50 protein-coding genes, 2 tRNA genes and 2 pseudogenes (1 of these 54 running past the window's edge) are annotated in these 56,687 nt (G+C 64.8%); 26 read left to right on the forward strand and 28 right to left on the reverse strand.

The genetic code is table 11. The features are described from left to right. Nucleotides 1–14 precede the first annotated feature (14 nt). Nucleotides 15–182: a hypothetical protein gene (locus KYX69_RS16595; protein ID WP_300499304.1), complete on the reverse strand. Its 168-nt coding sequence runs from the start codon at nt 180–182 to the stop codon at nt 15–17. On the opposite strand from KYX69_RS16595, the pseudogene KYX69_RS16600 reads away from it, so the two are divergent. After that, nucleotides 129–704, forward strand: a pseudogene (locus tag KYX69_RS16600) (DUF2493 domain-containing protein); the annotation flags it as partial. The gene KYX69_RS16595 and the pseudogene KYX69_RS16600 sit on opposite strands and share 54 nt — an antisense overlap. A 188-nt stretch (nt 705–892) precedes the next feature. On the opposite strand, the gene KYX69_RS16605 reads toward KYX69_RS16600, so the two are convergent. After that, the gene (locus KYX69_RS16605) at nt 893–1,132 is read right to left on the reverse strand and encodes a hypothetical protein (protein ID WP_300499089.1); all 240 of its coding nucleotides are present in this window, start codon (nt 1,130–1,132) and stop codon (nt 893–895) included. A 459-nt stretch (nt 1,133–1,591) separates the two neighbouring features. Between KYX69_RS16605 and KYX69_RS16610 the strand changes: the two genes are divergently transcribed. Genes KYX69_RS16610 through KYX69_RS16625 form a run of 4 tightly spaced genes read left to right on the forward strand, consistent with a single transcriptional unit; the run spans nt 1,592 to nt 7,365 of the window. Further along, a complete protein-coding gene (locus tag KYX69_RS16610; RefSeq protein WP_300499092.1) occupies nt 1,592–1,894 on the forward strand; it encodes a hypothetical protein in 303 nt (100 codons plus the stop codon). Further along, the gene (locus KYX69_RS16615; protein WP_300499095.1) at nt 1,891–3,894 is read left to right on the forward strand and encodes a type IV secretion system DNA-binding domain-containing protein; all 2,004 of its coding nucleotides are present in this window, start codon (nt 1,891–1,893) and stop codon (nt 3,892–3,894) included. Before KYX69_RS16610 ends, KYX69_RS16615 begins: the two co-directional genes overlap by 4 nt. Beyond that, on the forward strand, nt 3,891–6,833 hold the full coding sequence (gene mobF / locus KYX69_RS16620) for a MobF family relaxase (protein WP_300499098.1): 2,943 nt from the start codon (nt 3,891–3,893) through the stop codon (nt 6,831–6,833). Before KYX69_RS16615 ends, mobF begins: the two co-directional genes overlap by 4 nt. 22 nt (nt 6,834–6,855) lie before the next feature. After that, nucleotides 6,856–7,365, forward strand: coding sequence for a lytic transglycosylase domain-containing protein (locus KYX69_RS16625; RefSeq protein ID WP_300499099.1), 510 nt, complete (start codon nt 6,856–6,858; stop codon nt 7,363–7,365). A gap of 560 nt (nt 7,366–7,925) precedes the next feature. Here KYX69_RS16625 and KYX69_RS16630 read toward each other — a convergent pair. From KYX69_RS16630 to KYX69_RS16655, 6 genes are all read right to left on the reverse strand, one after another. Continuing rightward, a complete protein-coding gene (locus KYX69_RS16630; protein ID WP_300499101.1) occupies nt 7,926–9,260 on the reverse strand; it encodes an integrase arm-type DNA-binding domain-containing protein in 1,335 nt (444 codons plus the stop codon). A gap of 201 nt (nt 9,261–9,461) precedes the next feature. Beyond that, nucleotides 9,462–9,537, reverse strand: a tRNA-Thr gene (locus KYX69_RS16635). 49 nt (nt 9,538–9,586) lie between these two features. Next, entirely contained in the window at nt 9,587–10,444 is an 858-nt protein-coding gene (locus KYX69_RS16640; RefSeq protein ID WP_300499104.1) for a hypothetical protein, read from the reverse strand. Between the two features lie 12 nt (nt 10,445–10,456). Then, the gene (locus KYX69_RS16645) at nt 10,457–11,071 is read right to left on the reverse strand and encodes a response regulator (protein ID WP_300499107.1); all 615 of its coding nucleotides are present in this window, start codon (nt 11,069–11,071) and stop codon (nt 10,457–10,459) included. Between the two features lie 80 nt (nt 11,072–11,151). Beyond that, on the reverse strand, nt 11,152–14,739 hold the full coding sequence (locus KYX69_RS16650) for a CHASE domain-containing protein (RefSeq protein ID WP_300499110.1): 3,588 nt from the start codon (nt 14,737–14,739) through the stop codon (nt 11,152–11,154). Between the two features lie 149 nt (nt 14,740–14,888). Further along, a tRNA-Pro gene (locus KYX69_RS16655) sits at nt 14,889–14,965 on the reverse strand. A 173-nt stretch (nt 14,966–15,138) separates the two neighbouring features. On the opposite strand from KYX69_RS16655, the gene yajC reads away from it, so the two are divergent. The 4 genes from yajC to KYX69_RS16675 are packed head-to-tail and all read left to right on the forward strand — an operon-like array spanning nt 15,139 to nt 18,480. Further along, nucleotides 15,139–15,480, forward strand: a complete 342-nt coding sequence (yajC, locus tag KYX69_RS16660; RefSeq protein WP_300499113.1) for a preprotein translocase subunit YajC — start codon at nt 15,139–15,141, stop codon at nt 15,478–15,480. A 4-nt stretch (nt 15,481–15,484) separates the two neighbouring features. Beyond that, nucleotides 15,485–17,128 (forward strand): protein translocase subunit SecD, encoded by a 1,644-nt coding sequence (secD, locus tag KYX69_RS16665; RefSeq protein WP_300499115.1) that lies wholly within the window; start codon nt 15,485–15,487, stop codon nt 17,126–17,128. A 12-nt stretch (nt 17,129–17,140) separates the two neighbouring features. Further along, nucleotides 17,141–18,118, forward strand: a complete 978-nt coding sequence (gene secF / locus KYX69_RS16670; RefSeq protein ID WP_300499118.1) for a protein translocase subunit SecF — start codon at nt 17,141–17,143, stop codon at nt 18,116–18,118. Continuing rightward, complete coding sequence (locus tag KYX69_RS16675) at nt 18,118–18,480, forward strand: Mth938-like domain-containing protein (protein WP_300499120.1); 363 nt, start codon at nt 18,118–18,120, stop codon at nt 18,478–18,480. Before secF ends, KYX69_RS16675 begins: the two co-directional genes overlap by 1 nt. Here the strand turns inward: KYX69_RS16675 and KYX69_RS16680 are convergent. Continuing rightward, nucleotides 18,477–19,604, reverse strand: a complete 1,128-nt coding sequence (locus KYX69_RS16680; RefSeq protein ID WP_300499121.1) for a tetratricopeptide repeat protein — start codon at nt 19,602–19,604, stop codon at nt 18,477–18,479. The two genes, KYX69_RS16675 and KYX69_RS16680, sit on opposite strands and share 4 nt — an antisense overlap. 140 nt (nt 19,605–19,744) lie before the next feature. Between KYX69_RS16680 and KYX69_RS16685 the strand changes: the two genes are divergently transcribed. Beyond that, nucleotides 19,745–20,872 (forward strand): DUF3089 domain-containing protein, encoded by a 1,128-nt coding sequence (locus KYX69_RS16685; RefSeq protein WP_300499124.1) that lies wholly within the window; start codon nt 19,745–19,747, stop codon nt 20,870–20,872. On the opposite strand, the gene KYX69_RS16690 is transcribed toward KYX69_RS16685, so the two are convergent. From KYX69_RS16690 to KYX69_RS16700, 3 genes are all read right to left on the reverse strand, one after another. Further along, complete coding sequence (locus tag KYX69_RS16690; protein WP_300499127.1) at nt 20,869–22,035, reverse strand: glycosyltransferase; 1,167 nt, start codon at nt 22,033–22,035, stop codon at nt 20,869–20,871. The genes KYX69_RS16685 and KYX69_RS16690 overlap by 4 nt on opposite strands. Nucleotides 22,036–22,081: 46 nt before the next feature. Beyond that, nucleotides 22,082–22,465, reverse strand: a complete 384-nt coding sequence (locus KYX69_RS16695) for a glycine zipper 2TM domain-containing protein (RefSeq protein WP_300499129.1) — start codon at nt 22,463–22,465, stop codon at nt 22,082–22,084. Nucleotides 22,466–22,568: 103 nt separating this feature from the next. Beyond that, on the reverse strand, nt 22,569–22,889 hold the full coding sequence (locus KYX69_RS16700) for a glycine zipper 2TM domain-containing protein (RefSeq protein WP_300499131.1): 321 nt from the start codon (nt 22,887–22,889) through the stop codon (nt 22,569–22,571). A 93-nt stretch (nt 22,890–22,982) separates the two neighbouring features. On the opposite strand from KYX69_RS16700, the gene KYX69_RS16705 reads away from it, so the two are divergent. Next, a complete protein-coding gene (locus KYX69_RS16705) occupies nt 22,983–23,414 on the forward strand; it encodes a cupin domain-containing protein (RefSeq protein ID WP_300499133.1) in 432 nt (143 codons plus the stop codon). 1,086 nt (nt 23,415–24,500) lie between these two features. After that, nucleotides 24,501–25,244, forward strand: a complete 744-nt coding sequence (locus KYX69_RS16710) for a sulfite exporter TauE/SafE family protein (protein WP_300499136.1) — start codon at nt 24,501–24,503, stop codon at nt 25,242–25,244. Here KYX69_RS16710 and KYX69_RS16715 read toward each other — a convergent pair. From KYX69_RS16715 to dnaK, 3 genes are all read right to left on the reverse strand, one after another. Further along, nucleotides 25,167–25,724, reverse strand: coding sequence for a DUF805 domain-containing protein (locus KYX69_RS16715; RefSeq protein WP_300499138.1), 558 nt, complete (start codon nt 25,722–25,724; stop codon nt 25,167–25,169). The two genes, KYX69_RS16710 and KYX69_RS16715, sit on opposite strands and share 78 nt — an antisense overlap. 146 nt (nt 25,725–25,870) lie before the next feature. Continuing rightward, complete coding sequence (gene dnaJ / locus KYX69_RS16720) at nt 25,871–26,983, reverse strand: molecular chaperone DnaJ (RefSeq protein WP_300499141.1); 1,113 nt, start codon at nt 26,981–26,983, stop codon at nt 25,871–25,873. A gap of 68 nt (nt 26,984–27,051) precedes the next feature. Further along, a complete protein-coding gene (dnaK, locus tag KYX69_RS16725; RefSeq protein ID WP_300499143.1) occupies nt 27,052–28,956 on the reverse strand; it encodes a molecular chaperone DnaK in 1,905 nt (634 codons plus the stop codon). A 176-nt stretch (nt 28,957–29,132) separates the two neighbouring features. Here dnaK and KYX69_RS16730 point away from each other — a divergent pair, with 176 nt between their 5' ends. Continuing rightward, entirely contained in the window at nt 29,133–29,561 is a 429-nt protein-coding gene (locus KYX69_RS16730) for a copper chaperone PCu(A)C (RefSeq protein ID WP_300499146.1), read from the forward strand. A gap of 12 nt (nt 29,562–29,573) precedes the next feature. Here the strand turns inward: KYX69_RS16730 and KYX69_RS16735 are convergent, their stop codons facing one another. Continuing rightward, nucleotides 29,574–30,119, reverse strand: a complete 546-nt coding sequence (locus tag KYX69_RS16735) for an rRNA large subunit pseudouridine synthase E (RefSeq protein ID WP_300499148.1) — start codon at nt 30,117–30,119, stop codon at nt 29,574–29,576. A gap of 48 nt (nt 30,120–30,167) precedes the next feature. Here KYX69_RS16735 and KYX69_RS16740 point away from each other — a divergent pair, with 48 nt between their 5' ends. After that, complete coding sequence (locus KYX69_RS16740) at nt 30,168–30,629, forward strand: vgr related protein (RefSeq protein WP_300499151.1); 462 nt, start codon at nt 30,168–30,170, stop codon at nt 30,627–30,629. A gap of 6 nt (nt 30,630–30,635) precedes the next feature. Here KYX69_RS16740 and KYX69_RS16745 read toward each other — a convergent pair whose 3' ends face one another. From KYX69_RS16745 to KYX69_RS16765, 5 genes are all read right to left on the reverse strand, one after another. Further along, entirely contained in the window at nt 30,636–32,303 is a 1,668-nt protein-coding gene (locus KYX69_RS16745; protein WP_300499153.1) for a hypothetical protein, read from the reverse strand. Nucleotides 32,304–32,397: 94 nt separating this feature from the next. Then, nucleotides 32,398–32,859: a hypothetical protein gene (locus KYX69_RS16750; protein ID WP_300499156.1), complete on the reverse strand. Its 462-nt coding sequence runs from the start codon at nt 32,857–32,859 to the stop codon at nt 32,398–32,400. Between the two features lie 2 nt (nt 32,860–32,861). After that, on the reverse strand, nt 32,862–33,212 hold the full coding sequence (locus tag KYX69_RS16755) for a hypothetical protein (protein ID WP_300499158.1): 351 nt from the start codon (nt 33,210–33,212) through the stop codon (nt 32,862–32,864). Between the two features lie 36 nt (nt 33,213–33,248). Next, a complete protein-coding gene (locus KYX69_RS16760) occupies nt 33,249–34,310 on the reverse strand; it encodes a hypothetical protein (protein WP_300499160.1) in 1,062 nt (353 codons plus the stop codon). Next, on the reverse strand, nt 34,307–34,597 hold the full coding sequence (locus KYX69_RS16765) for a hypothetical protein (RefSeq protein ID WP_300499162.1): 291 nt from the start codon (nt 34,595–34,597) through the stop codon (nt 34,307–34,309). Before KYX69_RS16765 ends, KYX69_RS16760 begins: the two co-directional genes overlap by 4 nt. 186 nt (nt 34,598–34,783) lie before the next feature. Between KYX69_RS16765 and uvrA the strand changes: the two genes are divergently transcribed. After that, nucleotides 34,784–37,825 carry an excinuclease ABC subunit UvrA gene (gene uvrA, locus KYX69_RS16770; protein WP_300499165.1) on the forward strand — a complete coding sequence of 1,014 codons (3,042 nt, stop codon included), beginning with the start codon at nt 34,784–34,786 and terminating at the stop codon, nt 37,823–37,825. On the opposite strand, the gene KYX69_RS16775 is transcribed toward uvrA, so the two are convergent. Then, nucleotides 37,826–40,090, reverse strand: a complete 2,265-nt coding sequence (locus KYX69_RS16775; protein ID WP_300499166.1) for an AAA family ATPase — start codon at nt 40,088–40,090, stop codon at nt 37,826–37,828. 125 nt (nt 40,091–40,215) lie between these two features. On the opposite strand from KYX69_RS16775, the gene KYX69_RS16780 reads away from it, so the two are divergent. From KYX69_RS16780 to KYX69_RS16810, 7 genes are all read left to right on the forward strand, one after another. Next, nucleotides 40,216–40,611: a cupin domain-containing protein gene (locus KYX69_RS16780; protein ID WP_300499168.1), complete on the forward strand. Its 396-nt coding sequence runs from the start codon at nt 40,216–40,218 to the stop codon at nt 40,609–40,611. Nucleotides 40,612–40,747: 136 nt separating this feature from the next. Continuing rightward, on the forward strand, nt 40,748–41,707 hold the full coding sequence (locus KYX69_RS16785; RefSeq protein ID WP_300499170.1) for a hypothetical protein: 960 nt from the start codon (nt 40,748–40,750) through the stop codon (nt 41,705–41,707). Between the two features lie 226 nt (nt 41,708–41,933). Beyond that, nucleotides 41,934–42,200, forward strand: coding sequence for a hypothetical protein (locus KYX69_RS16790; RefSeq protein WP_300499173.1), 267 nt, complete (start codon nt 41,934–41,936; stop codon nt 42,198–42,200). 69 nt (nt 42,201–42,269) lie between these two features. Beyond that, the gene (locus tag KYX69_RS16795; RefSeq protein ID WP_300499176.1) at nt 42,270–42,710 is read left to right on the forward strand and encodes a hypothetical protein; all 441 of its coding nucleotides are present in this window, start codon (nt 42,270–42,272) and stop codon (nt 42,708–42,710) included. Nucleotides 42,711–43,092: 382 nt separating this feature from the next. Next, nucleotides 43,093–43,305 (forward strand): cold-shock protein, encoded by a 213-nt coding sequence (locus tag KYX69_RS16800; RefSeq protein ID WP_300499179.1) that lies wholly within the window; start codon nt 43,093–43,095, stop codon nt 43,303–43,305. Nucleotides 43,306–43,366: 61 nt separating this feature from the next. Next, the gene (locus KYX69_RS16805) at nt 43,367–43,567 is read left to right on the forward strand and encodes a hypothetical protein (RefSeq protein WP_300499181.1); all 201 of its coding nucleotides are present in this window, start codon (nt 43,367–43,369) and stop codon (nt 43,565–43,567) included. Further along, nucleotides 43,564–43,716, forward strand: coding sequence for a hypothetical protein (locus KYX69_RS16810; protein WP_300499184.1), 153 nt, complete (start codon nt 43,564–43,566; stop codon nt 43,714–43,716). The genes KYX69_RS16805 and KYX69_RS16810 overlap by 4 nt, the downstream gene beginning before the upstream one ends. Here KYX69_RS16810 and KYX69_RS16815 read toward each other — a convergent pair. The 5 genes and pseudogenes from KYX69_RS16815 to KYX69_RS16835 form a co-directional block, all read right to left on the reverse strand. Next, the gene (locus KYX69_RS16815; RefSeq protein ID WP_300499187.1) at nt 43,713–44,303 is read right to left on the reverse strand and encodes a hypothetical protein; all 591 of its coding nucleotides are present in this window, start codon (nt 44,301–44,303) and stop codon (nt 43,713–43,715) included. The genes KYX69_RS16810 and KYX69_RS16815 overlap by 4 nt on opposite strands. Nucleotides 44,304–44,412: 109 nt before the next feature. After that, nucleotides 44,413–46,965 (reverse strand): TonB-dependent receptor, encoded by a 2,553-nt coding sequence (locus tag KYX69_RS16820; RefSeq protein ID WP_300499189.1) that lies wholly within the window; start codon nt 46,963–46,965, stop codon nt 44,413–44,415. Between the two features lie 134 nt (nt 46,966–47,099). Further along, on the reverse strand, nt 47,100–49,232 hold the full coding sequence (gene ligA / locus KYX69_RS16825; protein WP_300499190.1) for an NAD-dependent DNA ligase LigA: 2,133 nt from the start codon (nt 49,230–49,232) through the stop codon (nt 47,100–47,102). 21 nt (nt 49,233–49,253) lie between these two features. Beyond that, entirely contained in the window at nt 49,254–50,363 is a 1,110-nt protein-coding gene (locus KYX69_RS16830) for a prolyl oligopeptidase family serine peptidase (protein ID WP_300499193.1), read from the reverse strand. Nucleotides 50,364–50,464: 101 nt separating this feature from the next. After that, a pseudogene (locus KYX69_RS16835) lies at nt 50,465–51,439 on the reverse strand (S9 family peptidase); the annotation flags it as partial. A 93-nt stretch (nt 51,440–51,532) separates the two neighbouring features. On the opposite strand from KYX69_RS16835, the gene KYX69_RS16840 reads away from it, so the two are divergent. Further along, on the forward strand, nt 51,533–51,997 hold the full coding sequence (locus KYX69_RS16840) for a hypothetical protein (protein WP_300499195.1): 465 nt from the start codon (nt 51,533–51,535) through the stop codon (nt 51,995–51,997). 144 nt (nt 51,998–52,141) lie between these two features. Here KYX69_RS16840 and KYX69_RS16845 read toward each other — a convergent pair whose 3' ends face one another. Beyond that, entirely contained in the window at nt 52,142–52,696 is a 555-nt protein-coding gene (locus KYX69_RS16845; RefSeq protein ID WP_300499197.1) for a DUF3617 domain-containing protein, read from the reverse strand. A gap of 430 nt (nt 52,697–53,126) precedes the next feature. On the opposite strand from KYX69_RS16845, the gene uvrB reads away from it, so the two are divergent. The 3 genes from uvrB to KYX69_RS16860 all read left to right on the forward strand — a co-directional run. Next, nucleotides 53,127–55,316 (forward strand): excinuclease ABC subunit UvrB, encoded by a 2,190-nt coding sequence (uvrB, locus tag KYX69_RS16850; RefSeq protein ID WP_300499199.1) that lies wholly within the window; start codon nt 53,127–53,129, stop codon nt 55,314–55,316. 41 nt (nt 55,317–55,357) lie between these two features. After that, on the forward strand, nt 55,358–55,894 hold the full coding sequence (locus KYX69_RS16855; protein WP_300499202.1) for a hypothetical protein: 537 nt from the start codon (nt 55,358–55,360) through the stop codon (nt 55,892–55,894). 86 nt (nt 55,895–55,980) lie between these two features. After that, nucleotides 55,981–56,687, forward strand: partial view of a methyltransferase gene (locus KYX69_RS16860; protein WP_300499205.1) — the 5' portion only. 46 nt of this gene lie beyond the right edge of the window; the window shows 707 of its 753 coding nt (coding positions 1–707); the start codon lies at nt 55,981–55,983; its stop codon lies beyond the right edge, outside the window.

A 56,687-nucleotide genomic window follows, 5' to 3' on the forward strand; every position in this document is an offset into this window, starting at 1 on the left:
GCACGATCTCAACTTCACGTAGCTTGCCGATAATCTCTTCCGGCTTGTGCTTCTTGCTCGGCATTCAATGTCCCTTTCGTGGTCCAGACTATCATAGCCTCTGGGCCACTCAGCAGGGGGCAGATCAGGTCTGCCAATCGCTCGACGAAGCGCGCGATGCGGCGGCGTGCATCCGCGATCATGCCGCTGCCACCTATCATGCCGAGACCGGACGACCCTGGTCCGCGCCGCGGGGTTCACTGGTGTCGAGCAAACGCACCGCTTCGGTGGTGGCGGCAGCAGACTTTCTCGCCGCCCGGCGTCAGCGCCGGATCGATGCGCATTCCCCGCAGGGGCCGGTGGTGATCTTCTCCGGAGGACAGGTCTGGGAGGATCATCGCCAGCTGACCGAGATGCTCGATGCAATCCGGAGCCGGGTTCCGACGATGGTGTTGGCCACCACTGCGCAGGGCAAGGGCTGCGACGCGATTGCCGCGTCCTGGGCGGCGCGCACGGGGACGCCGCTCATCGCTTTCACGCTCAACCTTCGACTAGGGCAGCGAGCCGGGTTCGCGCGCAACGAGCAGCTGCTCGCGTTGAAGCCGGTTGAGGCGGTCGTGTGCGAGGGGTCCGGGCTACAGTCGCATCTGGCGCGGTTGGTCCGGGCGGCGGGGGTTCCGGCGCACTTCTTCAGACTGGACGGGCAGCGTCGCGCTCTTGCGTGAAGTTCGTGGGGATCGGTCCGGCATGTCCGGGCCGATCCCTTTTTTGTGAGCGAGAAGCCGGCCGCGCTCAGGGACCCCTGGCGGGGCCCGTCGCGCGGTCGGCGCGACGCCGACGGGGCGGCGTCGGCCTCCTGCGCGCGGCTCCGCCGTGCTCGTCGCAGGGACGCCCCTTCGGGGCGAGTTGGCGGTCAGCTTTGGGCTGGTGGGAGTGACTTGAGCGCTGCGATCGCGGCAGGGCCACCGGCGCGGATGGCCTGGCCGACAAGATCGCGGAACTCCTTCTCAGTCATCCGCTCTACGGGAAGGTCGGCGAGGATTGCGCCGTAGCGCGCGCGCAGGTTGCGGCGCACGATGTCGGCTTCATCATCTAGCGCCCGGCGGCGCTTGTCGAGTTCGATGAGTTTCTCGCGGTCGGTCAGTTTGGGCATGTCGGTCGGTCCTTGAGGATCGTCTGCCCGCCGACATCAATTTCGCACAGGTTGGGAGGTGCTGCAATGTGTGCGGTGGAGGGCCGGCTGACGCCGGCGTCAGTAGAAGATGCCCCCTGCGGGGGCGCCACGCCCTTGCCAGGTCGAGGCGGCGCAGCGCGGCAAGGCGCTGCGAAGGGCAGACGCACGCCTGAAGGCGTTTGTAATGCACCGTACGCACGGGTGCTGCGGGCGTGAAACCCGCAGAATTGCGCGATATATTCACGTCATCCGCGTCAGACAAAAGCCGCTGAAATCGCGTCGTTGGCGGACAGATACTCTCGGCTACGCAGCTAACCATCTGATCCGGTTTGTCATCCAGCGTCGGACGGCGTCCGCCACCATAACGCCTTGAGATCGCTAGGCCAATTTGGTAAAATGAGTCGCTTCATCACGCGCCAGCGACGGACAGGATCCGTTATGGCTCGTATCACGATACGCCTGGAGGACGCGATGCTCGACCTGTTGGTCGATCGTGCGCGTTCGTGTGGCACCACCCCGTCAGCCTATATCCGAGACCTGATCGACCGGTTCGAGGGCGCCGATCCGCAAGGCTATCACGCCAGGTTCGACGAACTCCATGCGACCTCGATCCAGACCCTGGCAATATTAGCCTCTTCAGTCGGTACGCGAGCGCCCGAACTCCTGGAACAGGGGCTGGCCGAGGCACGCCGCCTGCTCCGCGAACTGGATTTGCTCGATCCGGAGCAGGACCGACCATGAGCATCTTTCGCAACGATACGCTCGGCTCCTGGACGCGGGGCGGACAGGCGATTGTCCACAATGTCCGGATGACCACGCAGGTCTTCTACCAGACTTGTCTGGCCGGTCTGATCATCTGGATGCTCGGCATCGGCTGGTATGCGTTCGAGCAATCGAGCGCCTATGAGCGGTTCGTGCTGGCAAAGCTGGCTCAGGCCGTTGTGATGGGGGACGCGGTGCCCGGCAACGCGTCCCCCATCCTGTTCGAAGATCCTGCCGGTCGGCGCTACTGGACCAGTCCCGAGGCACTGATCGGCTCGGAGATTGCGCAGACAACGCTGCGTCAGTTCGAAGGCTATCTATTGAACGGTGCCGGCATCTCGGGGGCGTTGACGCTCGCCATGTTGTTCTGGGCCTGGTTCTACTTCACCCGGATGGGGCGAGGGTTGGGCTCGAACCAATTCCTGCGCGGCGCACGATTTGGCACTGCTCGAACCCTCCGCCGCGCGCTCTGGCGGTACGCGCGCGGCAGCTTCTCGATCGGCGGGGTCCCGATGCCCGAGGCGTTCGAACCGGAGCATGTGCTCATTTGCGGAGCCCCCGGAACCGGGAAGACCAACATCATCGTCAAGATGCTCGCCGGCATCCGCGCGAAGGGGCGGCGGGCGATCGTCTACGATACCGCAGGCACGTTCGTGGAAAAATTCTACCGGCCCGGTGTCGATGTCATGCTCAACCCGCTCGATTCCCGATCGGATAAGTGGAGCCCATGGGTCGATGTGCCGCGCGACTATCATTACGACCAGATCGCGGAGTCCACGATACCCGACAAATCGGGCGATCCGTTCTGGGCGAAGTCCGCGCGCGGAACTTTGGTGGCCGTGCTGCGCAAGCTTGCCCGACAGGAGCGTACGCTGATCTCGGTGCTGCTCGACACACTGCTGCGCTCGAAGCTCAAGGAACTGGCGGTATTCGCCCAAGGGACCGACGCTGCTGCGTTCATAAGCCTTGAGGGGGAGCGAACCTCGGCCGGCATCCAGGCCGAGCTCGCCTCGGTCATGCGCAGCTTTTCCTATCTCGACGACACACAGGACGGACTCTCGATCCGCGACTGGGTGGCGAATGAGCGCGATGACAGCTGGCTGTTCGTCACGGTCAAGGCGGACCAGCTCCCCTCCCTGCGGCCCCTGATCACCGTCTGGCTGGATATTGCTATTTCCGCGATCATGAGCCTGTCGGCCGACCGCAATCGGCGGCTTTATTGCGTGATCGATGAGCTGCCGAGCTTGCAGAAACTGCCATCGCTCTCGGATTTTTTGGCACGTGCTCGAAAATATGGTGGATGCGGGATCCTGGGTTTTCAGAGCTACCCTCAGCTCGAGGCGACCTACGGCATTCAGGATGCTGCGGCCATCACCGGCTATTGCTCGACCTGGGTCGCACTGCGCGCCAACGACACGCCCACCGCCAAGCATGTCAGCGAAAATCTCGGGCAGGTCGAGCAGATCGAGGCCAATGAGGGCATGTCCTATGGCGTCAACGACATGCGCGACGGCGTGAACCTCTCGCGGATACAGGTGACGCGGCCGCTGGTCCTGCACACGGAAGTGACCAACCTGCCGAACCTGACCGGCTATCTGCGGTTCGGACGCAACCTGCCGGTCGTCCGGTTCAAGGACCGCTACAACGATGTGCCGACGATAGCTTTGGCCTTTGAAGAGCGGACGGAGCCGCCCCTTCGAATGAAGATCGATTTGCCGGCGCCTGACCAGGGCCCGCCATTGGGCGAAGGCGACACGTCACCGCAGGAGGAGGCTCTCAAGCCCGAGCAGCTTCCGCTCGGCGAGCGATCCGCAGATCCTGTGGCCGAGCTTTCGCCAGAACGGCCACGCCATGGGACGCAATCGCTCGATGAGCCTCAACCAGTGCCGGTCCTCTCCCTATACGGCAAGCCGTCCGGACTTCGGTTACGCCAGCATGATCGCCACGACGGCACCCGCGACGAAGCGAGGCCGGCATGATCCATCCGCGGCGCTTGAAGGGCGCGCCGGATAATCTGGCGCGCTATTATTCGGTCGGCGACTACTATGCCAAAGGTAGCGAGGCGCCTTCCGAATGGGGAGGTCGCATCGCCCCGGATCTCGGCCTTTCGGGCCGCGTCGATCCCGCCACGTTCCGGCAACTGCTGGAAGGGAAAGTCGATGGACAGCAGCTTGGACGGCACCGGACGGACGGCGGGATAGAGCATCACCCTGGATGGGATTTCGCGGTCAACGCGCCGAAATCGGTGTCGATCATGGCGCTGGTCGCTGGTGACGATCGGATCGCCACGCTTCATGAGCACGCGGTCGGCACCGCGCTCGACTATCTCGAGGAGCATGCAATGCTTCGTCGACGGATGGCAGGCGAGATAGTTCACGAGACCACCGAGCGGCTGCTGTACGCGCGGTTCACCGAACATGCCTCACGCGAACTCGACCCGCATCTCCATACGCATGTGGTCGTCCTGAACATGACCAACAGCAACACCGGATCGCCGATGTCGAGCCTTGAAACGCGCGCCATGTACGCCGAGCAGATGACAGCCGGGCAGGTCTATCGTAACGAGCTCGCTCACGGATTGCGCACACTCGGATACGAGATCGATGCAGATCCACGGACTGGCCTGTTCGAGATCGCCGGTGTTCCCAAGACGCTGATCCTGAACATGTCTCAGCGCGCCGAGCAGATCGACGCGCATGCCCGCGAGCATGGACTGACGGGACAGTCGGCGCGACGGGTCTCATTCTACGAAACGCGAGGAGCCAAGGAAAAGGCCGGGCTAGACACATTGACCGAGCGCTGGGCGGAACGCGCAGCTCATCACCTCTCGCAGCTTGCGCAGATCCGAACGGAAGCCGGTCAGCGAGGTGAGCAGACGCTGATCCCGGCCGCAGCGATATCCGCACGCGCCATGTTGTTCGGGCTGCGGCAAGCGGAGACCAAGGAGGCGGTGAGCAACCTCGGGCGCATGCTCCGTCTGGGAATGGCCTCCCATATCGGGGAGGTCCGGCTAGCCGATCTGCGGCCGCATGCCCAGGCACACACTCGGCGGCGCAAACTCCTCGTAACCCGCGAGCCGACCGGTGACGAGACCCAGGTAAGGGGCAGGACGACACGACGTGCGGCAAGGCTTGAGCTTGCGCTTGCCGATCATCTTGCATTGGCCTTGAACGATGCGAAACCAATGGTGTCCGAGGTCATGCTGCGGGAAGCTGGCGCGGAGGCAAAGCTCACTTCCGCGCAAACTGGGGCGCTCCTTCATCTCGGATTGTCAGGGGATCGTGTGACCGGACTGCACGGCGTCGCCGGGGCGGGAAAATCTACCCTGGTTCGCGCCCTGCGCGAGGCGGCCGGCGGTGAGGTCGAATTGATCGCGCTTGCGCCGACTTCGTCCGCTGCGGCGAATCTCGGTGCCACCGCAGGCATCGCGTCGCGGACGGTCGCGAGCCTATTGGCGAGTGGGGGTCAGTTTCTCACGGATCGGCATGTCCTGGTCCTCGATGAGGCAGGTCAGCTTGGAAGTCGCCAGGCACTCCGGATACTTGAGCTCAGCCGCGAATCCGGCGCCCGGCTGATCCTCCTGGGCGACAACAAACAGACGAGTGCGATCGAACAGGGCAAACCCTTCTGGCTCATGCAGCGGCTTGGACTTTCAAGAGCCGATCTCACTGAATCAGTGCGTCAGGAAACGCACGCAATGAAGACGGCAGTGACGCAGGCCCGCGCGGCGGACTATACCGCGTCGATCGCCAATCTGGACAAGGTTACCAGCGGCCAGAGCGCGAATGAGCTTGCCAAGGACCTCGTGCGCGAATGGACGCGGCTCAAGCCGGAATCCAGGAACGGGACCAACATCCTCGTTCTTGAGAACTCCACTCGGTTGGTCGTGAATGCCAAGGTGCGCCAGGTACTCAAGCTGGAGGGCGCTGTCGCTGCAGAAGAAAGCCAACTGGAAGTGCTGACGCCTGCGGGCATGACCGATCAGGAGAAGCATTTTGCGCGCTTCTACTTGGGCGGGCAGGTTGTGACCTTCGCTCGGGCGAACGCCAAACTCGGGATCGCTTGTGACACCGAATATCGGGTGCTCGGGATCAGGCGGCAGGCCCGCGGTCGCCAGGTGGTGGAGTTGGGCGACGGTCGCGGTCGGATAATATGCTGGGACCCGCGCCTGGGGCGGGCCTCACAAGTCCACGTCTTCACGAGCGAGCAGCGCGAATTGGCGGAAGGCGATCGCATCCAGTGGCGACTGGTGAACCGGGAGCTTGGCGTCCGTAATGCCGATCGCGGGACGATAAAGCGGCTGGACGGGGCGCTGGCGTCGATCCTGTGGGACCGGGATGGGCGATTGCAGGAGGTCGATCTAGGCAAGCACAAGACGTGGGACCATGGGTATTCCGAGACGGTCTATTCGGCTCAGTCGAAGACCTACGACCGCGTCTACGTCTTGGCACCTGTGAACTCTGCCTTGGTTACCGGCCAGAACTATTACACCGCAATCACACGCGCCCGGTTTGGCGTTAAGCTCTGGACTGAAGATCAGAAGCGCCTGGTCGAGAAGCTAGAAAGGCGCTCTGGCGAAAAAACCAGTGCCCTTGAAGGTTTGGGTCGCCTTGACCGTAATTCATTGGCGGCGCGGGCGATTCGCAACGGCAGTCGATGGAACAAGCTTCGGGACGAACAAGACCGAGCCCGCGGCGCGCGTGCCGCGCGGCTTGCGACGCGCGAGCGGACAGCAAGCCGAGGAGATGGGAGGTTGCCGGCTGTTCTGGCTGGACGGGCGGCGTCCGGGATTGCCGCTATGGATCGGTGGCTTTCGCGACTGATCAGCCGGCCTAGGAGCCAGCCAGAAATGACGAAATTAGAGCAGTCTACATCCCGCCAATCTAACCGAGACGGAGGCCGCGGCCATGACCGCTGATAGACGCAGAGCGGTCTTAAGCATGCTGACTCTTGCGGCGGCGGTCATGGCGGTACCAGTCGACGCGAAGCAACGGCCAAGGCTGAGTTCGGAGCAGCGGATCGCTACCTGTATCCGGGAAGCAGCAGGTGGCCGGCAGTGGCTGGAGCAAACCTTGTGGGGATTTCGCGACCAGGAGGGGGGCTGGATCGGCGCTGAGATCCTGAACCGCGACGGTAGCCATGACCTCGGTCCTCTTCAGGTCAACAGCTGGTGGGTATCGAAACTGGCAATGCTCGTTGAGCGGCCTCAAGCGAGCGTTCGATGGTGGCTGACGCATGACCCTTGTTTCAACGTCCAGGCTGCGCGGTGGATATTCTTGTCAAGATTGCGGGTCGCTAGGGATTATTGGACGGCCGTCGGTGCGTATCACAGCCCGACTGGCTGGCGGCAGCGTCGATATGCGATCGCAACCGCCGCGAAAATCAAGCGTCGCTTCGGCGCGAGCGCATTCTCGCAAACCTTGCACGGGCACCCAATTCGTTCCCGGTAAAATGGATCACGAGTTCCGGCGAATTGCGAAAAGGGGACGCAACTCAGGTAGACTGTGGAACCGAAAGCAGGGTTGGTCCGAACGGTTGTCCGCGAATGGCAAAGCTGTTCCGGAACCCTACCACAGCGCACGGGAATCCAGCCAAGCGTCGACCTCGCGCAATTTGAACCTCGGGCATCGCCGATATCTGGAAGGGTTGTCGCCCAGTTCATGTTCGGCTGGGAAGCCGGGAGGCCGCTTCTTGCGGAGACGGTCGATCTGACGCCGGGACAAGCGCGCCTTATGTGCGAATTCACTGACGGTGATCCACTCTTCTCCGGCCATGCCAGACCCTTTCGCATCAAAGCCGCGACAATAAGTCGCGCCGAGCGCTCGATCAGTCCAAGGGCAGTGACAAGCCGCTTCGGCGCGACGAGGACGGTATCGGAACCATCGCAGCAGTCCGCGCCCCGTCTTGACTTCGCGCATCTCGGCCTAAGCGCATCGACAGTCCAAATCTCCTGGCAGTTCAAGGACACCCGACTGGGGACGTGCTTTTCGTCTAAAATTGATCCAGGACCTCAGCTTCTATGTCGTCGCAGTCTGCCGCCGGTAGCTTCGCGCGCAGAGGCCATTCTTTTCCCACGTGCGAGACTTGATGCTGCTGGGGAGCGGTGCGCGATCGGTGCGGGAGCACCCAGTGCCTCGGCCACTCCGGCCTCCCGCGCGATGCGAACTATCTCCGTCTCCCATTTTTCAAACCATGTGCGAAGTTCATCTTCGAACTCGTAGCCGTCATAAATGCGCTCCAAACCTCGCTTGCTGTGATTCAACATGGCTTCGGCTGTTTCGAAGTCTGTGTTGAGGCGCTTCGTGTTGGAGCGAGCGGTTCGGCGCAGGTCGTGCGGAGTCCATCGCTCGATGGGCGTGCCCGCAAGCTGCGCCATGCGATGAAGCACGCGGTTTCGGGCTTTGTACCAGCCCGCTGGGGCGCGAGGACCGTCGATCCTGTGCGAGGGAAACACCCAATCTTCATCGCTCTGGATGAGTGAGCGCCCCCATGGACCCAGCGCAATTCTATGAGCTCGACTGTTCTTCACCCGGTGAGCAGGAATGGTCCACACACCCTCCCGATATTCGTCTGATCGGGCGTAGATGACCTCGGAAATTCGCGCCGCAGTGAGCAGCCATAATAGCATTCCACGTTGATAATGCCGGGGTTCGGAGACCAAGGCCTGCAAGAACCAAGAGATCTCCTGAAGGTTCAGTTTGCGAGTCCGAGGGCTTTCCGGGAATTTTAGGTCGGTGAGGCGGGCGGCCGGATTCGTCTGGAGGTTGATCTCCTTCCCGCGAAGCGAGGCAGCCCAGCCAAAGAATACCTTCAATTCCCCGGCCAACCGATTTGCCCGAACCGGGGACGTTCGCCCCTTGGCCAAAACGAGCCTTGTCAGTTCGTCTTCGGTGACGTCAAAGATCAGCTTGTCGGCCAGTTTTGGAGCGATGTCGCATCGGTAGATCGCGAGCTTGTCCGCCACGGTACGCGGCTTGTTGGCCTTCTTGGCGCGGGATGCCCGGCCTTCGCGGACCGCAATCATGTAACGGTCGTGGACATATCCCACCGTCAGACGCGCACGATCGATCAGAGCTTGCTCGATTGATCGAGGGTCAAGTCCGGCGTTGATAGCGCTGTTGAAGTCGGTGGCCCATTTCCGAGCCTCTGCGATGCTGAAACGCGGGTACCGGCCCAATGTGCGCCGGAGCATCTCACCACAACAGCCGATCAATCGCCGGTATCGCCAGGTTTTGACACCCTTGCCGTTCGCCTCGATCCACAATCCAGGTGTTTGTGGGTCCAGCAAATATCCGTCGGTCAGCGAATCAATGGTGGCTGGCGCGAAGGTCGCTCGTCTTGTCATTTCCGACTCCAAGTCGGCTCAAACCCGCTCCTTGAGCAAATCTAGGGGCAAAAAGCCGCCCTCCACGGTGGAGAATACAGGGGCAAAAATAGGGGCAAAAGGGGTGTCAAACCCAGTCCAACCCCGGCTAACCCGGTCTAACAGTCGCTCTTAGATATTGCAGTGAACTTATTGGTTTTACGCCGAATATGAGGATTCGGGTGGTGCCGGTTGCAGGAATCGAACCCGCGACCTTCGGTTTACAAAACCGCTGCTCTACCAGCTGAGCTAAACCGGCGCGGCGGGTTGCACTGGCGCGACCCGCATCTGGATGGCGCTCCTTTGCGTCAAGCGATGCCGAAGGTCCAGCCCTCTGCGCGCGCAATTTCTGCGCACATCGCGGGGGGACGCCACAGCGCCGCCTGATCCGCCGCACGCCGCAACCACGCTGCGGTCAGCAGCGCGTCGGTCGCGTGGTCGGTATAGCGCGCGATCGGCGCATGCGGTTGCGATCCGAGCGCCGCCAGCGCTGTGTCGAGCGATGCCGCATCGCGCAGCTTCGATCGCCCCCTGCGCGCACCGGCCGCCCGCGCGGCGATGGCAGTGTAGATCTCGACGATGCAAGCGCCATGGTCGGGCAGGGGATCGAACGGCCAGATCGGCACGCGCCCGTTGAGCCGGTGGAGCAGCCGCATGCCGGCGAAGCTGGCCTTGGCCACCTGGGCCGCGCCGATCGCGTCGAACACGGTCGACGGCTTGGTGCTGCCGTCATGCGCGACCTCGCACGCCCGCCAGTGCAGAAAGTCGGCCTTGGCCCCGTCGGCGGCACCCAGATAGAAATGCGTGCCGCGCCGCGCATCGATAAACCCGGCCGCACCCAGATCCGGGTCGACGCTCGCGGCATCGACATGCGCCCACAGCGCGCGCGCGTCGTCGCCCTGCGTCTCGCCCGGCAAATGCGCGCCGCGTGACAGGAACGGGGCAGAGAAGCTGAAATCAAACCCGATCAGCATGGGCGCGTCCGCCTGCGCCGTCACCCACTCCAGCACCTCTTCGCGCGACCAGACGCGCCCGGGCGGCACGATCAGTCGTGGCGCGCCGTCCCCGGCCTCGCACAGCGCGACCGCGATGCCGGGATGTCGCACGCCCTTGGCACCGGACCAGTCAATCGCGGCAAATCGGGTAAAGTGGTGGGGCGAAGCCATGGCGACGCCGGCTCAGCCCGGCGTCTCGATCCCCGCGAGCACCGCCAGCCGGATCGCCTCGGCAAAGCTCGACACGTCGAGCTTGAGCATGATCCGCGCACGATGCGATTCGACCGTGCGCACGCTCAGGCCCAGCTTCTCGGCCACTTCGCGATTCGTCAGCCCGTCGACCAGCAGCGCAAGGATCTCGACCTCGCGTTCGCTCAGCGTCTCGAGTCGATCGCGGTCCCGACCCGATTGGTGCACTTCGGCGAGGTTGCGGTCGAGCAGGTCGAATGCGATCTTCAGCGGGCCAAGCAGCTTTTCGAGGGTGAAGGGCTTTTCGATAAAGTCGATCGCGCCGCGCTTGAGCGCCTCCACTGCCGATGTGATCTGCCCCTGTCCCGACACGATGATCGCGGGAAAGCGGCGGTGATCGAATGCCTGCAGCGCTTCATTTCCCGATAGCCCTGGCATGTTGAGGTCGAGCAACACGACCCCCGGCGCCGCACCCTCCTGCGCCGCGGTCAGAAAGCGTTCCGCCGAGTCCCAAGCGCTGACCGAAACCCCCGGCAATGTCGCCACCAGGCTGGAGATCACATCGCGGGCAAGATCATCATCGTCGATGACATGAATGGTTCTGGACATGTTCATTCGCTGTTTGGAACCGGAGCCGGCCTGATAGCGGGAATGCCCCGCAAGTCTATATGATCACGTATTGTTACTACTCAACTTGAAGCGGTCTGGGAACTTGTTTCGATCAGGGCGAGTAGCCCGCGCGCAAGATTCATGCGTTCGTTAGGCGTGGCGTCGATCATCACGCGTTCGGTTTCGCGTGCCTTGTTGCCCAGTTGTTCATCGCCGAAATGTCCGGCGGTTCCGGCCAGCTTGTGAATGTCGGAGAGCAGCGCGGCGATCGTCTGCGCGTCGTCCGCTGCGACCGGACCGAATGCACGCAACGCGTCGGCAAGTGCCGCGCGGCGCTCGGCATAACGCGCCATGAGTGCTGGCGGGATCGGTTCGACGGCGGGAGTCGTGCTTGGCGCGGGAGCGGGTCGCATCATGCCGGGTTGCCGACGCGCCCAGGTTGCAATGGCGCCTTCCAGCGCTTCGCGTCGTACCGGTTTGGCGAGATGCGCTTGCATTCCGGCCGCGAAACAGGCGTCGATGTCGTTCTGATAGACGTTCGCCGACAGCGCAACGATGGGCAGCGTTTCGGCGTCGAAGCCCATGCCGCGCAGCCGCCGGGTCGCGCCAATGCCGTTCAGAACCGGCATCTGGATATCCATGAGGATCAGATCATAGGGCGTGCCTGCCAGTGCCGCCGCTTCGGCCTGGATAATGGCTTCTGACCCGTTGCCCACCACATCGAGCGCCAGGCCGAGCCGCGCAGCGGTTGCCCGGATCAGCGCCTGATTGATTTCATTGTCCTCGGCCAGCAACACGCGGATCGCCGCAGAGGCCACATCATTGCGCGTCGCAGCGCGCTGCGTCTCGGGGTGGTGCCCCGGCGTGGCGGCGCGCTGCGGGTCGGGGTGGGGCACCGGCGTTTCGACCACCGCTGCGGGAATGCAGGGCAGGGTGAAGTTGAAATTGCTGCCTTCCCCGACGCGGCTCTGGACCTTCAGGTTTCCGCCCATCAGACGCACGAGCGAGCTGGAAATGGTGAGGCCAAGTCCGGTTCCCGTCCCAGCCGAACGCTCCGACAGGTTGAGCTGAACGAAGGACTGGAAGATGTCGGCAACCCGGTCCGGCGGGATGCCGGGGCCGGAATCGACGACGGCGAACCGTATCTGCTCACCCACCCGGCTGACTTCCAGCCGGACAAAGCCCTGTTCGGTGAACTTGACCGCGTTCCCTAGCAGGTTGAGCAGCACCTGACGCAAACGCAGCTTGTCGCCGCGCACCACCGGCGGCAGCTTCGGGTCGATCTGGACTTCCATCCACACGTCGCGGCGGCGCACGCTGGGCATCAGCATGCGGATTGCCGAACTGGTCAGTTCCTCCAGCGCGACCGGTTCATCGGCGAGCTCGAGATGTCCCGCCTCGATCTTGGACAGATCGAGCACATCGTTGAGCAGCGCCATCATGTTGGTGCCCGATTCGATGATGATCTGGGCATAGTTGCGCTGTTCGGTCGCCAGCTTCGATTCAAGGAGCAGCTCGGCAAAGCCGATCACGCCGTTCATAGGCGTGCGGATTTCATGGCTCAGATTGGCCAGGAACGTGCCGCGCGCCTGCGCTTCACGCTGCGCCGCATCGCGTGCCTTCAGCAATTGCTCGCGCACCCGCATTTCGCTGGTGACATCCTGCATCACCCCGAACAGGGCGGCGGGTTTGCCGTCCGGGCGGAGCTCGGTCCGGCCCAGATAGGACAGATGACGCGTCTCGCCATCGTCGTCCCGCGTGATCCGCACGCGCAGGTTGAATGGGTCATGATCGCGCACCGCCGTCAGCATGGCCTGCCAGGTCGGATCCCGGTCCTCAGTGTGCAGATAGTCAAGCGCCTCGTCGCGCGTGATTCGTCGCGCCGGGTCGCGCCCATGGATGCGATAGACCTCGTCCGACCACAGCAATGTCCCCGCCGCGATATCGTAGCGCCAATGGCCGACATGCGTCGTCGCTTCGGTCATCAGCAGCAGCCGGTTGGTCTCCGACAATTCGGCGGTGGAGCGCTCGACTTCGCGCGTGACTACCGCCTCGCGCCGGGCCACCACGGCCAGCACTGCCGCCAGCGCGAGATTGATGGTGAGGCCGGTCAACAGGACCAGCAGTGGCTCGACGCTGCGGGTCCGCTCCTCGAACGCTGCGGTGCTGCGCCATTCCAGCGCCCAGACCCGACCCGCGACCCGTATCTGCCGGGACATGACAAAGGCAGGCCGATGCGCCGCTCCGGCCCGGCCGGATCGGGTATCGAACACCGATACCCAGTTGCCCGCGCCGTTGCGCGCGCGGATCGACAGCTCGAAATCGCCGCCCTGGTTCGGGGTCAGGCCACTGAAAAAGCGTTCGGCGGGGAAGGGGTGATAGACCCAGCCGATCAGCGCGCGACGGCGCTCGGCCACGGTGCGCGGGGGCTCCCGCGTTGCATAGACCGGCCGCATCATCGTAAAGCCATAGCCGGGCCCGCGATACTGGATGAATTGAAGCGGTCGGGTAACGACGGCCGCTCCGCTGTCGCGCGCCTGATCGGCCGCCTCGCGCCGTTTGGGATCGAACGTGATGTCCATTCCCAACACGGCGCGATTGCGTTGCAGCGGGTAAATATAGCTGACGACATAATGGTCGCCGTCCGCCGGTGCGCGCGCGATCCGTTCGATCGGCAGGCCGTTGCGCCGGGTTTCCGCCTGAAATGCGGGGACATCCGCGCGGCGAACCCGCTCAATGAACCCGATGTCGCGAATTCCGGGATAGCGGCGCTCGATATCGATTACCTTGGCGTAGGCAACCCATTCGTCCCACGTCACCCGCTCGCCTGCGGTGAAGAGGGCGGATGCCGCGTCGAGGCTTTGCGCGGCGCGGTTGAGTCGTTCGTGCAACGCCTGTTCGCTTTCCGCAGCGAGCATGGCGAAGTTCGATCGACTGCTGTCGACAACCCGCTCGCGCACGTTGATCCAAGCGAACATGGTCAACGCGAGGCCGAGGCCGCATCCCAGCGCGATATAGCCGAACAAGCCACGGATCGGCGCCCCGCGCCATAATGCTCGAAAGCGCCGCTGTGTGCCGATCATCGCAAAGGGCGCAACGGTCAAGATGCCCAGGATATCGCCCAGCGCCCAGGTCACCATGCTGCCTGGCACCCGATCGATCGGAAAGTCGCGCAGCGCCATCAGCGCCAGATGGCCGATCGACGCCGAAACCAGCGCGGGGATCACAATGCCCAGCCCGATCGCCACCGCGACATCGCGCCCATGGGTCAGCTCGAGATGGTCGCCAAAGCGGCGGCGTTGCAGCACGTCGGCGATCAGGACTTGCAGCGTCGCACCGAAAGCAGTCCACACCGCCAGACCACCCGCGCGCAGCATGCCCGATCCCATCGACACGCCCAGGATCGTGTTGAGGAGCAGCGACGCCAGAAACACCGTCGGCAACAGCCAGCGCCCGTAGAGCAGCACCGCCGCTACCGCCACGCCGGACGGAAGCCACAACATGGTGACATTGTCCGGCGGAATCGCCAGCTGCTTGGCAACCCATCCGCTGGCAACAAACGCCAAGATCAGGATCAGCCCGAGTCGGACGCGCGCCACGATCGACAGCGACGCATCGCCGCCCGACGCGTCGGGTGGCGGCGGTACGACAGAAGGGACGTCGCGCACGGGCTCCACAGGGCGATCTATAACAAGCCGCACGGGGGATGCATCCGTTGCAATACCGGGTTGACGCGGGCGCGCAGGCTCGCTCAACTACGTCGCCGCAAACGAGGTGACGGCCGCCGCTGCGCAGAACCATATGCTGTGAAGATGATTGGTCGGGGCGACAGGATTCGAACCTGCGACCCCCACACCCCCAGTGTGATGCGCTACCAGGCTGCGCTACGCCCCGACCGAAGGCAGGCCCTCTAGGCGGGTGCGGCGGGGGATGCAAGGGGGATTGGGCGTGCTGTGGCCAAGGGGCGACAGTTGCATGGTCGCAACACAAGTGGTAGCTCGCGCCGCTTGAACCGGGGGGCTTTGCTCCCCACCATTCAGGCCCAACCTTCTGGCCCCGGGAACCTCATGATCATCACCCTAGCATTCGCACAGGCCGCAGGCGGCGCGGCCGCACAGACCAGCCCGATGGCAGGCTTCGTCGGGATTGCGCCGTTTATCCTGATCTTCGTCGCCTTCTACTTCCTGATGATTCGCCCGCAGCAAAAGCGGATGAAGACGCTGCAGGCGTCGATCAGCTCGATGAAGAAGAACGACACGGTCGTGACTGCGGGCGGTCTGGTGGGCAAGGTGGTGTCGGTCGACGACGTCTACGCCAATATCGAAATCGCGCCGACCGTGAAGGTCAAGGTGGTCAAGGCGACCATCGTCGAGGTCCAGCCGCTCGGCGGCAAACCCGCGAACGACTGACGCCATGCTCGATTTCCCCAAGTGGAAGGTGTGGGCGGTCTGGCTGACGATCGTCGTCTTCGCCCTGCTCGCGATCCCCAGTTTCGTGCCGGAAAGCGCGCGCGAGCGCTGGCCGTCCTGGATCCCGCAGCCGTCGATCAACCTTGGCCTCGATCTGGCTGGCGGCAGCTCGATCCTGCTCGAAGCGGATGTCGACGATCTCGCCCGCACGCGCCTCGCCGCCAAGCGGGATGAGATCGAGACCGAGTTCCGCCGTCAGGATCCGCGGATCGACATCGGCGACATCTCCACCCGTGACAATCGCATCAGCTTCATGGTGCGCAATGTCGCACAGGTCGATGCGGCACGCGAACGCCTGCTCCAACTGACCGGCAGCGGCGTTGGCATGTCGGGCCAGCGCGAATGGACGATCGAGGTGCGCGACGGCACCCGCTTCATCGTCAGCCAGACCGGTGCCGGGCTCGACCAGGCGGTGACGCAGGCGATGTCCGACGCGCGCGAAGTGGTGGATCGCCGCATCAACGCGCTCGGCACGCTCGAACCGACGATCATCCTGCAGGGCCGCAACCGCATCCTCGTCGAAGTGCCGGGGGTCAAGGATCCCGAGGCGCTCAAGCGCACGATCGGGACGACGGCACGGCTTGAGTTCAAGCTGGTCGATACCACCGCCAATCCGGCGGAGATCGCCGCCGGTCGCCCGCCGATCGGCAGCGAGATCATGGCCTATCCGACCGCACCGGGCGGATTGCCCTATGTCGCCTATCCGACCAAGCAGGGTGAGGTCGCGAAGATCGCGCTCAAGCGCCAGATCATCGTCAGCGGCGACCAGCTGATCGACGCGAAGCAGGAATATGACCAGAACCAGCAGGTCGTGGTCGGCTTCACCTTCGACACCCAGGGCGGGCGCCGCTTCGCGCAGGCGACCCAGACCAACACCGGCAAGCCGTTCGCGATCATCGTCGACGGTCAGGTCATCTCCGCGCCGAACATCAATGAACCGATCCTCGGTGGCCGTGGCCAGATTTCGGGTGGTTTCACCGTCGAAAGCGCCAACGAACTCGCCATCGCGCTGCGCTCGGGCAAGCTGCCCGTCGCGCTCAAGGTGGTCGAGGAACGCACCGTTTCGGCCGAGCTTGGCCAGGAATCGATCGAAAAGGGCATCCTTGCCGGTATCGTCGGCACGCTCGCGCTGATCGCGTTCATGCTGTTCACCTATCTGCGGTTCGGCGTCTACACCGCCGCCGCGCTGCTGGTGAACGCGATCATGGTGCTCGGCGTCATGGCGTTCTTCGGCGCGACGCTGACCTTGCCGGGCATCGCCGGCTTCGTGCTCACCATCGGTGCTGCGGTCGACGCCAACGTGCTGATCAACGAACGCATCCGTGAGGAACAGCGCATCCGCGGCCGTGCCGCGATCGCCTCGGTCGAGTTCGGCTACAAGGAAGCGAGCCGCGCGATCTTCGACGCGAACATCACCAACGTCATCTCGGCGGCGATCATGTTCCTGTTCGGCACCGGCCCGATCCGCGGCTTCGCGGTCGTGCTGGCGATCGGCATCGTCACCTCGGTGTTCACCGGCGTCACGTTCACGCGTCTGCTCGTCGCCGATTATCTGAAGCGCAACCGTCCCAAGACGATCAATATTTAAGGCCGCCCAGATATGCGCCCGCTCAAACTTGTCCCCGACAACACCAACATCCCGTTCCTCAAATGGCGGAACGTGGCGATGGGGCTGTCGCTGCTGCTCATCATCGGCTCGATCGTGCTGTGCTTCGTCAAGGGCTTCAACCTCGGCATCGATTTCGTCGGCGGCCAGCAGACCCGCGTGACCTTCAGCCAGCCGGTCGATGTCGAAACGCTGCGCCAGCGGGTCGAAGCGCTCGGCTATGGCGAAGCGACGATCCAGCGCAGCGGTGACACGACCGAATATTCGGTGCGTACCCCGCTGCCCGAAGGTGGCGAAGAGGCCGCGAACAAGGCCGCATCGGCGATCCGCACGACGATCCAGCAGGGCTATCCCGGTGCGCAGGTCGCCGGCGCGCAGAGCGTGTCGGGCAAGGTGTCGGAGGAGCTGTTCCGCAACGGTGCGATCAGCCTGACGCTCGCGATGCTGGCGATCGCGCTCTACATCTGGTTCCGGTTCGAATGGCAGTTCGGTGTCGGCGCGCTGTTCGCGCTGTTCCACGACGTCGCGCTGACGCTCGGCTTCTTCGCGTTGACCCAGCTCGAGTTCGACCTGAACATCGTCGCCGCGATCCTGACGATCATCGGCTATTCCTTGAACGACACCATCGTCGTCTATGACCGTATTCGCGAAAACATGCGCAAATACCGCAAGATGGAGATGGGTGAACTGCTCGACCTGTCGATCAACGAAACGCTGTCGCGCACCGTCGTGACGTCGCTGTCGATCGGCATCGTGCTCGCCGTGCTGCTGCTGCTCGGCCCGGACGTGATCTTCGGCTTTACCGCCGCGATGCTGCTCGGCATCGTCATCGGCACCTTCTCGTCGGTCTATGTCTCGGCCGCGATCCTGCTGTGGCTGCGGCTCAAGCCCGACAGCTTCCTGCCCAAGGAAGCGACCGGGCCCAAGGGTGCCGAGCGCACCGATTCGGTCGACTTCAAGGACATGCCCTGATGCGGGTCGACCGGACCCGGATCGAGGGTCCGGTCGTCTCGGGGTTCAGCGGTCGCGGGTTTCGCGTCGATGACGGCGTGTATGAAGGGCTGTTGCTGACCCCGACCCGCGCCGATGGCTGGTCGCCCCCGCCGCTCGATGCGCTGACGGCGGACGATCTCGCGCCGCTGCTGGCGCTGGACCCGCTGCCGGAATTCCTGATCCTCGGCACCGGAACCACGCTGCGCCGTCCGCCGGCCGCGCTGGAGGCGGCGCTGCCCTTCGGCATCGAACCGATGGACAGCCGCGCCGCAGCGCGCCTGTGGGGCGTGCTGAGGGCCGAACTGCGCGGCGTGGCTGCCGCGCTCTATCCGCTGGATTAGGGACGACTGGCGAGCGTCCAGGCAGCGCGCACCTGCCCGGTGAAGATCGGTGCGAAACTCCGCAATTCGGCGCTCGCCGCGCGGTCATAGTCGGCATGCCGCCCCTGCGCCGCCAAGGCTTCCGCCGCTGCCGTGCGGTACAGCACCCGCGCTTCACCGGCACGCATGGCATCCTCCGCAATCACGCTGGCGAGGCTCCATGCGCCGATCACGCGATCGCGGTCGCCGCGGGGTAGCATCGCCATCTTGATGCCAAGCGCGCGGCGATACAGCCGTTCCGCCTCCTCCCGCCGCCCCAGCGCCCGCTCCGCCGCCGCCAGCCCGTTGAGGCTGTTGGCGGTATCGGGATGCATCTCGCCAAGCAGCCTCACACGCACGCCCAGCGCCATGCGCAGCGCCATCGCGGCGTCGAACAGCAAGCGGCGGCGCAGCATCGCGTCGAGCGGCTCAACCCCACCCGCGCCCGGCATCGGGCGGAACGGCGACAGCACCGCCTGGCGCAGGGTAAAGCTCCGCCGAAACCCCGCCTGCACGCTGGTCGCGCCCGCCATGCGCACCAGATGCGACCCCAGATTGTTGAGCGCGACAGCAAACTCCAACTCAGCCGCCGGACCTAGCCGCTGCAATGTCGCCGCCGCCTCGCGATACAGCGCATAGGCGTCTTCGCCCCGTCCCATCGCCGCAAGGATGCCCGCGCGATTGCCTTGTGCGCGGGTGAGGTCAAGCAGCGCATCCGGCCCGGCAGCAGTCAGGATGGTCACCGCGCGCGCCGACAGTGCCTCTGCCTCTGCCATCCGCCCGGCATCCGCGGCCAGCCCGGCCAACTGGCTCAGGCTGCGCGCGACGGCGGGATGCGCCGCACCATGCCGGGCAAGGCGGATCTCGAACGCACGCCGATAGAATGGCTCGGCCTCACGCGGGCGCGCCTGCTTGGCCAGATTGTCCGCCAGCCGTTCCGCCGCATCGGCGACCGCATCATCGGCGGTCGCGCCCGCATCGCGGACCGCGCGTCGCAGGATCGGTTCCGCCTCGCGATAACGGCCCGCGTCCTCCAGCGCGCGTGCCGGGTCGGGTGGCGCACTCTGGGTCACCAGCAGCAGGGCAAAGGCGGGAGCGATCACCATATACCCACCGTTGCGCGCCCGGACCGGCGACGCAAGCGACACGTGGTCATCTTGCAAACATGGCGCACAGGCGGCCATACCGAATCTTCCAATTGGCTGCGATCGGTGCATAATGGGGGCAGATAACAGGGGAGAGGATCATGCTGACGACCGCCATCGCCATTGCCGCCGCTCAGGTCGCGGCACCCGCGCCCGCCGACTATCGCGATACCGCCAACTGGCTCTGCCGCCCCGGCCGCGAGGATAGCTGCACCGTCAATCTGGATGCCACGGTGGTCGCGCCGGATGGCTCGCGGACCATCGAGAAGTTCACGCCCGCAGCAAACCCGAAATTCGATTGCTTCTATGTCTATCCCACCGTTTCGACCGATCAGACGCCCAACAGCGACCTCAGCATCGATGCCGCCGAGCGCCGCGTCGCGATGATTCAGGCGGCGCGCTTCCGCAGCGTGTGCCGCGTCTATGCGCCGATGTACCGTCAGGTGACGCTCAAGGCGTTGCAGGCGGTGATGGCGGGGCAGACGTCAGGCGCGGACCCGGTGCTCGGCTATCGCGACGTCAAGGCCGCGTTCGACGACTATATGAAGCATGACAATCAGGGTCGCGGCGTCATCCTGATTGGCCATAGCCAGGGCGCGCGGATGCTCTCGCAATTGCTCGAACGCGAATTCGACGGCAAGCCGGATGCGATGAAGCCGATCATCTCGGCCATGCCGATCGGGTTCAACCTCGACGTGGCGGCGGGGCAGCGCACCGGCACGCTCAAGTCGATCCCGACCTGCGCCAGCGCGACCGACACGGGCTGCGTGGTCACCTATGTCAGCTTCCGCGCGACCGTACCGCCGCCCGCCAAATCGCGCTTCGCCCGTTCGGCCACGCCGGGGATGCAGGTCGCCTGCACCAACCCCGCCGCGCTCGGCGGGGGCAGCGCGCCGCTGAACGCCTATCTCCCGACCGGTTCGCTGCTCGGCACCGGTTCCGCCTTTGCGTGGAGCAAGGACGGGCCGCCGGTCACGACCAATTTCGTCAAGCTGCCCGGCCTGATCTCCGGCGCATGCGTGGTGAAGGACGGTGCCAGCTATTTCGAAGCGACGCTAAACGCCGACCCTGCCGATGCCCGCACCGACACCATCCCCGGCGACGTGATGGTCGGCCCGCAGCGGCTGGACGATTGGGGGCTGCACCTAATCGACATGAACCTGGCGATGGGTGACCTGGTGAAGCTCGCAGAGGCCCAATACTCCGCGTGGGCGAAGAAGCAGCGCTAGCGCCCGACCAATCCCGCCAAGTGCGCGTAGAGCGCGTCGCGGTTCGCCTCCCAGGTGAACCCCGCCGCGCCCGCGCGCACCGCGTCGGGCGGGGGAGGGGCCGCGACCAGCGCTCCGATCGCCTCGGCAAACGCCCCTGCTGTCCGCGCGACAATCCGCCCATGCTCCGGCGCGGTCACCAGTTCGCGTGCGCCCCCTGCATCGGGGATGACCACCGGCGTCCCGCTCGCCAGCGCCTCGACCCACGCATTGGCGAGACCTTCCGACGACGACGCCAGCGCCATCACGTCCGCCGCCGCCAGCAATGCCGGCAATTCGCCATGCGCCACGCTGCCCAGCAACATCACCCGGTCGCCGACGCCCAGCCGCGCGATCTGCGCCACCAGCCTCGGTCGCTCCGGCCCTTCGCCTGCGATCATCAGTCGCACGCCGGGCAGCGCCGCGACCGCGTCGATCACGATCTCATGCCCCTTGCGCGGGATCAGCGCGCCGACGCTCGCTACCAGCGGGCCGGTGGCCCCCAATGCCGCCTTCGCCGCCGCCCGGTCACGCGGCGCGAAGCGATCGAGGTCAACTCCAGTGCGATGGACCCGGATCTTGGCCGCATCCATGCCCAGCGCCACCATATCGTCACGCATCGATCCGGCCACGGCGAGCAACCCGTCCGCGGCCTGTCCAGCGCGTAACACCTGCGCCGCCGTACCCGGTGCACGTCCCCAATGATGGATATCCGCCCCGCGCGCCTTGATCGATACCGGCACGCCGAATGCGCGGCCCAGCGCGACCGCCGCAACGCCGTCGGGAAAGAAAAAGCTCGCATCGATCACATCGAACGCAAACTCGCGCCGGATCGCGCGCAACAAGGGCGTCAGTCGCGCGGTCAGCATTGCGGCATGGAGTCGCCCACCGATCCCCGGTACATTGGCAAAGCGCGGACGCCACACCTCCACGCCCTTCCAGACCTCATGGCGGGGCAGGGTGGCAAGCGCGGCATAGTGCCCCAAGCGCGAGAGCGGAAAGGGTGGCAGCCCGATCGGCGCCACCAGCTTCAACTCGACCTGTGGATGCCCCGCCAGCCCCAGGGTCTGCCGCTCGACAAACACGCCGAAATTGGGCCGCGACGCATCGGGAAACAGTGACGAAAGGGTGAGCACGCGGAGCATTGCTCCAGCGCACTACACCCTTTGCGTTAAATTTGCGGAACCGGGATCAGCGGCAGCGCACTTCACCCTTGTCGACCGCAGAGCCGATCGCCGCGCCACCGGCTGCGCCGATGATCGTGCCCAGCGTCTTCGACCCGCCCGGAGCGATGATGTTGCCGAGCACGCCGCCGGCCAGCCCACCGACGATCAGACCCGCGGTGCCGTCGCTGCGGCGGCAATAATAGCGCCCGTCACGACCGACATAGACATTGTCGCCACGGCTCAGGCGCCGCTCCTGATAATTTCCGTCGCGATAATAACGCTGTGCGTCCCATCCGCCGCCACCGCTGGCATAGCCGGGCCGGTCATAACCATATTGGCTGCACGCGCCGGTCAGCGCCATGGCGCCAGCGCTCAGCGCGATCATGCCGGTGCGAAGTGAGAAGTTCATCGGGCATCTCCCTGTTCATGATGCCCCCCGCCGATGTTGTGCCAACGAAACGGGGCGCGGAAATATCCCGCGCCCCGCATCATTTCGCACTGTTTCGCACCGTTTAACGGCAGCGCTTGCCGCTGCGCTCGATCTCGCGACCCGCAACCGCACCTGCCGCTGCGCCCAGCAGCGTGCCGACGGTGCGGTCGCCGCGCGTATCGATCGTGCGTCCGACCAGCGCGCCAGCGACGCCACCGATCACCAGACCGGTCGTGCCGTCGGGCTTGCGGCAATAGCGGCGGCCGTCCCGGCCCTTCCACTCGCGATAGCTGTAGCGCTTCTTCTTGCTTTGCGCCTGCGCCTCGTTCGACGTGTTCGGCAGCATCACCGTTGCGGGGACGGCCAGCGAAGCGGCGCCCAGCGCCAGCATCAGGTTACGCATAATCTCTACTCCATCTTCCTGAACTCGCGGCTAAAAACGCGCGCCGGCGAGGCGGGGTTTCATGAACGTCACATTTCGTGCAGTTCATCTGGCATGCAGGAAGCCCGCACCCTTATCGAACGCCTCAATCTCGCGCCGCACCCGGAAGGCGGCTGGTATCGGGAAACATGGCGTTCTCAATCACTTGAAGACGGTGGCAGGTCCCCCGGCACCGCGATCCTGTTCCTGCTGGAACAGGGGCAGACGTCCCACTGGCACCGCGTCGATGCCGATGAACTGTGGCTGTGGCACGCCGGATCGCCGCTCGACCTGATGATTGCCGATGCGGCGGACGCCAATCCGGAGGCGATCGTACTTGGCGGCGACGTGCTGTCCGGTTACCAGCCGCAGGCGCGCGTCCCGACGAATCGCTGGCAGGCAGCAGATGCGCATCGCGGCTGGGCGTTGGTCAGCTGCATCGTCGTCCCCGGATTCGACTTTGCCGGGTTCGAGCTCGCCCCACCCGACTGGTCGCCCACCCGCTAAATCTCTTCCCGCGATTCACGTTATCCACAGATGGTAACGGTCGATCGCCGCTTCGCCCGACTCGCAAAGCGTGACAGCATGATGGGGCAGGCAGATGAGGCCGCAGCGGGAAACCAAAGCGAAATCAAATGTTTGTCACGGCCTGACCCGTGCAGGTGCCTTCGGGAAACCGCATGGATCGGGACGGGGACGCCACCCCGGGAAACCGCAGGAGCGATGTTCGCATCGTGCTTGCGGGAACGGAACGGACAGGCGTCCAATGGCATCCCGGGCATTCGTGCCGGGGATGACAGGCGGCCGGGAAGCGACCGATGTCTTCGGACAGCGGGAACAGATCGGAAGCCACGGACGCAAAGCCCGTCTTCGGACCGGGTGGAGCGGGTTGCAGCGGAACGGCGGCGCCTTCGGGCAAGGCCGGAACGATGTAGCCACAGCCGCGACGGAGCTGGAAGCCTTCGGGCAACTGAACCGACGCGAGGTGATCGAATGAAACGACCCTTCGGGGATCGTGTCGATCGATGACCGGACCGCGATGCCGGAACGCCGCAAGGCGCGAAGGGATCGCAAGGACATCGAGGCGGGAACGCGGCTCTTCGGAACCGCCCCCGTCCCGGTGACCGGCCAGCGGACGCTTTGCGATCGTTGGAACGCGGGGTTCCACGTCCCTTGCCGGTGAGTGGAACACTGCCTGCCGCCACCGCGGCGCGCCCGTCTCCCGGACGAGCGAGCAGGTCGATGGCGACACCGGGGGGCTGGCGGAAACGCCGGCCCTCTTTTGGTTTTGGGGCGATGCCCCTTCTTCTCCCTCTCCCCTCCGGGGAGAGGGCCGGGGAGAGGGGGAGTCTGCCACTAGCGATTGGCTTGAGAGGACAGCCCCCTCTCCCAACCCTCTCCCCGCAAGCGGAGAGAGGGCTAAGACCCCAACATCATCGTCACCCCGGCCTCGTGCCGGGGTCCACCCCGCCTCACGTCCGGCGCTCCAGCCTCTTGCTTCGCGCCCCGCCTCCCGGTGGCCCCCGGAACAAGACCGGGGTGACGACGTAGGGGACTGGACGGAGTTGAAAGGATTGCTACCCCTCAACCACGATGCCGATCGACTCCCTTCACCTCGCACTCGCGGCCTGCATGTTCCTCGGCGCGCTGCTTTACTCCACCGTCGGCCATGGCGGAGCGTCGTCCTATATCGCGCTGCTGGCGCTGTTCAGCGTGCCGGTGGCGGTGATGCGCCCGACCGCGCTCGTCCTCAACCTGATCGTCGCGACCCTGGGATCGATCCGCTACGCCCGCGCCGGACTGTTCCGCTGGCGCACGCTCTGGCCGTTCCTCGTCGGCGCGATCCCCGCGGCGTTCGTCGGCGGCATGATCCACGTGCCCCCGGAACTCTACCGCCCGGCCATGGGCGCGGTGCTGCTCTTCTCCGCCGCCCGCATGCTGTGGCCGCGCGAGTTGAAGGCCGAGCGCGAATGGCACGATCCGCCGCTCTGGGTGGCGATCCTCGCCGGGATCGGCCTCGGCCTGCTTGCTGGGCTGACAGGCACCGGCGGCGGCATCTTCCTCTCGCCGCTCTTGCTGTTCCTCGCCTGGTCCGCGCCCAAGCCGGCTTCGGGCGTGGTGGCGGTCTTCATCCTCGCCAATTCCGCCGCAGGGCTCGCGGGCAATTTCGCGTCGGTCGGCAAGCTCCCGCCCGAGCTCCCGCTCTACGCTGTCGCCGTCCTCGCGGGCGCGGTGGTCGGCACCACGCTGGGCATCAAACTACCGCAAAAGTGGATCCTGCGCGCCCTCGGCCTCGTCCTGCTGGTCGCGAGTGCGAAGCTGTTCGGGGTCTATTGAGCTGCGCGGATCGGGGCCGAAGCGGTTGGGGCCTTCGGTGCCGGGGACCACGAGTATGAAGGCCAAGAAAAATAGGACGCCGCCGATCTGAAAGAGCGAGGCCCAAAGGGGCAGGTCGGGTAACGTCGATGCTCCATTTAAAGGATCAAAGAATACAAACCGGGCGCTCGAATAGACGCCGAGCGCCATGGTTGGCGGTAGCAACAGCGTCCACCATCCGCTGACGTTCGCATCATGGAGCCGACGCGCGAACAAGGCGAAGATCGGTAGCAGCAACAACAGCTGACCCGCCTGATCCACGATCCAGTCGGTTCGCGGTGACAGTTGATAAGGAATGTGCCGAATGATCGTACCGACGAGCATCGCCGCGATCCAGTAATAGAATAACTCGGATCGTCGAGATCTACCCTTGAACGTCACGATCCCGGTTATGGCGCGGATGACCAGCGTCAGGCCGTTTGGGGTTGCTTGCTGTGCCATCGGCGATCAGCCTAGCTGCACGGCGAAACATCTCAAGAGAGCAAACGGCCGCCATCGTCCTCCCGGCCTTGAGCCGGGGCAGGGCTTCTTCGCCGCGCAAAAAGCCCGGCCCCGGGTCAAGCCCGGGGCGACGGGGGGGAGGGACTCTATCCCCCCACCGCCTTCTTCAGCTTGTCGAAGAACCCGCTCGACACCGGGCATTCCTCACCGGTCTCCAGCGCGCGGAACTGTTCGAGCAGCGCGCGTTGTTCGCCCGACAGCTTGGTCGGGATCTCGACCTCGATCCGCACGACCAGGTCGCCGCGACCGCGCCCCTGCAGCACCGGCATGCCCGCGCCGCGCTGACGCACCTCGCGCCCGCTCTGCGTGCCGGGGTGGAGATGGATGCGGTGCAGCTCGCCGTCCGGGCCCGGAATCTCGATCTCGCCACCCAGCGCCGCGGTGGTGAAGCTGATCGGCGCGCGCGCGAACAGCGTGGTGCCCTCACGCTCGAAGATCGCATGCGGCTTCACATGCAGGAAGATGTAAAGGTCGCCCGGAGGCGCCCCGCGCGCGCCGGCCTCGCCCTGACCCGCCATGCGGATGCGCGTGCCTTCGTCAACGCCTGGCGGGATGTTGACGTTCAACGTCACCGTCTTGTCGACGCGGCCCTCGCCGCGGCAATTGCGGCACGGATCGGCGATCGTCTGCCCCGCGCCATGGCACGACGGACAGGTCCGCTCGACCACGAAAAAGCCCTGCTGCGCGCGCACCTTGCCATGCCCGGCACAGGTGCCACAGCGCTTCGCCATCGTCCCCGGCGCAGCGCCGGTGCCGCCGCACGGCTCGCACGGGCCGGATACGTCGATGGTGATGTCCGCCTGCTTGCCGTGAAAGGCGTCTTCCAGGCTGATTTCCATGTCGTAGCGCAGGTCGGCGCCGCGCGCCTGGCGCTGGCCGCCACCGCCGCGTCCGCCCATGAACTCGCCGAACATGGATTCGAAGATATCGGCAAAGCCGTCGAAGCCCTGACCGCCGCCACCGCCCATGCCACCTGGCCCAGCATGGCCGAACCGGTCATAGGCCGCGCGCTTCTGCGGATCCTTCAGGCAATCATAGGCTTCGTTGATCGCCTTAAACTTGGCTTCCTGCTCCTTGCACCCGCCATGCTTGTCGGGATGGCACTGGATCGCCAGCTTGCGAAACGCCGATTTGATCGTCGCATCGTCTGCATCGCGCGAAACGCCGAGCAGCTCGTAATAATCTACCTGGGTGGTCATTCACTCGGCCCCCGCCCGATCCCCCGCCGCCTTTCCTTGGGAGTGAAAGGGGCGGGGGTGAGCATAAATTACGCCTTGTTGTCGTCCACCTCGGAGAATTCGGCGTCGACCACGTCGTCCGCCGGCTTCTCCGCAGCTGCATCGGCGGAGGGCGAAGCCTCCGACTGCTGCTGCTTCTCGTAGATCGCCTGGCCCAGCTTCATCGCGACCTGCGCGAGGGCCTGGCTCTTCTCGTTCATCTGATCGGCGTCACCGCTCTCGACCGCCGCCTTGGTCGCGTCGATCGCCGACTGGATCTCGCCCTTCAGCGCGTCGTCGACCTTGTCGCCATTTTCGGCGAGCTGGCGTTCGGTGGTGTGGATCAGCGATTCGGCATTGTTCTTCGCCTCGGCGGCGGCGCGACGCGCCTTGTCCTCCTCGGCGAACTTCTCGGCGTCGCGCACCATCTGGTCGATGTCGCTGTCCGACAGGCCACCGCTGGCCTGGATGCGGATCTGCTGCTCCTTGCCGGTGCCCTTGTCCTTGGCCGACACGTTGACGATGCCGTTGGCGTCGATGTCGAACGTCACCTCGATCTGCGGCACGCCGCGCGGGGCAGGGGGTATGCCGACCAGGTCGAACTGACCCAGCATCTTGTTGTCCGCCGCCATTTCGCGCTCGCCCTGGAACACGCGGATCGTCACCGCCTGCTGATTGTCATCGGCAGTCGAATAGACCTGGCTCTTCTTGGTCGGGATCGTCGTGTTGCGGTCGATCATGCGGGTGAACACGCCACCCAGCGTCTCGATGCCCAGCGACAGCGGGGTCACGTCGAGCAGCAGCACGTCCTTGACGTCGCCCTGCAGCACGCCGGCCTGGATCGCCGCGCCGATCGCCACCACCTCATCGGGGTTGACGCCGGTGTGCGGCTCCTTGCCGAAGAACTCCTTCACGACCTGGCGCACCTTGGGCATGCGGGTCATGCCGCCTACCAGCACCACTTCGTCGATCTGCGCCGACTTGACGCCGGCATCGGCCATCGCCTTGCGGCACGGGTCGAGCGTGCGCGTGATCAGATCGTCGACCAGCCGCTCCAGCTCCGCGCGCGACAGCGTCTTGACGAGGTGCTTGGGGCCGTTCTGGTCGGCGGTGATGAAGGGCAGGTTGACCTCGGTCGTCTGCGCCGACGACAGCTCGATCTTCGCCTTCTCGGCCGCTTCCTTCAGACGCTGCAGCGCCAGCTTGTCCTTGGTCAGGTCGATGCCTTCGACCTTCTTGAACTCGTCGGCGAAATACTGAACCAGCTTGGAATCGAAATCCTCGCCGCCCAGGAAGGTATCGCCGTTGGTCGCCTTCACTTCGAACACGCCATCGCCGATCTCCAGGATCGAGATGTCGAACGTGCCGCCGCCAAGGTCATAGACCGCGATGGTCTTGTTGTTGTCCTTGTCGAGGCCATAGGCCAGCGCCGCCGCCGTCGGCTCGTTGATGATGCGCAGCACTTCAAGGCCGGCGATCTTGCCCGCGTCCTTGGTCGCCTGACGCTGTGCGTCGTTGAAGTAAGCCGGGACGGTGATCACCGCCTGCGTCACGGTCTCGCCCAGATAGCTCTCGGCGGTTTCCTTCATCTTCTGCAGGATGAACGCGCTGATCTGCGACGGCGAATAATCCTCGCCGCCCGCCTTGACCCATGCGTCGCCGTTCGAACCCTTCACGATCGTGTAGGGGACCAGCTCGGTGTCCTTCTTGGTGATGGGATCGTCAAAGCGGCGGCCGATCAGGCGCTTGACCGCAAAGACGGTGTTGTCGGGGTTCGTGACCGCCTGGCGCTTGGCCGGCTGGCCGATCAGTCGCTCGCCGTCCTTGGCGAAGGCGACGATGGACGGCGTGGTGCGCGCGCCCTCTGCATTCTCGATCACCTTGGGCTTGCCGCCCTCCATCACTGCCACGCAGCTGTTGGTCGTGCCGAGATCGATTCCGATAACTTTACCCATGAGTCCTCTAAGGCCCCCGTCTGCTAAATCATGTTAAACCAGTGCGTTACCGCGCCCCTCAAGCGGCAACGCGGCCATCACAAGGGGCGATATAGGCGCGCCGCGCCTTGTCGCAAGGCCATGGCGCTCTTAGGAATTTCACGGATGTTCCCGAATCGGGAGAAGGAGTTTCGAAGATGCGGTCTTTCGTGGTGGCGGTGATGGCTGCGGTGACGCTGGCCGGATGCGAGCAGGCACAGCTTGGCGTCGAGGATGCATGGGTGCGCCTGCCCGCCGTTTCGAGCCGCCCCGGCGCCGCCTATTTCACGGTGAAGGGCGGGAGCGAGGCGACCAGCCTGCTCGGCGTTTCGTCACCTGCCGCGGTGCGCACCGAGCTGCACGAAATGAAGCATGAGAACGGCATGATGACGATGTCGCCGCTCAAGGACGTCGCGATCCCTGCCGGTGCCACGGTCAAGTTCGAACCGGGCGGCAAGCATGTCATGCTCTACGACCTCTCCCCCGAACTGCGCGCCGGCGGCAAGATCCCACTCCGCCTCGCCTTCGCCAACGGCAAGACGGTTGAGATCGAAGCCGAACTGCGCGCGCCCGGTCAGGAGAAATAGGCGCGTAATTGTCTACCTAATTGTCTGCGCGGCGTCCCGCCACGTCCCCGGCGCGACCTCATCCAGCGTCCACTCGCCTACCCGCCAGCGCACCAGCCGTAGCGTCGGGTGCCCCACCGCGGCCGTCATCCGCCGGACCTGCCGATTACGCCCCTCGGTAATCGTCAGCGCGATCCAGCAATCGGGCACGCTCTTGCGGAACCGCACCGGCGGGTCGCGCGGCCAGATCGCCGGCGGGTCGATCCGCTCGGCCAGCGCCGGGCGCGTCATCCCGTCCTTCAGCCGCACGCCCGTCCGCAGCGCTACCAGCGCCGCGTCGTCCGGCTCCCCCTCGACCTGCGCCCAATAGGTTTTGGCGACTTTATGCTTCGGGTCCGCGATCCGCGCCTGCAACCGCCCGTCATCGGTCAACAGCAACAGCCCCTCGCTGTCCCGGTCCAGCCGCCCGGCGGGATACACCCCCGGCACATCGATATAATCGGCCAGCGTCGGATGCCCGCTCCCCTCATCGGTGAATTGCGACAGGACGCCCCACGGCTTGTTGAACAGGATCAGCATGAGGAGGGGGTCTAGACATAACCCCTCCCGCAATCCACCTCAGCCACGATGACGCATCGCCGCCCGCTCACCCCCGGAGAGATCGCACTCGCGCGCAGCATGTTCGGCGACGCGATCGACTATGATGCTGCCGCCGTCGCCAACCGCAAATGGATCTTCTTCCAGCCGCGCAACGTGACGATGGCCCCGCTCGGCTGCATCCATTTCCACCCCAAGGGCCATGCCTATCGCGAGGATTTTTCCACCGCTTCGCTCGGCCTCCAGGCGCATTTCATCCATGAGATGACGCATGTGTGGCAGCATCAGCGCGGGATTTTCCTCCCCCTGCGCCGCCACCCCTTCTGCCGCTATGATTACGCGATCAAGCCGGGCTGGACGCTGGAGCGCTACGGAATCGAACAGCAGGCCGAGATCGTCGCCCATGCCTTTCTCCTCGCGCGCGGGGCCTCCGTTCCCGGAGCGCCGCCGCGCGCGGTCTATCAGGCGATCCTGCCCTTCACGCCAGCCTGACCCCGCCTATTGCGGGCGCTCGGACGCGTTGTCCCGCAATGACTGCCCCGGATCGCTGCTCCGCGCCGCTGGTGGAGGCGGCGGCGGGGGCGGGGGAGGCGGCGGCGGCGCAACCCGGACCGGCGGGGGTGGGGGAGCGACCCGCACGGGTGCCGGCGCGGGCTGCGGACGGGGCTGCACCTGTGGCTGCGGTTGCGGGCGCCATTGCGGCTGCGGTTGCGCCTGGGGTTGCGGCGGAGGCGTTGGTGCGACCCGCACCGGCCCCTGCGGGCCGCTCTCGCGTGGAGCGGTCCCTTCGGGCATGCGCCGCCGCCATTCGACCGGGCGATCTCCGAGCGGCCGTCCGACCTCCGGACGCGGGCGCGGCGGGGTCACCGCCGGCGGTGGTGCAGGCTGCCCCGCAACCGGCGGAGGCGGAGGCGTCGGTGTCGGCGTGGTCACGGGCGGACGCCCGCCGCCCCCGCCCGGTCGCGCATCGCCAGGGCGTCCTCCGGGACGGCCCGAGCCGGGTTGCCCGCCATCGGGCTGACCAGCCCCCGGCGTTCCGCCGCCGGGCCGACCGTCGCCCGGTCGCCCACCGGGACGGCCATCGCCCGGTCTCCCATCTCCGGGACGTCCGCCACCCGGCTGCCAACCCTCGGGCCGTCCGCCGCCGGGACGCCCGGTTCCGGGGCGCCCGTCACCGGGCCGCCCGCCGGGCTGCCCGACTTCAGGCCGACCGCCGCCCGGTCCGCCAGCGCCGGGCTGTCCACCATCGGGCCGCCCGGTCCCGGGGCGACCATCGCCCGGACGCGGACCACCCGGCCGCGGCCCGCCGGGCCGTCCAACCTCCGGCCGCCCGCCACCCGGACGTCCAGCCCCCGGCCTGCCATCGCCATCGCGCCACGGCGGACGCACGCCCAGCCCCGGCCGGCCCGGTCGCCCCGGCCCGTCAAAGCGCGGCGGCGGTCCGCGAAACCCGTCGCGCTGCCAGCGCCGGAAGCGGTCGCCGTCCAGCCGCCGCCGCTCGCGCTCACGCTCCAGCCGCAACCGCCAGCGCACCGCATCGGACGTCCCGCGCCAGCGCTGCCACCCCGGATGCCGCACGCGCCCGCTTTCCCAGCGCAGCCGCCATTCGATCACCGTCGCGACCTGTCCGGCCCACCATCCGGCGTCGACCGCATCCCATTGCTCGTCGCCGTCCGCCGCCGCGCGCAGCGCGACGCCGCGATCGTACAGCTCCTCGGCGCGCTCGTCCCACAGATCGCTCTCGCGCTGCGACAGCGCAGCCCCGCCGCTGTCATACACCACCGCCAGCCGCTGCCGCTGATAGGCGAAGGACCGCCGCGCCTCCTGCACCAGGAACGGCGCATCTTCATCCGGCTCGAAATAATAGTAACGCAGCGCCTCATCGCGGTCGCTCTCGGCCAGCACCAGATGCCCGGTCTGCAATTCCCAGCCCCAGACATCGTCGCCACGATAGCGGAAGGTAAAGTCCGGCGGCGCGTCCCCGATCGCCTGCAACAGGCCATCGGCGGCGTCGATATAGCGATAGGTGGCGGCATTGCCCGGCACGTCGAAGCTCGATCCGCGCGACGGCGACCCGCCCGACTGCTGCGCCAGCCCCGGCGTGGCCAGCCAGACAAGCGCACTCGCGCCCAGCACCGCCACGTGTCGCACCCGCAATGTCCGCATCGCCGCCTGCCTTATGTTGTTGTGCGGCCACGGTGAGCCGTGCGGGCTGAACGGCGTATGAAGTTTTTCGGATCGCGGTGGGCCGGTGTCACCCCTAGGGCTGGCTGCGCAGCTTCAGCTCGGTGATCGGCAGCCAGCTGGTCGTGGATGGCAGGGTGCTTCCCTCGCTCTGGCCCAGCGCCATGCCCATCACGAACACATCGGATCGATATTGCTGGAAAAAGGGCGGGATCGGCATCGGGATGCCGCCGGTCAGGTTGCGATAGGCAAAGCTCGGCTCGGCCATCCAGGCGACGCGATAGGTGACGTTCGCGCCATTGATGCGATAGCTGAAATAGAGCGGCTCATGGTCTTTGGTCAGCAGATAGCGCAGCCGATGGGCGCTGAACTTCTGCGTGACGAATGGCCCGCCCTCGTCCGACTGGAACACCATGCCCCCGTCCAGCACAACATCGCGCTGTGCCTGCGGCACCTGGTTGGTGCTGTTCTGGGCGTGGACGGGAAGCGCGGGTGCCAGCAGGGCCAGCAGGGCGGCGAGGTGGCGGGTCGGGCGCATCGTCACTTCGCCTTTACCGGACAGGCGCAGGCCGCGGCCTTGTCCCCCGGGCAAAGTCCCGAAACCGCGCTGCCGGGCACCCAGAACAGCACGATCCCTACCGCGAACAACGCAAGCCAGACCGGCGCGCTGGCGAGGGCGGTGACCAGCCCCTTCAGCGCGTCGATCAGCGTCTGCACCGTCTTGGCCTGTGTGTCCGCGTCGGTGCGTACGGACGCGGCGGTCCGAAACTTCGCGATCACCTCGGCGATCGCCATCGCCGCCGCAGCGACCAGCGAAACCAGCAGAAACCCGATCGACAGCTGGGTCAGCGTCAGCGCATGACCGATATAGGATTGGCAGAATGTCGCCATCATTGCCTCCATTCTCTGGTGGATGCGATCCGCGCATCATTGAAACACGCTGAATGCGGCGCCGATGAACACGCCGAACCGCACCTTCTTGTCGTCCGATCGCCAGCCGCCGCGCACGCCACCGGTCAGGCCCGCTTTGTCATTCCGGAAGAAGTAGATCGGAACATCGACCCCCCAGATGTCGTCCAGCGCGTCGTAGGTCACTTGCGGTGCCGCCGCGAGGGCCAGCGGTGCTCCGTCGCTTCCGAAAAAGCGGTGCTTCAGCCCGAGCGATATCAGCAGCCCATCGCTGCGTTCGGGCGCGCCGGGAGAGCCGCTGACGCACGTAACCGGCCCGGGACCGACCGGTGCGGGGCACAAGGTCACGGCGTCCGCCGCCTCGTACCCGCGCTGATAGGCAATCGATCCCGTGATCGCGGTGGCAACCGGCTTCGGATAATAGGCAAAGAAGAGTTTTGCGGCCCCCTGCACCTTGCCCGTGTCATGGCGAGTCAGCACCAGAGGATCGATATAGTCGAAGCGCTTGTAGCCGATCGAGCCTTCAATGCCCCAATCGAGCGCACCGCCTGGCACCTGCGCATTGAGATACTGGTTGTAGCGCGCTGGCAGATACTGCTGAACGAGCGTCGATGTCGGGATTCTGCGACACCGGTCCTGCGCATCTGCTTCGGTCGGCGGCGCCTTCTTCACGCATTCGGCACGCGCCTCATCGACGATCTGCGCCGCAGCGCGGCTGAGCCATAGCCGCGAGGCACCGCGAAACTGTCCCCAGCGCAGCGTCGCCTTGGTGCCGCTGGCGAGGCCGTCGAGCGTGGCTGGCATGGCGTCGTTCTCGCCGTCGAATGGCGTCGACACGGTCAGGCTCAGCTGGCTGGCGTCCCAGTTCACCCCGTCGCCATCGCTGTCGGGGCGGAATTCGGAGGATTCCCCCGACAGCACGAGGGTCAGGGAGGCCGTGCTGTCGCTCGTGCCCGCGGTCAGTTCGGCGCGGGTCACCGCCTTGTCCGACCGGTCTGCCGGTCCCGCGTCCTGCGCGGCGGCGGGATCGATGCACAGTGCGAGCACGCTCGCGCCGGCGCAGAGCCAACGCGCGCTCACAGCGTGAACTCCACAATGCCGGCGCTTGCCGTGGTGCCGGTGTAGATATCCACCTCGAACGCGCAGACCTCCGCATCGCCACACCGGACCGTCACTGCCAGCGTCTCACCTTCGGGCCCGCGGATGTCATAGGACAGTTTGTGCCAAGAACCGTCGCCGCAGCTTCCGTTGAGTTGCACCTCACCCTTGCCGTCGGTCAAATGGATCACCCAACCGTCGATCGCCAGGATCGGTGTCGGTGGCTTTACGCCCTCGCTCGCCTTCGCTTCGATATGCAGAACAGCCATGTGCGCCTCCTAAATCGATGCACCCATGACTAACCCTTGCTCACCCGGGTACGCGTGACGCCCGTCACGCCCCCGCACTATTTTGCGCCTTGCCCCTTGGCCCACGCACCCCATATCGCGGTCGCGCGTTGACCTCCTTCGCGTGCTCCCTATACTTAGAACAAATCTGGAACGATCGGCAGGTCGATGAGCCTTACGCATATCTCCGTCCGCGGCGCGCGCGAACATAACCTCAAGGGCGTGGATATCGACATTCCGCGCGACACGCTCACGGTCATCACCGGCCTGTCGGGCAGTGGCAAGTCGAGCCTCGCCTTCGACACCATCTATGCCGAGGGGCAGCGGCGTTACGTCGAGAGCCTGAGTGCCTATGCGCGCCAGTTCCTTGAGATGATGCAGAAGCCCGATGTCGAGCATATCGACGGCCTCAGCCCCGCGATCAGCATCGAGCAGAAGACCACCAGCCGCAACCCGCGCTCGACCGTCGCGACGGTGACCGAGATTTACGATTATATGCGCCTGCTGTGGGCGCGCGTCGGCATCCCCTATAGCCCCGCGACCGGCCTGCCGATCGCCGCGCAGACCGTCAGCCAGATGGTCGACCGCGTCCTCGCGCTCCCCGAAGGCACCCGCCTGTTGCTGCTCGCCCCGGTCGTGCGCGGTCGCAAGGGCGAGTATCGCAAGGAACTCGCCGAGTGGCAAAAGGCCGGCTTCCAGCGCGTCCGCATCGACGGCGAAACCTATCTGATCGAAGAAGCCCCCGCGCTCGACAAGAAGTACAAGCACGACATCGAGGTCGTGGTCGACCGCCTCGTCGTCCGCGACGACATCGCCACGCGCCTGGCCGAAAGCTTCGAGACCGCGCTGAAACTCGCCGACGGCCTCGCCTATGTCGACCTGGTGGACACCACGGTGGGGGAATTGGCCGGCAGCCGCGTCAAGGAAGCTCCGCAGAAGTTCGCCGCCGAACCCGTCGCCCCGGCGCAGGCCGGGGCCGCCAGAGATGGCGCAGGGATGGAGCCGGTAGCGGCCCCGGCCTCCGCCGGGGCGACGAAGGGCATGAAAAACACCGGCATCCCCGACAACCGCATCGTCTTCTCCGAACGATTCGCCTGCCCGGTCAGCGGCTTCACGATCGCCGAGATCGAACCGCGCCTGTTCTCCTTCAACGCCCCGCAGGGCGCCTGCCCGGCCTGCGACGGCCTCGGCGAAAAGCTGATCTTCGACGAAGACCTGGTCGTCCCCAACCATGAGCTGAGCATCAAGAAGGGCGCGGTCGTCCCCTGGGCCAAGTCCAACCCGCCGTCGCCCTATTACATGCAAGTCCTCGGCAGCCTCGCGCGCGAATTCGGCTTCAGCCTCGACACCCCGTGGAAGGACCTCCCCGGTGAGGTCAAGCTGATCATCCTCCACGGCACCGGCGGCAAGCCGGTCACGCTCACCTTCATCGACGGCCGCAAATCCTACGACGTGAAGAAGCCGTTCGAGGGCGTCATCGGCAACCTCAACCGCCGCATGCTCCAGACCGAAAGCGCCTGGATGCGCGAGGAGCTGTCCAAATATCAGGCCGCCCACGCCTGCGAGACCTGCCACGGCGCGCGCCTCAAGCCCGAGGCGCTGGCGGTCAAGATCGCCATGCGCGACATCTCGTCCGTCACTCGCCTGTCGGTCGCCGACGCGGTCCCGTTCTTTCAGACGCTCCCCGCCGCGCTCACCCCGCAGCAGCAGGAGATCGCCCGCGCCATCCTCAAGGAAATCGACGAACGCCTCGGGTTCCTCAACAATGTCGGCCTCGATTACCTCAATCTCGATCGCACCAGCGGCACGCTGTCGGGCGGGGAGAGCCAGCGCATCCGCCTCGCCTCGCAAATCGGCTCCGGCCTGTCCGGCGTCCTCTACGTCCTCGACGAACCCAGCATCGGCCTGCATCAGCGCGACAACGACATGCTCCTCGTCACGCTGCGGCGGCTGCGCGATCTCGGCAACACCGTGCTGGTGGTCGAACATGACGAGGACGCGATCCGCAGCGCCGATTACGTCATCGACATGGGGCCGGGCGCCGGCGTCCATGGCGGACAGGTGGTGGCACAGGGCAGCCTGGAGCAGGTGCTCGCCGCCGAAAACTCGATCACCGCCGACTATCTCGCCGGCCGCCGCGAAGTTCCCGTCCCGGCCAAGCGCCGCAAGGGCAATGGCAAGAAGCTGACCGTCCACAACGCCACCGCCAACAACCTCACCGGCGTCACCGCGTCGATCCCGCTCGGCACCTTCACCTGCATCACCGGCGTTTCCGGCTCGGGCAAGTCGAGCTTCACCATCGACACGCTCTACGCCGCCGCCGCGCGCCACCTCAACGGCGCGCGCGTGCTCGCGGGCAAGCATGACCGGATCACCGGCCTCGACCATCTCGACAAGGTGATCGACATCGATCAGTCGCCGATCGGTCGCACCCCGCGCTCCAACCCCGCCACCTATACCGGCGCCTTCACCAACATCCGCGACTGGTTCGCCGGCCTGCCCGAGGCGCAGGCGCGCGGCTACAAGCCCGGCCGGTTCAGCTTCAACGTCAAGGGCGGGCGGTGCGAAGCCTGCACCGGCGACGGCCTGCTCAAGATCGAAATGCACTTCCTCCCCGACGTCTACGTCACCTGCGACGTGTGCCACGGCCAGCGCTACAACCGCGAAACGCTCGAGGTGAAGTTCAAGGGCCGCAGCATCGCCGACGTGCTCGACATGACGGTCGAGGACGCGGTGGAGTTCTTCAAGGCCGTCCCCCCGATCCGCGACAAGATGGCGATGCTCGCCGAAGTCGGCCTCGGCTATGTCAAGGTCGGCCAGCAAGCCACGACCCTCTCCGGCGGCGAAGCCCAGCGCGTCAAACTCGCCAAGGAACTCAGCCGCCGCGCCACCGGCCAGACGCTCTACATCCTCGACGAACCCACCACCGGCCTGCATTTCGAGGACGTCCGCAAACTCCTCGAAGTCCTCCACGCACTGGTCGAACAGGGCAACACCGTGGTGGTGATCGAACACAATCTCGACGTCATCAAGACCGCGGACTGGATCCTGGACCTCGGCCCCGAAGGCGGCGTCAAGGGCGGCGAGATCGTCGCCGAAGGCACGCCGGAAAAGGTGGCGAAGGAGCCGCGCAGCTATACGGGGAAGTACCTTGCGCCGTTGCTGGAGCGGGGTGGGGTGACGGCGCGGGCTGAGGTGGCGGCGGAGTGATTAGGCGCGACAAAGGCGATCCATCGCCTTCCCATGACTTGGATCAACGGTTGCAATGATATTCATTAGACACCGAGCGGCATCTGCGACTTGTTCGAGCGTGTAGGCGGAAAAAGTGATGACATCGCCTATACTTTCTGAATGGGACTCCAAATGAGCAAGCTGCTCCATGGCCTTTACCTGTGCCGCATCTAGACTTGAATTGTCGACAAGCAGTTTTTCGACTTTTGAGCCCAAACCCATCCCCCCGGGAATCTTGAATGCCAAAAATATGTCGAGAACTTTCCGAATCGCGTTTGGCATCAAATACGCAAAGCGCTCAAAGCCGTTTGGATCGTCCGCTAGAGCTTTCACTAAGCTATAGAGATAGTGATACTCTGACTCGTACTCTCGAATGAGTTTTGGCATCTTTACTATATTGGAATACCGTTTCCCGTCTGTGTTTAGGCCGGTTTCGATAAAAAGAAATTCTGAAAGGTCTTCAGTGGCTCGTCGGCCGAGCCACTTTTTCATTTCGCGCATAAAATCTAAGTTATGAGTTAGCACAAATAGCTGGGTGCATTTTTCACATGTCCTTTTAATCATGCTTACGACATGCGTCATTGCGCGGGTGTCCAGGCTAGATATTGGATCGTCAAGTACGACCACAAGATCGGATACCTTTCTCCCCTCGGCTGTCAGGGCTGTTATAAAATAACAGAAAGCGACGGCCGTTTTCTCGCCTTCGCTAAGTGGTTTTAGCGATTCGCTTCCATTTCGGCAGATTCGGTACCCATCGTCTACCGCTGCCAGCGTTATTTGGTTGTGTCCGAGATAGCTCGCGAGCAATTTATTTAATTCTGCCGCCGCAGGTCCGTGTGCTCTGATCTGTTGCCGAATCTGGACGATCTCTCGCCGAATGGCATTCAGCGTCTGATTGGACTTTTCAAAGTCATTTCGGGCCGCTTCTTCTAGGCGCAGTGCCGCCCTATACGCGCTCTGCTCGTCTGCTAGATAGTGATTTTTAAGTTTTATCCGCGCCTGCTCTTGCTCATTGGCGAAATTGTCGATGGCGGTATTGTTATCGTCAATCACACTATGAAGGTTTTCGATTTGCAGATTAATTTTATCGTCTGAGGCGTCTTCCGGAAAAGGTGTCGCCGACATAGCGGCGTCAGGATTAGCACGCTTGTGGTTCAGCTGTTCTAGCCATTTTGTTGCCACGGCCTTTTTCAAATCCAGAGCGTGTATCGTCGATGCGAGTTGGGTGCTTAGCTTTCCGCGGTGGGCCGGCAGCGCCTCCGGTAACATGCGTAATTTGTCAGTAAGTGCACTCCATGCTCGGATTTGAGCCTCCACCCGAGAAGTCGTCGAATCGATTTCGCTTGTCAGCTTTTCAAAGCCGGCCGCGAGAGCATCACGTAGAGCTTCAACTCTTTGCTGCTCTAGATCGTTACCGCAAAATAAGCATTCGGTCTCTTCCCGATGAAGCTGGAGACCTTGATCTACCCACCCAAGAGCGTCTTTCCTCCGGCGTAGGCTCTCGATCGTCACATCCGACACCTGCATCGCGAGGGCTGCCTTTACGGCAGACATAATAACTGAACTTTCTATCGTCTCTTCAAATAATGGTAGCTTGTGTGGAAGTTCGCTACGATTTAGGATTTCCTTCAATCTCTTCCGCTCGTCGTCGGAGATCTTATCTTCAGGTGTGAATTGGCCGCTCTCATAATCTGCCTTCACATTCGTTGCGTTGTATTTTCGACCCAAGTTTAATTGTTCTGCAATGAGACGCCCAACGTCCCGACGAATGGTGTCCAAAGCTTTTTCCGCACTGCTCCATTCCGAAGACTTGAGCAGCTGGTCTTGAGTGGCTGTTTCCGCCTTCGACTCGGCTTCGGTCAGTGACTTTGCCAAGGCCGCCTGATCTTCGCCGATATAGACGATTGGGCGAGCGGCGCCCTCTTTCCACGTGAGAGATCGTTCGACGAAATCCTCGTTGAATACGGCAAGGTACCGCGTGATCGAACTGGCAGGTGCTGCTCCGGAAGGGGAGGACCCGTCGCTCAGAGAAAATGAAAATTCAACTTCTTCTGCGAGATTGGGGCTCAAACCGCTTTCACTTATCGACTCCAGTAGACGCGAAAGCGTGGTTTTCCCGCAGCCGTTGAAACCGTAAATCAAATTATAGCGATTAAACTTGTGCGGGAATTGCCCGACGGGAATGTCGGAAAATATACCTGCGGCTCGTAAATGCCTAATCCCGTCTATCGTCGGCGTAGCCATTTTTCCCCTCAGCGTTCTTTCCCTTAGGATATTTGAGAGTTTTCGATACGCAATGCCTTATTCATGCTGGCGGACGCGCTTCACCGCTGGATTTAGCGTCCGCTAACTCATAGCATCCGCGCTCCATGCCTCACCTCTCCACCCAATTCGCCCATCTCGGTCTCCACGCCACCGCCACCGTCGAACCACCCTTCGACGGCATGGCCTGGTACGCCGGCTACGAACAACGCCACGCCGCCGACGGGATCGAGGGGCGGCTGGTCATGCAATACAGCTTCACCGAAAGCTGGACCTCCTGGGAAGTCCATCCGCACGGCGCGGAGCTGGTCATCTGCACCGCGGGGGAAATGACGCTGGTGCAGGAGCTGCCCGATGGCACCACCACCCGCGCAACGCTCACCCCCGGCGACTATGCGATCAACCCGCCCGGCGTGTGGCACACGGCGGACGTGCCCACCGGCACCACCGCCACCGCCATCTTCATCACCCCCGGCGCCGGCACCGACCACCGCCCGCGCTGATCGGCCCCGCCGTCCACCCGCGCCACATCGCTTGCCCGCGTGTCCCAACCCGGTTCGCGGCGACCGGAAGCTTCGCTTGCTGGGCGACCTGCAATCCTTAAAAGCCTGTGCTGCAAACATAATTTGGGGGGATATCATGGCAATCGCGGCAACCATCCTGAAAGCAGTGGCGAAAGAGGGGCTCAAGGCCATCGTCACCCGTCAGCTCTTCGACAAATATTTCCCCAAGGATTTTGAAGAGCAGATGCGCGACGCGTTGGCGCGGGTCGATGCCAAGATCGATTCGATCGGTCAGGATGCCGCCTTTACCCGCGTGCACCCGGTCCGCCGCGCCTTTTTGCTCAGCGCGACCTATGTACAGGACACATTTTACCACACCATGGAGCAACAGGCGAAGGCAAAGGCGCTCGACCCCGCCGTCGCGGCCAAGCTGGCCGACCGGTTGATGAAGGAAATCGAAAAGCTCGACGGCAATATGGTCGATGCAAAGGAGATTTTCGATCAGCGCGCCGAAAGCTGCGATTTTCCGGTGCGGTTTCTGTTCGAAACGATGCGCGATATGGCCGCGCTGCGCCTCGCGATGATCTCATGGGTCCATGGTCTGTACCGGGATCTGCCGGGCGGAGCCAGCAGCGCGGCGGTGCTGGCCGAGAAATATGTCCGCGCCCGCGCCGACGCCGAAAGCTTCGCGCCCAAGGCCACTGCGCGGCTGATCGCGGCGCGTGAGGCATTCATCAGCTTCGAAAAGAAGATCGACTATAAATCGGGAATGGATGTCGATCAGTTCGGCAATCGCAAACTCGATCACGTCGTCTGCAAATATCAGGACAAGTTCAGTTCATCCTATCGCAGCGATCCCTTTGCCGGCGACCGCATCGATCATGCGGTCGATGTCGAATGGCATTGGTATGATTTCGCCTATCGCCAGTCGAAGGAACTGGCACTCGCCAACGCGTATGAAGATGCGCAGCGGTGGGATCGGGAGCATCGCGACCATGTCGCCGGGGTTGGGCATCTGAACAAGAAGCATCTCACCGACCCCACCGACGCTTATCTGGCGGAGGTGCGTAAGACGGTGCCGACGCTAGAGGAGTGATCCCGGGTTCACGCAAAGGCGCGACGGGGTGAAGATCGGCCCAAGCCGCGTCAGCGGCCCACAGCGCTCCGCCGCCGCCATCAATACCATCCGCTAAAACGGCTGGCGTCGCACCGCGCTGCCTCATCTCTGCGCCTCCGCGCCTCCGCGTGAACCAAACCAAGTCCCTTGCACCTCGCGCGCCGCTCCGCTCTCATCACCATGCCAGGAAGGGAAGGGGCTCCGCATGACCGACCTGCTCGCGCTGCTGATCATCGTCGGCGGCATCGCCTTTCCCTTCATCGCCATGCCGCTGCTCTGGCGCCGCATGAAGCGGGTGCGCGACGCAACCTATCGTGAGGCCAGGGCAAAGGAGCGCCCCCACACCGCATGGGAGGAAAGCGCCCCGCGTCGCGACGGCCTCGCGACCACCCGCCGCCACGATCCGAACGAGGAACTCATCGACCTCGGCGACCGCGCCCGCCACAGCCGCTGGCCGCTCAGCAACGAATAGAGCGGGGAACTGCCGTGCCCGCTCCCGTGTTCTCTCGCCGTTCCCCAAGCAATTTCAGCGAGATCGAACATGGCAACCCGCAGCACCACCCCCAAGACCAAGCCCGCGACGCGCGCGACCGCCAAGCGCACCCCCGCCAAGCGCGCCGCCACGGCCAAGACCACCCAGCGCAAGACCGCCCCCCGCAAGTCCCCGGCCCGCACCAAGGCAGCTCAGGCCAGCGCAACCACCACCGCGCTCGCCACCCTGCGCCGCAACGTCTTCCCGATTGCCGGAGCACTCGCCGCCGGGGCAGCAACCGCCGCCGCCTTGTTCTTCACCCGCCGCAGCAACGTCCTCGCCGAGGGGCATGCCGCGCCGGACCTCGAAACCGGCGCGCATCCCGGCCCGGACGACCGCGCCGCCCCGCACTTCCGCCCCAACATGGACGCGCCGATGTCCGGAGCGGACCGCGCCGCACTCGCCCCCGCACTCGCCAATGGCGACGCGCGCCCGGACGTGCGCCACTGATCTGACCGCGCGGGCCGGGCACGGGGCTGTCCCACACGCCCCCGCCCGGCATCGCAACATGGCCCCCACGCCACTCGCCCGCCGGACAACCCCGTCGCGCCAATGTCGCGCGGGCGTCGCGTCGCGGTCGCCAATCGGTCGCGTCGCGGACCGAAACCCGTCGCTTCGGCCCAAAACCCTTCATTTCTGTCCGCTTCGTCCGGCCGCCGCCGACCATTTCGGCCCGCCCCCTTGTAATCCCCGGCCGGCACCCCATCTCTGTCGGGCTACAGTCGCAAATCGACGGTCTTCGGTGCTTTGCGGCCCCTTCTTCCTTCTTTCCCTGCCTCCGCAGCTCGAGGTCCGCCCGCACGGGGCGCGCCGCTTAAAGAAGGAATATCCAATGAGCATCACCGGAACCGTCAAGTTTTTCAATTCGGACAAGGGCTATGGCTTCATCGCCCCCGACAATGGCGGCAGCGACGCGTTCGTCCACATCTCGGCCGTTGAGCGCGCCGGCATGGCGACGCTGAACCAGGACCAGCGCGTCAGCTACGAGCTGGAGCAGGACAAGCGCGGCAAGATGGCCGCCGTGAACCTGCAGGCCGCTGACTAACTCGCGATGGGCGGGGCGTAACCACGTCCCGCCCGCCGTTCCCGCAGAAAAGGAGCGCCCGATGGCTGCCCAGACGCTGACCTATCGTGACAATGCGGCCAAGTGCCGCGCCGATGCCGATGCCGCGACGCTGGACAATGTCCGCGACCGCAATCTGCGTGCAGAGGCCGCATGGCTCGCCATGGCCGACCGTCAGGAACGCACCGACACCGCCCGCGCCGAGCGTGAGGCGAACGTAATCCCCAGACAGGAAACTCAGTGAAGTCTATTTTCAGTAAACAAGTTCAACACGTTACTACCAATCATTCGCGGCCGGCCCGCCCGCCGCTCACCTTCCTCGCCCGGCGCACCGCCGACGATCTCCGCGCCGCCGCAGTGGCCCGCGCCGCCGTCCTCGAAGTGATCGGCTAGAACAGCTCGGCAATCCCCGCGGTCAGCAGCAACACGCTGACCGCCGCCAGCAACACCGCATTGGTCCGCCGCCCATTGACCCGCAGCAAGACCAGCAGCAGCACCAGTACGCCAAGCGAGGCCAGCACCTCCACCGCGTCCCCGGCCCCGGAAAATGTCTCCTCCGGCGAAGGCGCCACGAATTCCAGCCCGATCGACCCGATCCAGCTCCCGACATTCGCCGCCAGCAGGCCCCCGATCACCATTCGGTTCTGCCGGTCGTACCACAGGTCGAAATCCGGCCAGTCGGCGGGCTCGTCCGGAAAGATCAGCGACGCGGCGAGATAATAGATCCCGACGATCGCCAGCACGCTGACCAGCGTCAGGTAATTGGCGAGAATCTGCGACTGCGCCTCCCAGGCCAGCAGCCAGAATGACGTGAGGTCGAGGATGACCGCGATGCCCAACAAGGGCGTCAACCACCCGACCCGCACCGCCTTGCCACCGCGCTTGAGCTTCAACGCCCGGGCAAAGCCGCCCAGCACCTCGGCAATCGCCAACCCCAGCAGCAGGCCATAGACCGCGAACACCAGCTCGAACGACGTCATCGCCAGCTCCCCAAATTCACGGGCGCGAGCTTAACCCACTAAATCCAAAAGAAAACCGCCGCCCCGGTTGCCCGGGACGGCGGTGTTTCGTTTCAGCTCAGTGCGGCGATCAGAAACCGACGACCAGCGAACCCATGAACGTGCGCGGATAGCCGATCTGGACGAACGGAGCGCTCGACGAGGTGATCGTGCCCGCGCTGTTCGCACCGATGCTCGACAGGTTACCCGAGAAGCCACCGACATAGAGTTCGTCGAAGGCGTTCATCAGGTTGAACTGGAAGTAGGTCTTTTCGCCAAGACCCGCCCAGTTCAGCTTAACCCGGGCGTGGAAATCGACCAGCGTGTAGGCCGGGGTCTTTGCCGGATACAGGATCGACGCCGGCGTCGGGCCGGTGCCGGTGCGGATCGGGCTGTTGTCATCGAACACATAGCGCGAACCGGTGCGCTTCACGTTCGAACCGAACGACACGGGACCGATATCGGCGTTGAAGCCGCCACCGAAGGTGTAGGTCGGGGCACCCGCTTCGCGCTTGCCGGCGGTCATCGCAAAGATCTGCGTGCCGGTCGTGGTGGTCGCCAGAACGACATTGTCCTGGATTTCCGATTCAAGCAGCGAACCGAAGGCGTAGACGCTCAGCTCCGAAATCGGCTGCCAGCTGACGTTGGCATCGACGCCGTACTTCTTCACGCGGCCGAGGTTACGATAGACGGTACGCTCCAGCTCGGGATCATAGGCCGAAGCCAGACGATCGGTGTAGTTGGTATACCAACCCACGACCTGCGCATGGACCGTCGACGAGCGGTAACGCAGACCGGCGTCGAAATTGTCCGTCTTCTCCGGCCGCGGCTGCGCCTGTGCGGCGGTCACCGGGAAGTAGAAGCTGTTGTACAGATTGTCGGTACCCGGTGCCTGCAGACCCTGCGAGAAGTTGCCGAACGCCGAGATGTTCGAGGTCAGGTCATAGACCAGACCGATGTTCGGCAGCGCCTTCTTGTAGTTGAAGATGCGCTGCTGCGGTGCCGAGGTCGCGAAGGTACCGACGCCCGGAACGGTCTGGGTCGGGTTGGCCGCGAGCCATGCCGCCTGCGCCGCCGAATCGCCGTTGAAGCACTCAACGAAGCCCGATGCGGACGAGGTCGCGCAATAGTTGGTCAGGTTGCGACGCATGAACGGCAAGCGGACGCCCGCATTGACGGTCAGGTTGCCGAACTCACCGCGATATTCACCGGCGATCTGGTGCAGGATCGCGAACGACAGACGATCACGCTTCTGCAGCGCGCGACCGTTGCGGTCTTCCAGCGGGTCGTTGACGGGGAACGGATCCCAGGTCGCGCCATTGGCCTGCAGGAAGCCGGTCTCGCCGGTCTGGCGGTGACGCGCGCGGTCATACGAATAGGCCAGACGCAGCGTGTTCGCATCGTCCAGGGTCCAGCGCAGCGACGCGATCACGCCGATGCGATGGGTCTGGGTCTGGCTGGGGGCCAGCACACGGACCTGGTCGAGCAGGTCGCCGTCACCGTTCAGGTCGCGACCGAAATAGGGCGAACCGCCGATGTAACCGGTGATCGGCGTGCCACCGGCGTTGAACGTGCCTTCACGCGCCGTCGCGGTGCCGCCGCCATTCGCCTTAACATACTGGTACGACGGATCGACCGCCAGGACGAGGTTCTCACCGAGGGTGAAGCGCGACGAACCGCGGATGTTGCCGGTGTTCGACGGGTTGATGCGGCGATCGAATTCCGAACCGCAGCTGTTGGCCGAGTCGGCGAGACCCGGGCGCGGGGTCGCGAGCAAACAAGGCGCGATCGAGTAGAAGCGCTCTTCCTTGGTCTGCGGGAAGCGGTTGGGGGTGACCCGGCCGGCGTCGTTGCGCAGCGCAACCGAACCGAAGAAGTTCTTGCGGTTCACGTCATAGGTGCCGGCGATCGAGACGAAATCGCCATTGTCGCCGAGCGGCTGATACAGACGCGCGTTATACTGCTGGCGGTCGATCTTGCCTTCGCGATAGAAGGTCGCGCCGCTGGTGACGTTGCTCGCCGAGATGAACGCGCGCAGGCCCGACGAGGTCAGGTTGCCCGTGTCGACCATGCCGAACACACGGAAGAAGCCATATTCGCCAGCCGAACCGACCAGCTTCACACCGAAGTCTTCGCTCGGCACGCGGGTGCGGTAGTTGACGGTCGAGCCGGTCGCAGCCGCGGTCGGGCTGTCGACGTCGGTGGTGCCGAGGTTGACGCTGACGCGCTCGATGACCTCGATGTCCATCTGCTGGCTGAAATAGAGTGCGTAGTTGCCCGAATCGTTCAGCGGGATACCATCGACGGTCTGGCTGATGCGATCCGACGAGAAGCCGCGGATCGTCATGGTGCCGCCGGCCGAACCGAACGCGTCGTTGTTCTGGAAGCTGACGCCCGGCAGGCGGTTGATCACTTCGTTGATCGACTGACCAGGAGCCGACTGCTGGATCGCTTCCGCGCTCAGCTCGGCTTTCGCCTTGGACGTATCAGGAACGATGGTACCGGCCACGCCCGTCGACACGCTCGAACCGGTGATGACGATTTCGCCTTCGTCGAAATCGACCGAGCCGGTCGACTGCGCGTGTGCCGCGGCGGGAAAGGCGAGCGCAGCAACAGCCGCGCCGATCAGCAGATGGTTTCGCATTATAGTCCCCTTAGGATAGGCTGTTCAAAGCCTACGCGAGCGGTGTCGTTCACCGTCTTACGCTGCCCCATGGGGATGCTTCTTTGCGGAAATGTTACAGTCGTTTCAAGTGATTTGTGCGTTGCAAAAAAGCATCACCTTGCAGCTGTCACAATTGCGTTCCACGCCGCCTCGTCGATCACGCGAATCCCTAGGTCTGCGGCCTTTTTGAGCTTCGATCCGGCACCCGGTCCGGCGACGATCAGGTCGGTCTTGGCCGACACCGAACCCGACACCCGCGCCCCCAACGACTCCGCCTGCGCCTTCGCCTCGTCGCGACTCAGCGTTTCGAGCGATCCGGTAAAGACCACCGTCTTGCCCGACACTTCCGAGTCGCGCGCCTCGACCACGAACGGGGGCGGGGTTACTTCGGCGAGCAGATCGTCCCACACCGCGCGATTGTGCGGCTCGTGGAAGAAGTCAGCAAGCGCATGGCCGACAGCGGCGCCGACATTCTCGATCCCGATATGCTCGGCAATCGCCTTGTCGCGCCGCGCGTGGAACTTCGCCTCCGGCTCGCCCAGCGCAGGGGTGATCGACGCACGCAGCGCGATGATCTCGTCCGCCAGCGTAGCGAGGGCGGGGAGGGTCTCGAGCCGCTTCATCAAATCGCGCGCGGTAATGCTGCCGATGTGCCGGATGCCCAGCCCGAACAAAAGCCGCGCAGCGTCCGGCGCGCGCTTCGCCTCGATCGCGGCGAGGAGGTTGTCGACCGACTTCTCCTTCCACCCCTCACGCCCCAGCAGCGCGTCGCGATGCTGGCTGAGGCGAAAGATGTCGGCCGGCTCACTGATCCAGCCCAGCTCCAGAAACTCGACGATCGTCTTCTCGCCCAGCCCCTCGATATCGAGCGCGCCACGGCTGACGAAATGCTTGAGCCGCTCCAGCCGCTGCGCCGGGCAGATCAGCCCGCCGGTGCAGCGCACATCGACCTCACCCTCCTCGCGCGTCGCCTCGGACTGGCAGATCGGGCAGTGGGTCGGAAACACGAACGCCGGTCGCTCCACGTCGCGCGTCAGATTTTCGACGATCTGCGGGATCACGTCCCCCGCGCGCTGCAACACCACCCGGTCCCCCGGACGCACGCCCAGCCGTTCGATCTCGTCGGCATTGTGGAGCGTCGCGTTGGTCACGACTACACCTCCGACCGTAACCGGCTCCAGCCGCGCTACCGGCGTCAGCTTGCCCGTCCGTCCGACCTGAATGTCGATGTCGCGCAGCGTCGTCTCCGCGCGCTCGGCAGGGAATTTATGCGCAATCGCCCAGCGCGGCGCGCGTCCGACGCTGCCCAGCCGCTCTTGCCAGTCGAGCCGGTCGACCTTGTACACGACGCCATCGATGTCGAAGGGAAGGTCGGCGCGCAGCTTCTCGATCTTGCGATATTGCGCCAGCGCGGGTTCGACCTGCACGCATTCGACGAACAGCGGATGGACCGGAAAGCCCCAGCGCGCGATCGCCTTCATCACCGCGAACTGGCTATCGCCCGGCAGCGCGCTCGTCTCGCCCCAGCCATGCGCCAGAAAGCGCAGGGGACGTGCGGCGGTGACGCTGGCGTCCTTTTGCCGCAGCGATCCGGCGGCAGCGTTGCGCGGATTGGCGAACTGCCGCGCCTCCTTGCCGCTGTCTTCCGCCTCGGCCAGCAGCCGTGCATTGAGCGCCAGGAAATCATCCTTGGCCATATAGACCTCGCCACGCACCTCGAACACATCGGGCGCATCGGCGGGCAGCTCGGTCGGAATATCGGCGATCGTCAGCGCATTGGCGGTGACATTCTCACCCACCTGCCCATCGCCGCGCGTGGCCGCCAGCACCAGCCGGCGGTTTTCATACCGCAGCGAGCAGGACAGCCCGTCGATCTTCGGCTCGGCGGTCAGCGCGACGCGGTCGCCTTCACCCAGTGACAGGAACCGCCGCACGCGCAGCACGAACTCGATCACGTCCTCGTCGCTGAACGCATTGTCGAGGCTCATCATCGCCCGCGCATGCGGCACCTTGGCCAGGTGCCCGGCGGGTGCGGCCCCGACCAGCTTCGAGGGCGAATCCGCACGCACCAGATGCGGAAACGCCGCCTCGATCGCGGCATTGCGCCGGACCAGCGCGTCATAGGCCGCGTCGCTGATCTCCGGCGAATCCTCGGTATGATACAGCGCATTGTGGCGCGCGATCTGCGCGGCCAGCGCCTCCAGTTCGGCGGCGGCTTCGATGTCGGTAGCGGGGAGGGTGTCCATACGCTCCCCGCTACCGCCCGATCACTTCACCTTCAACTGGTCCAGCGCGAACGCCAGATATTCCGCCTGTTCCTTGAACCGCTCGAACCGCCCCGACTTGCCGCCATGGCCGGCTTCCATGTTCGTGCGGAAGATCAGCGGGTTGGTGTCGGTCTTCAGCGTGCGCAGGCGCGCGACATATTTGGCCGGCTCATAATATTGCACCTGGCTGTCCCACAGCCCGGTGCCGACAAAGATCGCCGGATACGCCCCGCGCTTCAGCTGATCATAGGGCGAGTAGCTGAGCATATAGTCATAGCTCGCCTTGTTCTCCGGATTGCCCCATTCGTCATATTCGCCCGTCGTCAGCGGGATCGTGGGATCGAGCATCGTCGTCACCACATCGACGAACGGCATCAGGCTGACGATCGCGCCATAATCCTGCGGCGCCATGTTGGTGATGCCGCCCATCAGCAGCCCGCCGGCGCTTCCGCCCATCGCCGCGACGCGACCCTTCTTCGCATAGCCCTGATCGACCAGATACCGGGTCACGTCGATGAAATCGGTGAAGCTGTTCTTCTTGTTGAACATCCGCCCCTGATCATACCAGGCGCGGCCCATTTCCTGCCCGCCGCGGATATGCGCGATGGCGTAAACCATGCCCCGGTCGAGCAGGCTCGGCAGCATCGGCGAAAAGCCCGGATCGGTCGAATAGCCATAGCTGCCATAGGCGTACTGGAACAGCGGCGCAGTGCCGTCCTTCTTGAAGCCCTTGGCATAGACGAGGCTCACCGGCACCTTCGTCCCGTCGCGCGCGGTCGCCCACACCCGCTCGGTCACGTACTTGCTCGCGTCATAGCCCGGCACCGGCGTGACCTTCAGCGTCCGCCGCTCGCCGGTCTTCATATTCGCCTCGATCACCGTCGACGGCGTGGTCAGCGAATTATAGGTATAGCGGACCCAGTCGGTCGCGGTCTCGGCATTGGTGCTCAGCCCCATGGAGTAGGCCGGCTCGTCCGCCGCGACAAAGCTCGACTTGCCATCATTGCCCAGCAGCCGCAGCCGCTTGTTGCCGCCCGATCGCTCCTCGATCGCCAGATAGTGATCGAACGGCTGCACCCCCTCGATGAACACATCGGCGCTGTGCGGCACCAGATCCTTCCACCCGCCTTGCCCGCGCCGGTCGCGCTGTCGGCGACGGTCATCAGCCGGTAGTTCGGCGCGTTCCAGTTGGTGCGGATCACCCAGCGATTGTCGACATGGTCCGCGCCGTACAGAAAGTCGGTCTCGCGCGGCGCGATCACCGTGAAATTCGTCGGGTTGGCGACCGGCGCGCAACGCTGCTCGTCGCTCACCGTCTTGCCCGAATAGATACAGATGAACTTCTCCGAACTCGTCGTCCCCAGCCCGAGCGAATAGGTGTCGTCCTTCTCCTCATAGACCAGCCGGTCGGCGCTCGCCGGCGTGCCCAGCACATGCGCCTTTACCCGCTTGCCCAGCAGGGTGACCGGATCCTTCTCGATGTAGAAAATCGTCTTGTTGTCCCCGGCCCAGGCGAACCCCGCCTGCACATTGGGAATCGAATCCTCCAGCGTCTTGCCGGTGGTCAGGTCCTTGACCTTGAGCACGAACTGCCGCCGCCCGACCTTGTCCTCGGCATAAGCGAGCAGGCGGTTGTCGGGGCTGACCTGACGGCTTCCGATCTGAAAGAAATTAGCGCCCTTGGCCATCTCCGGCTGGTTGAGGATGATTTCCTCGGGCGCCTCCATGCTGCCCTTGCGCCGCGCGACGATCGGATAGCTGCCACCGACCTCGTAGCGCGTGTAATAGTAATATCCGTTGTCGAGATAGGGGACGCTGCTGTCGTCCTGCTTGATGCGGCCCGTAATCTCCGTGAACAGCGCCTCCTGCATCGGCTTGGTCGGGGCGAGCACCGCATCGGCATAGGCGTTTTCGGCGGTGAGATAGGCGAGCATCTCCGGGTTCTTGCGCGTGTCGTCGCGCAGCCAGTAATATTCATCCTCGCGCACCGCGCCGAACGGCGCCTTCACCTGATGCGGCTTCTTTGCGGCGACCGGCGGCTTTGGCGGCGCGCTCGGCGCATCCTGCGCGGCGAGCGGCGTGGCGGCGAGAATCAGCCCGACCGCGGCGATGCGGTGAAACGAACGAACCATGCGAATCCCCTTGAAATTCTTGGGCCCAAGCCTGCGGCAAAGCCCGCCGCGCATCAAGCTGTCCCGGATTGGTTACTGCCGTATTCTCCGTGCTTGAGCCGTGCTGCCGCGCAATGCTAAGCCCCGTGCACCGGGGAGGGGTTTCTGGTGAATGACCATGCGATGCGTGCGTCCGCGCCGCATTACGATACGACGCTCGACCGTGCGGGCCTGGCGCTGGCGCTGGGCGGCGCATTGGGCGGTATCGTCGTGCTGCTGCTGGTGTTCGCGGCGGGGCAGCGCGAGCTTGCGTCGCTCGGCGCGGCGTGGGTGCTCGGCACGATCTTCTCGGCACTCGGTATCGCCGGGGCAGGGGGGCCGCTGTGGCTGGTCCTCCACCTCGCCGGCTATCGCCGCGCCTGGCACGCCGCCGCGCTCGGCGCGCTGATCTCACTCGTCCTATTCGTCGGCGCGCAAACCTACGGCTTCGGCTTCCTCGCCGTCCCCGCGAGCGATCTGCGTACCACCCTGTTCCGCTGGATCAGCGCGCTCGGCACCAGCGCACTGCTTGCAATCGTCGCCGCGGGGATCGCACTGGCGATGTGGCGCGTCGCGTATCGCCGGGTGATGTGACTTTCTATCCTCCCCCGCCAGGGGGAGGTGGCATGCGCAGCATGACGGAGGGGGAGGAAGCACGACGTCGAGAGGGCGCAGCCGTCCTCGCCCTCCGTCGCCTTCGGCGCCACCTCCCCCTGGCGGGGGAGGATTGCTTAGATGCTACGCCTTCGTCCCCGGACAATCGCCGACCCGCTTGCCGGTCGTCTTCGCCTTGATCTTCATCGTCCGCGCGCCGCCCGGCATCGTCGTTTCCATTTCATTGTCGATCGCAAAGTCGTCGTCGCTGAAAGTCCCGCTAATCTTCATCGTCATCTTCCCGGTGTCGGCGTCGCACACCAGCGTCCCGTCGATCTTCCCACCGGCCATGTTGAATGTCTCATAGGTGCAGCGCCCCTTGCTCTGCGCCAGCACTTCGGCCGGAGGCGACTTGGCCTGTTCGGGCGTCACGCAATTTTTTCCGACCTGCTTCTGCTGAAGCATCAGCTTGGTCATCTCGTCCTTCATCCGCCCTTCAAGACCAGGAATGTCGATCGAAACCGTCTCGACCGTCGTCTCCCACTCCCCTGGATTGAACCGCGCCCCACCCGCCGCATCGACCTTGGCAGCGACCTCCTCGGGCGAGGCATTGGTGACGGACACGTCCCCGCTGCCACAGGCGGCGACCGCGAGCGGGAGGGCAAGGGCGACAATGGCGGCGAAGGCCGGGACACGCATGAGCAGGCTCCTCTCGGTTTCGGAACGATGCTGAACTCTTGCGGGGCAGAGGGCAACAGACAAAACGCTACTTATGTTCTTTATTTGTTCCATCATCCGTGCTAATGGGGATTGGGAGGTTTCATCCATGTGCGCAGCATCATTTTCAGGCTTTCCGGCAAGTCCGATCACGGCGTCCTCAACAAGACATCTGGGTGTTGCTTATGTGTGCGATGGTCGACGCATTCCTGTAGCGTTGGTGTCGCGTCGCCGTTGTCTCGATGGCGCGTCGAAGTCGCGCAGGTGTCGCGTGACCGTCGCGTCCCGGTCGCATCGGCAGCGGCGGCGTCTGGGGAACCGCCCGCAACCCGCGCGTTTTTGTCCGCATCGTCTGTCCGCCTGACAGCCGCGACCCATTTGCACCCCGATCCGAAGGCCCCATATTCCCGCCATGGCGATCCAGATACGCACCAGCCTTGCCGAACCCGAAACTGGCCCCGGCTTCGTTCCCCACCGCCCGAACCGCCCCGAAAAGAGCGAGGGCGGGCGGCCGTTCAAGCTGGTCAGCGACTATGAACCCGCCGGCGACCAGCCGACCGCGATCAGGGAACTGACCGAAGCGGCCTTGGCCGGCGAGCGCGATCAGGTGCTGCTCGGCGTCACCGGCTCGGGCAAGACCTTCACCATGGCGAGCGTGATCAACAACCTCCAGCGCCCGGCGCTGATCCTCGCCCCCAACAAGATCCTTGCCGCTCAGCTCTATGGCGAATTCAAGAGCTTCTTCCCCGAAAACGCGGTCGAATATTTCGTCAGCTATTACGACTATTACCAGCCTGAGGCGTACGTCCCCCGCAGCGACACCTACATCGAGAAGGAAAGCTCGGTGAACGAGGCGATCGACCGGATGCGCCACTCGGCCACCCGCTCGCTGCTCGAACGCGACGACGTCATCATCGTCGCCTCGGTCTCCTGCCTCTACGGTATCGGTTCGGTCGAAACCTATTCAGCGATGATCTTCGACCTCAAAAAGGGCCAGGTCGCCGACCAGCGGGAGATCATCCGCAAGCTGGTCGCGCTGCAATACAAACGCAACGACGCCGCCTTTGCCCGCGGCAATTTCCGGGTCCGCGGCGACAGTCTCGAAATCTTCCCCTCGCACTATGAAGACACCGCCTGGCGGATCAGCTTCTTCGGCGACGATATCGAGGAGATTACCGAGTTCGATCCGCTGACCGGATCGAAGGTCGCGAACCTCGACAGCATCCGCGTCTATGCCAACTCGCACCACGTCACCCCCGGACCGACGCTCAAACAGGCGATGGAGGCGATCAAGCACGAGCTCGCCGAGCGGCTGAAGGAGTTGCACATCGAGGGCAAGCTGCTCGAAGCGCAGCGGCTGGAGCAGCGCACCAATTTCGACCTCGAGATGATCGCCGCGACCGGAAGCTGCGCGGGGATCGAGAATTACAGCCGCTTCCTCACCGGCCGCCTGCCGGGCGAGCCGCCGCCGACCCTGTTCGAATATCTCCCCGAAAATGCGGTACTGTTCGTCGACGAAAGCCACCAGACGGTGCCGCAGATCGGCGCGATGGCGCGCGGCGACCATCGGCGCAAGATCACGCTCGCCGAATATGGCTTCCGACTGCCCAGCTGCATCGACAACCGCCCGCTGCGCTTCAACGAATGGGATGCGATGCGGCCGCAGACCGTCAGCGTCTCGGCAACACCCGGCGGCTGGGAGATGGAGCAGACGGGCGGCGTGTTCTCGGAGCAGGTGATCCGCCCCACCGGCCTGATCGATCCGCCGGTCGAGATCAAGCCGGTCGAGGAACAGGTCCAGGACCTGATCGTCGAATGCCGCAAGACGGCGGAGCTGGGCTACCGCACCCTCGTCACCACGCTGACCAAGCGCATGGCCGAGGACCTCACCGAATATATGCACGAAGCGGGAATCAAGGTCCGCTACATGCACAGCGACGTCGAGACGCTGGAGCGTATCGAGCTGATCCGCGACCTGCGCATGGGCGTCTATGACGTTCTGATCGGTATCAACCTGCTCCGCGAAGGCCTTGATATTCCTGAGTGCGGCCTCGTCGCGATCCTCGATGCGGACAAGGAAGGGTTCCTGCGTTCCGAAACCTCGTTGATCCAGACGATCGGCCGCGCCGCGCGCAACGTCGATGGCCGCGTGATCCTCTATGCCGATCGCATCACCGGCAGCATGGAGCGCGCGCTCAACGAAACCAGCCGCCGACGCGAGAAGCAGGAGGCGTATAACCGCGAACACGGCATCACTCCGACCACGATCAAGCGCAACATTGGCGACATCATCGCCCATGTCGCGTCGAAAGATCAGGTCACGGTGGAGATTGAGGACGGCCCCGCCCACATGGTCGGCCACAACCTCCGCGCCTATATCGAGGAACTCGAAAAGAAGATGCGCAACGCCGCCGCGAACCTGGAGTTCGAAGAAGCCGGCCGCCTCCGCGACGAAATCCGTTCGTTGGAAGCCGAAGAACTCGGCCTCCCCACCGGCGACCGCAAGGCCCCGGTCATGGGCCGCAGCAACGAAGGCAAGCCCGGCACGCGCAAGACCCGCTTCGGCAAAGTGCAGCGCAAATGGGGCGGGGGGAAGCGGTGACCCGGTTGAGCCGCGCGGCCCCTTCGCCCATAAGGCGCGCCATGCGTTTCATTCCCCTGCTCGCCGCGTCGGTCGCTCTCGCCAGCTGCTCCAATGTCGTGCCCCCGGCCCCTGCTCCGGCCCCGCCACCGCCGCGTCCGGTGCCGACCCCGGCGCCGGCCCCGGCACCCGCACCGCCCCCCGCGAGCAGCGACTGGCGCGATTGGCCCGCATCGCCGGGTAACTGGACCTGGCGGCGCGAAGGGCAGGGGACGATCGCGTCGTTCGGCCTGCGCGCCGATCAGCCCGAACTCTCGCTGCGCTGCGACCGCGCGAAGCGCCAGATCCAGATCGCACGTCGCGGCGAGACGCCCGGTCCAGTAACGATCCGCACCTCGACCACTGCGCGCGGCCTCAGCGCCTGGCCAACGCCAGGCGCTCAGCCCTATATGGCGGTGACGCTGGCGGCGAACGATCCGATCCTCGACGCGATGGGCTATAGCCGTGGCCGGTTCATCGTCGAGATGCCCCCGCTCGCGCCTTTGGTCGTGCCGACCTGGGCCGAAGTGCAGCGGGTGGTGGAGGATTGCCGGGGCTGATCGACCAGCCGTCGTTTCGCTTCGACCGACGACGTGTCCTATGCGACCAACACGGTGCATGATCTCCGCTTTGAAGCGGAGGATATATGACCCGTTGGATCGCCGCTGCGCTGGCTATCAGCTTGTGTCCCGCCGCCGCATCGGCCCAGACCGATGTCCAGTCCGCCGTCGCTGCGCCGGGCCGCCCCGCCGATCAGGTCGCGCTGGATGCGGGCCGCAAGCCCGCTGAAGTCCTTGCCTTTCTCGGCCTCAAGTCCGGCGATGTCGCTGCGGACATCATGGCCGGAAGCGGCTATTATACCGAGATCATGGCCCGCGCCGTTGGGCCGAAGGGCAAGGTGATCGCCGTCGAGCCCGAGCAATTCTATACCGGCCAGCCCAAGGCGATCGCCGCCTGGGACGCGCTCGAGGCCCGCGCCGCAAATGTGGAACTGGCGGTCGGCCCGTTCGGCACCCTCGCCGCCGCCCCCGCATCGCTCGACTTCACCCTGATGCACCTCGTCTATCACGACCTCTATTGGGAGAGCGCCAAGTACAAGGTGCCGCGCGTCGATCCGTCGGCGTTCCTGAAGTCGCTCTTCGCCGCGACCAAGCCGGGCGGGATCGTCGGAGTGGTCGATCATGTCGGCGCAGCCGGAGACACCCGTGCCATCGTCGATACGCTTCACCGCATCGACCCCGCGGTGATCAAGGCCGATTTCAAGGCGGCCGGATTCGTGTTGGAGGCCGAAAGTCCGCTGCTCCGCGCGGCGGACGACGATATCGCGAAGCTGGTGTTCGACCCCGCAGTGCG

This window comes from Sphingomonas sp. (assembly GCF_030145815.1).
GTDB lineage: Bacteria > Pseudomonadota > Alphaproteobacteria > Sphingomonadales > Sphingomonadaceae > Sphingomonas.

What these genes read in the sequence shown, in the direction of transcription:
- KYX69_RS16845 (WP_300499197.1), bottom strand. Translation starts at nt 52,696, where the DNA reads ATGCGTGTCCCGGCCTTCGCCGCCATTGTCGCCCTTGCCCTCCCGCTC.
- KYX69_RS16615 (WP_300499095.1), top strand. Translation starts at nt 1,891, where the DNA reads ATGAGCATCTTTCGCAACGATACGCTCGGCTCCTGGACGCGGGGCGGA.
- KYX69_RS16745 (WP_300499153.1), bottom strand. Translation starts at nt 32,303, where the DNA reads ATGCGGACATTGCGGGTGCGACACGTGGCGGTGCTGGGCGCGAGTGCG.
- KYX69_RS16790 (WP_300499173.1), top strand. Translation starts at nt 41,934, where the DNA reads ATGACCGACCTGCTCGCGCTGCTGATCATCGTCGGCGGCATCGCCTTT.
- uvrA (WP_300499165.1), top strand. Translation starts at nt 34,784, where the DNA reads ATGAGCCTTACGCATATCTCCGTCCGCGGCGCGCGCGAACATAACCTC.
- KYX69_RS16730 (WP_300499146.1), top strand. Translation starts at nt 29,133, where the DNA reads ATGCGGTCTTTCGTGGTGGCGGTGATGGCTGCGGTGACGCTGGCCGGA.
- KYX69_RS16690 (WP_300499127.1), bottom strand. Translation starts at nt 22,035, where the DNA reads ATGCTCCGCGTGCTCACCCTTTCGTCACTGTTTCCCGATGCGTCGCGG.
- KYX69_RS16645 (WP_300499107.1), bottom strand. Translation starts at nt 11,071, where the DNA reads ATGTCCAGAACCATTCATGTCATCGACGATGATGATCTTGCCCGCGAT.
- KYX69_RS16795 (WP_300499176.1), top strand. Translation starts at nt 42,270, where the DNA reads ATGGCAACCCGCAGCACCACCCCCAAGACCAAGCCCGCGACGCGCGCG.
- KYX69_RS16750 (WP_300499156.1), bottom strand. Translation starts at nt 32,859, where the DNA reads ATGCGCCCGACCCGCCACCTCGCCGCCCTGCTGGCCCTGCTGGCACCC.
- KYX69_RS16820 (WP_300499189.1), bottom strand. Translation starts at nt 46,965, where the DNA reads ATGCGAAACCATCTGCTGATCGGCGCGGCTGTTGCTGCGCTCGCCTTT.
- KYX69_RS16805 (WP_300499181.1), top strand. Translation starts at nt 43,367, where the DNA reads ATGGCTGCCCAGACGCTGACCTATCGTGACAATGCGGCCAAGTGCCGC.
- ligA (WP_300499190.1), bottom strand. Translation starts at nt 49,232, where the DNA reads ATGGACACCCTCCCCGCTACCGACATCGAAGCCGCCGCCGAACTGGAG.
- KYX69_RS16775 (WP_300499166.1), bottom strand. Translation starts at nt 40,090, where the DNA reads ATGGCTACGCCGACGATAGACGGGATTAGGCATTTACGAGCCGCAGGT.
- dnaJ (WP_300499141.1), bottom strand. Translation starts at nt 26,983, where the DNA reads ATGACCACCCAGGTAGATTATTACGAGCTGCTCGGCGTTTCGCGCGAT.
- secF (WP_300499118.1), top strand. Translation starts at nt 17,141, where the DNA reads ATGCGCCCGCTCAAACTTGTCCCCGACAACACCAACATCCCGTTCCTC.
- KYX69_RS16755 (WP_300499158.1), bottom strand. Translation starts at nt 33,212, where the DNA reads ATGGCGACATTCTGCCAATCCTATATCGGTCATGCGCTGACGCTGACC.
- KYX69_RS16785 (WP_300499170.1), top strand. Translation starts at nt 40,748, where the DNA reads ATGGCAATCGCGGCAACCATCCTGAAAGCAGTGGCGAAAGAGGGGCTC.
- KYX69_RS16640 (WP_300499104.1), bottom strand. Translation starts at nt 10,444, where the DNA reads ATGGCTTCGCCCCACCACTTTACCCGATTTGCCGCGATTGACTGGTCC.
- KYX69_RS16700 (WP_300499131.1), bottom strand. Translation starts at nt 22,889, where the DNA reads ATGCGTAACCTGATGCTGGCGCTGGGCGCCGCTTCGCTGGCCGTCCCC.
- KYX69_RS16675 (WP_300499120.1), top strand. Translation starts at nt 18,118, where the DNA reads ATGCGGGTCGACCGGACCCGGATCGAGGGTCCGGTCGTCTCGGGGTTC.
- KYX69_RS16855 (WP_300499202.1), top strand. Translation starts at nt 55,358, where the DNA reads ATGCGTTTCATTCCCCTGCTCGCCGCGTCGGTCGCTCTCGCCAGCTGC.
- KYX69_RS16765 (WP_300499162.1), bottom strand. Translation starts at nt 34,597, where the DNA reads ATGGCTGTTCTGCATATCGAAGCGAAGGCGAGCGAGGGCGTAAAGCCA.
- KYX69_RS16715 (WP_300499138.1), bottom strand. Translation starts at nt 25,724, where the DNA reads ATGGCACAGCAAGCAACCCCAAACGGCCTGACGCTGGTCATCCGCGCC.
- uvrB (WP_300499199.1), top strand. Translation starts at nt 53,127, where the DNA reads ATGGCGATCCAGATACGCACCAGCCTTGCCGAACCCGAAACTGGCCCC.
- KYX69_RS16685 (WP_300499124.1), top strand. Translation starts at nt 19,745, where the DNA reads ATGCTGACGACCGCCATCGCCATTGCCGCCGCTCAGGTCGCGGCACCC.
- secD (WP_300499115.1), top strand. Translation starts at nt 15,485, where the DNA reads ATGCTCGATTTCCCCAAGTGGAAGGTGTGGGCGGTCTGGCTGACGATC.
- yajC (WP_300499113.1), top strand. Translation starts at nt 15,139, where the DNA reads ATGATCATCACCCTAGCATTCGCACAGGCCGCAGGCGGCGCGGCCGCA.
- KYX69_RS16815 (WP_300499187.1), bottom strand. Translation starts at nt 44,303, where the DNA reads ATGACGTCGTTCGAGCTGGTGTTCGCGGTCTATGGCCTGCTGCTGGGG.
- KYX69_RS16595 (WP_300499304.1), bottom strand. Translation starts at nt 182, where the DNA reads ATGATCGCGGATGCACGCCGCCGCATCGCGCGCTTCGTCGAGCGATTG.
- KYX69_RS16710 (WP_300499136.1), top strand. Translation starts at nt 24,501, where the DNA reads ATGCCGATCGACTCCCTTCACCTCGCACTCGCGGCCTGCATGTTCCTC.
- KYX69_RS16800 (WP_300499179.1), top strand. Translation starts at nt 43,093, where the DNA reads ATGAGCATCACCGGAACCGTCAAGTTTTTCAATTCGGACAAGGGCTAT.
- KYX69_RS16680 (WP_300499121.1), bottom strand. Translation starts at nt 19,604, where the DNA reads ATGGTGATCGCTCCCGCCTTTGCCCTGCTGCTGGTGACCCAGAGTGCG.
- KYX69_RS16610 (WP_300499092.1), top strand. Translation starts at nt 1,592, where the DNA reads ATGGCTCGTATCACGATACGCCTGGAGGACGCGATGCTCGACCTGTTG.
- KYX69_RS16695 (WP_300499129.1), bottom strand. Translation starts at nt 22,465, where the DNA reads ATGAACTTCTCACTTCGCACCGGCATGATCGCGCTGAGCGCTGGCGCC.
- KYX69_RS16780 (WP_300499168.1), top strand. Translation starts at nt 40,216, where the DNA reads ATGCCTCACCTCTCCACCCAATTCGCCCATCTCGGTCTCCACGCCACC.
- dnaK (WP_300499143.1), bottom strand. Translation starts at nt 28,956, where the DNA reads ATGGGTAAAGTTATCGGAATCGATCTCGGCACGACCAACAGCTGCGTG.
- KYX69_RS16735 (WP_300499148.1), bottom strand. Translation starts at nt 30,119, where the DNA reads ATGCTGATCCTGTTCAACAAGCCGTGGGGCGTCCTGTCGCAATTCACC.
- KYX69_RS16605 (WP_300499089.1), bottom strand. Translation starts at nt 1,132, where the DNA reads ATGCCCAAACTGACCGACCGCGAGAAACTCATCGAACTCGACAAGCGC.
- KYX69_RS16705 (WP_300499133.1), top strand. Translation starts at nt 22,983, where the DNA reads ATGCAGGAAGCCCGCACCCTTATCGAACGCCTCAATCTCGCGCCGCAC.
- KYX69_RS16625 (WP_300499099.1), top strand. Translation starts at nt 6,856, where the DNA reads ATGCTGACTCTTGCGGCGGCGGTCATGGCGGTACCAGTCGACGCGAAG.
- mobF (WP_300499098.1), top strand. Translation starts at nt 3,891, where the DNA reads ATGATCCATCCGCGGCGCTTGAAGGGCGCGCCGGATAATCTGGCGCGC.
- KYX69_RS16630 (WP_300499101.1), bottom strand. Translation starts at nt 9,260, where the DNA reads ATGACAAGACGAGCGACCTTCGCGCCAGCCACCATTGATTCGCTGACC.
- KYX69_RS16740 (WP_300499151.1), top strand. Translation starts at nt 30,168, where the DNA reads ATGACGCATCGCCGCCCGCTCACCCCCGGAGAGATCGCACTCGCGCGC.